The 55,326-nt window shown below is 70.5% G+C and carries 56 protein-coding genes (2 of these 56 cut by a window edge); 24 read left to right on the top strand and 32 right to left on the bottom strand.

Going from position 1 to position 55,326, the window contains the following annotated elements:
* The 3 genes from bioD to ACQPZZ_RS34070 form a co-directional block, all read right to left on the bottom strand.
* On the bottom strand, nt 1-109 hold the beginning of the coding sequence (gene bioD, locus ACQPZZ_RS34080; RefSeq protein WP_432925882.1) for a dethiobiotin synthase. It extends 614 nt beyond the left edge of the window; only the first 109 of its 723 coding nucleotides appear in the window; its start codon is at nt 107-109; its stop codon lies off the left edge, out of view.
* A gap of 153 nt (nt 110-262) precedes the next feature.
* Entirely contained in the window at nt 263-991 is a 729-nt protein-coding gene (locus tag ACQPZZ_RS34075) for a GntR family transcriptional regulator (RefSeq protein ID WP_432925881.1), read from the bottom strand.
* Nucleotides 992-1,001: 10 nt separating this feature from the next.
* Entirely contained in the window at nt 1,002-2,174 is a 1,173-nt protein-coding gene (locus ACQPZZ_RS34070) for an 8-amino-7-oxononanoate synthase (protein ID WP_432925879.1), read from the bottom strand.
* Between the two features lie 68 nt (nt 2,175-2,242).
* Here ACQPZZ_RS34070 and ACQPZZ_RS34065 point away from each other — a divergent pair, with 68 nt between their 5' ends.
* On the top strand, nt 2,243-3,706 hold the full coding sequence (locus ACQPZZ_RS34065; RefSeq protein ID WP_432925877.1) for a sensor histidine kinase: 1,464 nt from the start codon (nt 2,243-2,245) through the stop codon (nt 3,704-3,706).
* 263 nt (nt 3,707-3,969) lie between these two features.
* Here ACQPZZ_RS34065 and ACQPZZ_RS34060 read toward each other — a convergent pair whose 3' ends face one another.
* Nucleotides 3,970-4,224 (bottom strand): WhiB family transcriptional regulator, encoded by a 255-nt coding sequence (locus ACQPZZ_RS34060; protein ID WP_363647034.1) that lies wholly within the window; start codon nt 4,222-4,224, stop codon nt 3,970-3,972.
* Nucleotides 4,225-4,510: 286 nt separating this feature from the next.
* A complete protein-coding gene (locus ACQPZZ_RS34055) occupies nt 4,511-5,503 on the bottom strand; it encodes a diacylglycerol/lipid kinase family protein (protein ID WP_432925874.1) in 993 nt (330 codons plus the stop codon).
* A gap of 78 nt (nt 5,504-5,581) precedes the next feature.
* On the opposite strand from ACQPZZ_RS34055, the gene ACQPZZ_RS34050 reads away from it, so the two are divergent.
* Nucleotides 5,582-5,992, top strand: coding sequence for a hypothetical protein (locus ACQPZZ_RS34050; RefSeq protein WP_432925872.1), 411 nt, complete (start codon nt 5,582-5,584; stop codon nt 5,990-5,992).
* 162 nt (nt 5,993-6,154) lie between these two features.
* Here the strand turns inward: ACQPZZ_RS34050 and ACQPZZ_RS34045 are convergent, their stop codons facing one another.
* From ACQPZZ_RS34045 to sodN, 3 genes are all read right to left on the bottom strand, one after another.
* The gene (locus ACQPZZ_RS34045; protein WP_030511447.1) at nt 6,155-6,955 is read right to left on the bottom strand and encodes an RNA polymerase sigma factor SigF; all 801 of its coding nucleotides are present in this window, start codon (nt 6,953-6,955) and stop codon (nt 6,155-6,157) included.
* Entirely contained in the window at nt 6,955-7,380 is a 426-nt protein-coding gene (locus tag ACQPZZ_RS34040; RefSeq protein ID WP_079316287.1) for an ATP-binding protein, read from the bottom strand. Before ACQPZZ_RS34040 ends, ACQPZZ_RS34045 begins: the two co-directional genes overlap by 1 nt.
* Nucleotides 7,381-7,594: 214 nt before the next feature.
* Entirely contained in the window at nt 7,595-7,996 is a 402-nt protein-coding gene (gene sodN, locus ACQPZZ_RS34035; RefSeq protein WP_139580370.1) for a superoxide dismutase, Ni, read from the bottom strand.
* 84 nt (nt 7,997-8,080) lie between these two features.
* Between sodN and ACQPZZ_RS34030 the strand changes: the two genes are divergently transcribed.
* Entirely contained in the window at nt 8,081-8,395 is a 315-nt protein-coding gene (locus tag ACQPZZ_RS34030) for a S24 family peptidase (RefSeq protein ID WP_432925869.1), read from the top strand.
* 98 nt (nt 8,396-8,493) lie between these two features.
* On the opposite strand, the gene ACQPZZ_RS34025 is transcribed toward ACQPZZ_RS34030, so the two are convergent.
* Nucleotides 8,494-9,021 (bottom strand): CGNR zinc finger domain-containing protein, encoded by a 528-nt coding sequence (locus ACQPZZ_RS34025; protein WP_363647038.1) that lies wholly within the window; start codon nt 9,019-9,021, stop codon nt 8,494-8,496.
* Between the two features lie 298 nt (nt 9,022-9,319).
* On the opposite strand from ACQPZZ_RS34025, the gene ACQPZZ_RS34020 reads away from it, so the two are divergent.
* Nucleotides 9,320-10,483, top strand: coding sequence for an NAD(P)-dependent malic enzyme (locus ACQPZZ_RS34020; RefSeq protein WP_432925866.1), 1,164 nt, complete (start codon nt 9,320-9,322; stop codon nt 10,481-10,483).
* A gap of 178 nt (nt 10,484-10,661) precedes the next feature.
* Nucleotides 10,662-12,053: a hypothetical protein gene (locus ACQPZZ_RS34015; protein ID WP_432925863.1), complete on the top strand. Its 1,392-nt coding sequence runs from the start codon at nt 10,662-10,664 to the stop codon at nt 12,051-12,053.
* A gap of 104 nt (nt 12,054-12,157) precedes the next feature.
* On the opposite strand, the gene ACQPZZ_RS34010 is transcribed toward ACQPZZ_RS34015, so the two are convergent.
* The 4 genes from ACQPZZ_RS34010 to ACQPZZ_RS33995 form a co-directional block, all read right to left on the bottom strand.
* The gene (locus ACQPZZ_RS34010) at nt 12,158-13,267 is read right to left on the bottom strand and encodes a trypsin-like serine peptidase (protein WP_432925861.1); all 1,110 of its coding nucleotides are present in this window, start codon (nt 13,265-13,267) and stop codon (nt 12,158-12,160) included.
* A gap of 206 nt (nt 13,268-13,473) precedes the next feature.
* Entirely contained in the window at nt 13,474-13,758 is a 285-nt protein-coding gene (locus ACQPZZ_RS34005) for a hypothetical protein (protein WP_432925859.1), read from the bottom strand.
* A gap of 93 nt (nt 13,759-13,851) precedes the next feature.
* Complete coding sequence (locus tag ACQPZZ_RS34000; RefSeq protein ID WP_432925858.1) at nt 13,852-15,078, bottom strand: trypsin-like serine peptidase; 1,227 nt, start codon at nt 15,076-15,078, stop codon at nt 13,852-13,854.
* Between the two features lie 244 nt (nt 15,079-15,322).
* Nucleotides 15,323-16,450 (bottom strand): trypsin-like serine peptidase, encoded by a 1,128-nt coding sequence (locus ACQPZZ_RS33995; RefSeq protein ID WP_432925856.1) that lies wholly within the window; start codon nt 16,448-16,450, stop codon nt 15,323-15,325.
* Nucleotides 16,451-16,661: 211 nt separating this feature from the next.
* Between ACQPZZ_RS33995 and ACQPZZ_RS33990 the strand changes: the two genes are divergently transcribed.
* Together ACQPZZ_RS33990 and ACQPZZ_RS33985 are read left to right on the top strand one after the other, a co-directional pair.
* A complete protein-coding gene (locus ACQPZZ_RS33990; RefSeq protein ID WP_432925854.1) occupies nt 16,662-17,180 on the top strand; it encodes an SSI family serine proteinase inhibitor in 519 nt (172 codons plus the stop codon).
* A 180-nt stretch (nt 17,181-17,360) separates the two neighbouring features.
* Entirely contained in the window at nt 17,361-18,323 is a 963-nt protein-coding gene (locus ACQPZZ_RS33985; protein ID WP_363647046.1) for a zinc-binding dehydrogenase, read from the top strand.
* Between the two features lie 5 nt (nt 18,324-18,328).
* Here ACQPZZ_RS33985 and ACQPZZ_RS33980 read toward each other — a convergent pair whose 3' ends face one another.
* From ACQPZZ_RS33980 to ACQPZZ_RS33955, 6 genes are all read right to left on the bottom strand, one after another.
* On the bottom strand, nt 18,329-19,069 hold the full coding sequence (locus ACQPZZ_RS33980) for a PadR family transcriptional regulator (protein ID WP_432925852.1): 741 nt from the start codon (nt 19,067-19,069) through the stop codon (nt 18,329-18,331).
* Between the two features lie 85 nt (nt 19,070-19,154).
* Nucleotides 19,155-19,973: a DUF4097 family beta strand repeat-containing protein gene (locus ACQPZZ_RS33975; RefSeq protein WP_432925850.1), complete on the bottom strand. Its 819-nt coding sequence runs from the start codon at nt 19,971-19,973 to the stop codon at nt 19,155-19,157.
* A 131-nt stretch (nt 19,974-20,104) separates the two neighbouring features.
* On the bottom strand, nt 20,105-20,284 hold the full coding sequence (locus ACQPZZ_RS33970; protein ID WP_432925848.1) for a DUF6104 family protein: 180 nt from the start codon (nt 20,282-20,284) through the stop codon (nt 20,105-20,107).
* A gap of 84 nt (nt 20,285-20,368) precedes the next feature.
* Nucleotides 20,369-24,061, bottom strand: coding sequence for a multifunctional oxoglutarate decarboxylase/oxoglutarate dehydrogenase thiamine pyrophosphate-binding subunit/dihydrolipoyllysine-residue succinyltransferase subunit (locus tag ACQPZZ_RS33965; RefSeq protein WP_432925846.1), 3,693 nt, complete (start codon nt 24,059-24,061; stop codon nt 20,369-20,371).
* Nucleotides 24,062-24,258: 197 nt separating this feature from the next.
* Nucleotides 24,259-24,900, bottom strand: a complete 642-nt coding sequence (locus tag ACQPZZ_RS33960) for a B3/B4 domain-containing protein (protein WP_432925844.1) — start codon at nt 24,898-24,900, stop codon at nt 24,259-24,261.
* A gap of 10 nt (nt 24,901-24,910) precedes the next feature.
* Nucleotides 24,911-25,486: a TetR/AcrR family transcriptional regulator gene (locus tag ACQPZZ_RS33955; RefSeq protein ID WP_432925842.1), complete on the bottom strand. Its 576-nt coding sequence runs from the start codon at nt 25,484-25,486 to the stop codon at nt 24,911-24,913.
* Nucleotides 25,487-25,555: 69 nt separating this feature from the next.
* Here ACQPZZ_RS33955 and ACQPZZ_RS33950 point away from each other — a divergent pair, with 69 nt between their 5' ends.
* Nucleotides 25,556-26,314 (top strand): SDR family NAD(P)-dependent oxidoreductase, encoded by a 759-nt coding sequence (locus tag ACQPZZ_RS33950; protein WP_432925840.1) that lies wholly within the window; start codon nt 25,556-25,558, stop codon nt 26,312-26,314.
* A gap of 15 nt (nt 26,315-26,329) precedes the next feature.
* Here ACQPZZ_RS33950 and ACQPZZ_RS33945 read toward each other — a convergent pair whose 3' ends face one another.
* A complete protein-coding gene (locus ACQPZZ_RS33945; RefSeq protein WP_432925838.1) occupies nt 26,330-26,695 on the bottom strand; it encodes a YbaB/EbfC family nucleoid-associated protein in 366 nt (121 codons plus the stop codon).
* Nucleotides 26,696-26,738: 43 nt separating this feature from the next.
* A complete protein-coding gene (locus ACQPZZ_RS33940; protein ID WP_432925836.1) occupies nt 26,739-27,128 on the bottom strand; it encodes a YbaB/EbfC family nucleoid-associated protein in 390 nt (129 codons plus the stop codon).
* Between the two features lie 82 nt (nt 27,129-27,210).
* Between ACQPZZ_RS33940 and ACQPZZ_RS33935 the strand changes: the two genes are divergently transcribed.
* From ACQPZZ_RS33935 to ACQPZZ_RS33925, 3 genes are read left to right on the top strand one after another with little or no spacing between them, the layout of a single operon-like run.
* Nucleotides 27,211-27,537, top strand: coding sequence for a hypothetical protein (locus ACQPZZ_RS33935; protein WP_432925834.1), 327 nt, complete (start codon nt 27,211-27,213; stop codon nt 27,535-27,537).
* Nucleotides 27,538-27,556: 19 nt separating this feature from the next.
* A complete protein-coding gene (locus ACQPZZ_RS33930; RefSeq protein WP_432925832.1) occupies nt 27,557-28,510 on the top strand; it encodes a hypothetical protein in 954 nt (317 codons plus the stop codon).
* 27 nt (nt 28,511-28,537) lie between these two features.
* Complete coding sequence (locus ACQPZZ_RS33925; RefSeq protein ID WP_432925830.1) at nt 28,538-28,843, top strand: DUF2283 domain-containing protein; 306 nt, start codon at nt 28,538-28,540, stop codon at nt 28,841-28,843.
* A gap of 122 nt (nt 28,844-28,965) precedes the next feature.
* Here the strand turns inward: ACQPZZ_RS33925 and ACQPZZ_RS33920 are convergent, their stop codons facing one another.
* Complete coding sequence (locus ACQPZZ_RS33920) at nt 28,966-31,509, bottom strand: glycoside hydrolase family 9 protein (protein WP_432925828.1); 2,544 nt, start codon at nt 31,507-31,509, stop codon at nt 28,966-28,968.
* Between the two features lie 195 nt (nt 31,510-31,704).
* Here ACQPZZ_RS33920 and ACQPZZ_RS33915 point away from each other — a divergent pair, with 195 nt between their 5' ends.
* The 3 genes from ACQPZZ_RS33915 to ACQPZZ_RS33905 all read left to right on the top strand — a co-directional run bounded on the left by ACQPZZ_RS33915 (nt 31,705) and on the right by ACQPZZ_RS33905 (nt 34,785).
* Entirely contained in the window at nt 31,705-32,286 is a 582-nt protein-coding gene (locus tag ACQPZZ_RS33915; RefSeq protein ID WP_432925826.1) for an ArsR/SmtB family transcription factor, read from the top strand.
* Between the two features lie 34 nt (nt 32,287-32,320).
* On the top strand, nt 32,321-33,580 hold the full coding sequence (locus tag ACQPZZ_RS33910) for an MFS transporter (RefSeq protein ID WP_432925825.1): 1,260 nt from the start codon (nt 32,321-32,323) through the stop codon (nt 33,578-33,580).
* A gap of 140 nt (nt 33,581-33,720) precedes the next feature.
* A complete protein-coding gene (locus ACQPZZ_RS33905; protein WP_432925823.1) occupies nt 33,721-34,785 on the top strand; it encodes an MBL fold metallo-hydrolase in 1,065 nt (354 codons plus the stop codon).
* 140 nt (nt 34,786-34,925) lie between these two features.
* On the opposite strand, the gene ACQPZZ_RS33900 is transcribed toward ACQPZZ_RS33905, so the two are convergent.
* On the bottom strand, nt 34,926-36,458 hold the full coding sequence (locus tag ACQPZZ_RS33900) for an FAD-dependent oxidoreductase (protein WP_432925821.1): 1,533 nt from the start codon (nt 36,456-36,458) through the stop codon (nt 34,926-34,928).
* 503 nt (nt 36,459-36,961) lie between these two features.
* Between ACQPZZ_RS33900 and ACQPZZ_RS33895 the strand changes: the two genes are divergently transcribed.
* Nucleotides 36,962-37,441 (top strand): MarR family winged helix-turn-helix transcriptional regulator, encoded by a 480-nt coding sequence (locus ACQPZZ_RS33895; RefSeq protein ID WP_432925819.1) that lies wholly within the window; start codon nt 36,962-36,964, stop codon nt 37,439-37,441.
* 107 nt (nt 37,442-37,548) lie between these two features.
* A complete protein-coding gene (locus ACQPZZ_RS33890) occupies nt 37,549-38,451 on the top strand; it encodes an SDR family oxidoreductase (protein ID WP_432925817.1) in 903 nt (300 codons plus the stop codon).
* Nucleotides 38,452-38,463: 12 nt separating this feature from the next.
* Here the strand turns inward: ACQPZZ_RS33890 and ACQPZZ_RS33885 are convergent, their stop codons facing one another.
* Together ACQPZZ_RS33885 and ACQPZZ_RS33880 are read right to left on the bottom strand one after the other, a co-directional pair.
* Nucleotides 38,464-40,869 (bottom strand): glycoside hydrolase family 65 protein, encoded by a 2,406-nt coding sequence (locus ACQPZZ_RS33885; RefSeq protein ID WP_432925815.1) that lies wholly within the window; start codon nt 40,867-40,869, stop codon nt 38,464-38,466.
* Nucleotides 40,866-41,609 carry a beta-phosphoglucomutase family hydrolase gene (locus tag ACQPZZ_RS33880; protein WP_432925813.1) on the bottom strand — a complete coding sequence of 248 codons (744 nt, stop codon included), beginning with the start codon at nt 41,607-41,609 and terminating at the stop codon, nt 40,866-40,868. The genes ACQPZZ_RS33885 and ACQPZZ_RS33880 overlap by 4 nt, the downstream gene beginning before the upstream one ends.
* A gap of 159 nt (nt 41,610-41,768) precedes the next feature.
* Here ACQPZZ_RS33880 and ACQPZZ_RS33875 point away from each other — a divergent pair, with 159 nt between their 5' ends.
* From ACQPZZ_RS33875 to ACQPZZ_RS33850, 6 genes are all read left to right on the top strand, one after another.
* Nucleotides 41,769-42,956 carry an ROK family protein gene (locus ACQPZZ_RS33875; protein WP_363647067.1) on the top strand — a complete coding sequence of 396 codons (1,188 nt, stop codon included), beginning with the start codon at nt 41,769-41,771 and terminating at the stop codon, nt 42,954-42,956.
* 18 nt (nt 42,957-42,974) lie between these two features.
* On the top strand, nt 42,975-44,546 hold the full coding sequence (locus ACQPZZ_RS33870; protein ID WP_432925811.1) for a sugar ABC transporter ATP-binding protein: 1,572 nt from the start codon (nt 42,975-42,977) through the stop codon (nt 44,544-44,546).
* Entirely contained in the window at nt 44,539-45,558 is a 1,020-nt protein-coding gene (locus ACQPZZ_RS33865; RefSeq protein WP_432924314.1) for an ABC transporter permease, read from the top strand. Before ACQPZZ_RS33870 ends, ACQPZZ_RS33865 begins: the two co-directional genes overlap by 8 nt.
* 109 nt (nt 45,559-45,667) lie before the next feature.
* A complete protein-coding gene (locus ACQPZZ_RS33860; protein ID WP_432925809.1) occupies nt 45,668-46,729 on the top strand; it encodes an ABC transporter substrate-binding protein in 1,062 nt (353 codons plus the stop codon).
* A gap of 16 nt (nt 46,730-46,745) precedes the next feature.
* Nucleotides 46,746-47,921 (top strand): Gfo/Idh/MocA family protein, encoded by a 1,176-nt coding sequence (locus ACQPZZ_RS33855; protein ID WP_432925807.1) that lies wholly within the window; start codon nt 46,746-46,748, stop codon nt 47,919-47,921.
* Between the two features lie 31 nt (nt 47,922-47,952).
* Nucleotides 47,953-48,963: a sugar phosphate isomerase/epimerase family protein gene (locus ACQPZZ_RS33850; protein WP_432924308.1), complete on the top strand. Its 1,011-nt coding sequence runs from the start codon at nt 47,953-47,955 to the stop codon at nt 48,961-48,963.
* A 70-nt stretch (nt 48,964-49,033) separates the two neighbouring features.
* Here the strand turns inward: ACQPZZ_RS33850 and ACQPZZ_RS33845 are convergent, their stop codons facing one another.
* From ACQPZZ_RS33845 to ACQPZZ_RS33825, 5 genes are all read right to left on the bottom strand, one after another.
* Nucleotides 49,034-50,479, bottom strand: a complete 1,446-nt coding sequence (locus tag ACQPZZ_RS33845) for an AAA family ATPase (RefSeq protein WP_432925805.1) — start codon at nt 50,477-50,479, stop codon at nt 49,034-49,036.
* Between the two features lie 38 nt (nt 50,480-50,517).
* Nucleotides 50,518-51,030 carry an MSMEG_6728 family protein gene (locus ACQPZZ_RS33840; protein WP_432925802.1) on the bottom strand — a complete coding sequence of 171 codons (513 nt, stop codon included), beginning with the start codon at nt 51,028-51,030 and terminating at the stop codon, nt 50,518-50,520.
* A gap of 74 nt (nt 51,031-51,104) precedes the next feature.
* On the bottom strand, nt 51,105-52,193 hold the full coding sequence (locus ACQPZZ_RS33835) for a Zn-dependent alcohol dehydrogenase (RefSeq protein WP_432925800.1): 1,089 nt from the start codon (nt 52,191-52,193) through the stop codon (nt 51,105-51,107).
* A 37-nt stretch (nt 52,194-52,230) separates the two neighbouring features.
* On the bottom strand, nt 52,231-52,425 hold the full coding sequence (locus ACQPZZ_RS33830; protein ID WP_030506197.1) for a ferredoxin: 195 nt from the start codon (nt 52,423-52,425) through the stop codon (nt 52,231-52,233).
* A gap of 84 nt (nt 52,426-52,509) precedes the next feature.
* Entirely contained in the window at nt 52,510-52,992 is a 483-nt protein-coding gene (locus ACQPZZ_RS33825) for a pyridoxamine 5'-phosphate oxidase family protein (protein WP_432925797.1), read from the bottom strand.
* A gap of 81 nt (nt 52,993-53,073) precedes the next feature.
* On the opposite strand from ACQPZZ_RS33825, the gene ACQPZZ_RS33820 reads away from it, so the two are divergent.
* A complete protein-coding gene (locus ACQPZZ_RS33820; RefSeq protein WP_432925795.1) occupies nt 53,074-53,703 on the top strand; it encodes a class I SAM-dependent methyltransferase in 630 nt (209 codons plus the stop codon).
* Between the two features lie 22 nt (nt 53,704-53,725).
* On the opposite strand, the gene ACQPZZ_RS33815 is transcribed toward ACQPZZ_RS33820, so the two are convergent.
* Nucleotides 53,726-54,133, bottom strand: coding sequence for a RidA family protein (locus ACQPZZ_RS33815; RefSeq protein ID WP_432925793.1), 408 nt, complete (start codon nt 54,131-54,133; stop codon nt 53,726-53,728).
* A gap of 99 nt (nt 54,134-54,232) precedes the next feature.
* On the opposite strand from ACQPZZ_RS33815, the gene ACQPZZ_RS33810 reads away from it, so the two are divergent.
* On the top strand, nt 54,233-54,613 hold the full coding sequence (locus ACQPZZ_RS33810; protein WP_363643811.1) for a winged helix-turn-helix transcriptional regulator: 381 nt from the start codon (nt 54,233-54,235) through the stop codon (nt 54,611-54,613).
* A 22-nt stretch (nt 54,614-54,635) separates the two neighbouring features.
* On the opposite strand, the gene ACQPZZ_RS33805 is transcribed toward ACQPZZ_RS33810, so the two are convergent.
* Nucleotides 54,636-55,326: the 3' portion of a prenyltransferase gene (locus ACQPZZ_RS33805; protein WP_432925791.1), read on the bottom strand. It continues 371 nt past the right edge of the window; the window shows 691 of its 1,062 coding nt (coding positions 372-1,062); its start codon lies off the right edge, out of view; it ends in the stop codon at nt 54,636-54,638.

Below are 55,326 nucleotides of genomic sequence, written 5' to 3'. Positions count from 1 at the left end.
TCACCACCGCGACGGTCGCGCCACGCTCCCTGGCCAGAGCGGCGAGCGCGGCCGTCACCACCGTCTTTCCGACCCCGGTGTCCGTTCCGGTCACCACGAGAATGCTCACTGTGTTACCCGCTTCGCTTTCGGGCGCTCACGTCCGCCGGGTCGTGCCGGAGGCGCGCCATGGGCACTTCCCTCGCCGCGCTCTGGTCGCTTCGCTCCCGCGCGCTCCTCAGTCCAGATTGGCGGCGCGCCCCTCGGCTCGCTCGGATTTTCCTCAGGGACGGCGGAGGCGGGTGACGAATTTGTAGCGGTCGCCGCGGTAGAGGGACTGGGCGTACTCGACGGGGTTGCCGTCGGCGTCGAAGGCGTGCCGGGTCAGCAGCAGCATGGGCAGGCCGACGTCCACCCCGAGCACCTGCGCGTCGTACGGCGTGGCGAGCACGGTCTCGATGACCTCCTCCGCGTCGGTCAGCCGTACGTTGTAGGCGTTGTGCAGGGTCTCGTACAGCGAGGAGTGCACCTCCAGTTCGCGCCGCAGGCGGGGGAAGCGGCGGGCGGACAGGTGCGTGGTGTCGATGGACATCGGCTCGCCGTTGGCCAGGCGCAGGCGGTGGATCCGCAGGACCCGGCTGCCGGGATTGATGGCCAGCCGCCGGCCGAGGGCCTCGTCGGCCGTGATGTAGCTGATGTCGAGGATTTTGGTGTCCGGCTCCAGGCCGACCGTGCGCAGGTCGCCCGTGTACGAGGTGAGCTGGAGGACCTGGGCGACCTTGGGCTGGGCGACGAACGTGCCCTTGCCCTGGATGCGCAGCAGCCTCCCTTCGACCACGAGCTCCGACAACGCCTGCCGGACCGTCGTCCGGGAGGTCTCGAAGCGTACGGCCAGGGTGCGCTCGGGAGGGAGCGCACTGCCGGCGGGCATACTCTTGGTGAGCTCCAGAAGACTGCGCTTCACGTCGTAGTACTTGGGAACCCGGGGAGTATCCTCGCTGTGCTGCGTCACCTGTCCACCTTCAACTCGGCCGCATCGTCAACGCGGGCCACGACGCCAACTCGGCCACAGCGGTGAGCGCCCCCCGGACCACCGCGAGATCATCGGACCTCAAATCGGCCCTTGCGGTCAACCGCAGACAGGACCCGCCCTGAGGCACCGACGGTGGCCGGAAGCATCCCACGTGGACCCCGAGTTCCGCACACAGAGCTCCCGCCGACACGGCGAGCCGCGGCGAACCGAGCACGACCGGCACCACGGCGGCCGCCGGATCGGTCGTCTCCAGGCCGAGTTCGCGGGCCAGTGCGGCCAGCTCCCGGGCTCGCTTCCGGGCGCGTCCGGGCAGGTCAGCGGTGCTTTCCAGGATATCGACGGCGGCCAGGGCGGCGCCGGCGCACGCCGGTGCGAGGCCGGTGTCGAAGATGAACGGCCGCCCGGTGTCCACGAGCGCGTCGATCACTTCGGGCGCGCCCAGCACGGCGCCGCCCTGAGCGCCGAGCGACTTCGACAGCGTGATCGTTCTCACAATGTCCGGACATCCGGCGAGGCCCGCCGCGTGCACCGCGCCCCTGCCGTGGTCGCCCACCACGCCGAGCGCGTGGGCCTCGTCCACCACGAGGAGCGCGCCGTGCCGAACGACCGCCTCGTACAGGGCGCGCAGCGGCGCGAGATCGCCGTCGACGGAGAAGACGGCGTCGGTGACGACGAGAGCGTGCTCCTCGGCACGCTCGGCCAGGGCCCTGTCCACGGCCTCCACGTCCGCGTGCGGCGTGACCACCACCCGCGACCGCGACAGCCGGCAGGCGTCCACGATCGAGGCGTGGTTGCCGGCGTCGGAGACGATCAGGCCGCCCCGGCCGAGGGCGGCGACCGCGGCGAGGTTGGCGAGATACCCCGAGGAGAACACCAGGCCCCGGGCCGCCCCGGCGAACGCGGCGAGCCGATCCTCCAGATCGGCGTGGAGCCGGGTGGAGCCGGTGACCAGCCGCGAACCCGTCGACCCCGCCCCCCACTCCCGGGTGGCCCGTACGGCCGCCTCGACCAGCCGCTCGTCTCGGGAGAGCCCAAGGTAGTCGTTGGACGCCAGGTCGAGCAGGCCGTCATGGCCGGGCGTGCGCGGACGGAGGGCGCGCCGCAGGCCCGCCGCCTCCCGCTCGGCGGCGGCCGCGCGCAGTCTGTCCATCGGCCCTGTCATGAGGTGCATCTTGCCAGGTGGCGATGGTCGATTCGCTTTCGACCCGGACGGCGTCGCATCATGCACTCGTGCCGACTCTCAGCGACCTGGTGTCGCGCCACACCGCGCTCGATCCCTCCGACCTCGACTGGATCCACTCGCTGGTCTCCGACTGGCAGTTGCTCGCCGACCTGTCGTTCGCCGATCTCATCCTGTGGGTTCCCGGCCAGGGCGGCACGAGGTGGGTGGCGGTGGCCCAGATGCGGCCCACGACCGGCCCCACCGTCTACCACGACGACGTCGTGGGCGTGTCCATCGCCATGGGGGAGCGGCCGCTGATCGACGTGGCCTGGGCCGAGCACCGCATCTGCAGGGAGGGCGATCCTGACTGGTCCAGCGGCGTGCCGGTGCGCGAGGAGACGATCCCGGTGCGGCGAGGCAAGGGCGGCCCGATCATCGGGGTCATCCAGCGCTCGACCAACCTGTCGTCTGCGCGTACGCCGTCCCGCCTGGAGCTGACCTACCTGCAGAGCGCGTCCGACCTGGCGCAGATGGTCGCCGAGGGCAGGTTCCCCTTCGCGGAGGAGGAGCCGATCCTGGTCAGGTCGCCCCGGGTGGGCGACGGCCTGCTCCGCCTGGACAAGGCCGGCCGGGTCACCTACGCCTCGCCCAACGCACTGTCGGCCTACCGGAGACTGGGCCTGCACGCCGACCTCGTGGGGGCGGACCTCGGGAAGACGACCGCCGACCTGTGCTACTCCGACGAGCCGATCAACGAGGACCTGATGGTCGTCGCCAGCGGGCGGGCCCCTCGGGAGACCGAGGTGGAGAACGGCGGCACGGTCGTGCAGCTACGAGCCATCCCGTTGATCGTCGCGGGGGGCCGCATCGGCGCGCTGGTGCTGATCCGCGACGTGACGGAGCTGCGGCGGCGCGAGCGGGAGCTGCTCACCAAGGACGCGACTATCCGCGAGATCCACCACCGGGTCAAGAACAACCTGCAGACCGTGGCCGCCCTGCTACGGCTGCAGGCGCGCCGGCTGAACAACCCGGAGGGCCAGGAGGCGCTGAACGAGGCCGTACGGCGGGTCGGCTCGATCGCGATCGTCCACGAGATCCTCGCCCAGATGCCGGAGGAGATGGTCGAGTTCGACGACATCGCCGACCGGGTCATCGCGATGACGGCGGAGGTGGCGCTCGCGCAGGTGATGATCAAGCGGGTCGGCAGCTTCGGCGTGCTGCCCGCGGCGGTCGCGACCCCCATCGCCATGGTGCTGACCGAGTTGCTGCAGAACGCGGTCGAGCACGGGTTCGCCCACTGTTCCGGAAACGTGCAGGTCGTCGTCTCCCGGACCGCCGACCGGCTGGAGTTCACGGTCGCCGACGACGGCAGGGGCCTGCCCGAGGACTTCGACCTCGACGCCACCGGGAGCCTCGGGCTCCAGATCGTCCGTACGCTGGTGGTCGGCGAACTGTCCGGCCGCCTGGGCGTGGCCACGAGAGAGGGCGGGGGCACCGAGGTCAGCCTCAGCATCCCGGTCCAGCCGGGCTGATTCCCCGCCCGGTTCGGGTGGAGACGAGAGGCATCCCCGCCGGCCCTCGGGTGGGAGACGTCAATCCTTGGGCGGGATGCGTCAGAGGGGGTCCGCTGTGCGGGACCTGTGTGGGGGATGCCATAGTGGACGCGATGCCTTGGTGGAACAGACGGTCCTTCGGGCGGGAGGCTGCGCGGTCGTCCCGGCCGGGCCCGCGTGCCCCGCGATTCGGTGAATGCCAAGGCGGGCATTCACCGAAGGCGTTCGCGTGCGGCGGGGAGTCAGACGGCGGCGCGGGCGCGGGCGCGAGCGGTACGGCGCTTGAGAGCACGGCGCTCATCCTCGCTGAGCCCGCCCCAGACTCCGGCGTCCTGGCCGGATTCGAGGGCCCACTTGAGACAGGACTCGACGACCGTGCATTGCCGACATACCTGCTTGGCCTCTTCGATCTGCATGAGCGCCGGACCAGTGTTCCCGATCGGGAAGAACAGCTCGGGGTCCACGTCACGGCAGGCAGCGCGGTGGCGCCAGTCCATGCGTTCCACTCCTTCGTAAGGCGGAGCCTCCGTGGCTCCTCTGGCCGTCAACTTTGTGAACTCTTTCACTAGCTGCTGCGGACGATTGCCCGGATCCTGGGTGGGGGCCGGGCTCGTCCGCGCGATCGCCGGGGCTCCTTACGGAGGCGGTGGTCTCCGTAAAGGTCCTACGTTCCGACGTCGTAGTTCAGCTTTTCAGCCGTACCAACACCACACAAGAGGTTTGGGACAAGGTTTTGCCCGCCGTGGCTGTCGGATGCGTCACACTATGACTGGTTGTAACAGGCTAGACGAGCACTTGTAACGCGTCCGGGATAGCGCGGAAGATCACCCACTCGTGTTCTCCCAGGTAGTCGCCGTCGAGTTGGAAGGCGACCGGGCGTGAGGCACGCAGGGTGAACTCGGCCTCGTCATGGAGCTGAACGAAGTGTTTACCGCGCGGTAGTCCCCGGTGTTCGCCGATGATCTGCCGCACGAGCGTGAGCACGGTCGGCAGGTTCATCTTGCGAAGCCCGAGCATGTCGAGCCCCGTTTCGAATCCGGCCCACGGCGTCGGGTTGATCGGACGTGTGCCGGCGTACGTCCACGGCGACGTGTTGGACACGATCGCCATGAAGATCCCATCCTCTGTCGGCCGGCCGGGACGCGACAGCCGGATCGCCGGCCGTCGGCGGTCCGTCACGAAGAAGTGGCGAACCGTCGTGTTCACGTAGAGAGCGGGCAGCGCGCGGTGCCCCGCGCTCCGCAAGCCCTCGACGGCTCGGACGACCTCGGCGTCGTATCCCAACCCAGCACAAAATGTGAAATATCTGGACCTTTGCTGGTCAGGTGGCGCTCCTGCCCCCGGATCCGGGCCCGAAACCTCGTCATGCCAAATCGCCTGTCCCAAACCGATGGTCCGGTGGCGTCCTTCGCGTAGCGCCTCCAGGACGGCACCGGTCGCCTCGACCGGGTTGTTGGGCAGCCCGAGGGCGCGGGCGAAGACGTTCGCGCTGCCCCCGGGGATCACGATGAGCGCGGGCCGCTCGCTCGCGCCTTCGCCGGGCCGGGTCTCCAGCAGGCCGTTGACGGTCTCGTTGATCGTTCCGTCACCGCCGAGGACCGCCACCGTGTCGAAGCCCTTGGCGTGCGCGGCGGCCGCGAGCGCGGTTGCGTGGCCGCGGTAGGCGGTCTCCTCGACGGTCAGGTCGACGGCGGCGCCGAGCGCCCGGATCAGCACGTCCCGGGTGCGCCGGTGCGTCGAGGTCGCCTTGGGATTGACGAGGAGGAGTGCCCGCATGCCTGAAGGTTAACGAACGGTTTACCGCCCATGCCGGGCGACGCCTGGCGCGCGCCTGTGCGGGTAGGGTTGGGCGGTGTGATCAGCAGTTCCGCCGGCCGCCCCGCCACGCTCACCGTGGCCGCCGCCGTCCTGGCCGCGGAGGGCCTGCTCGCCCTCGTCATGGGGGGTTTCGTCGGCGTCGAAACCGTGATCGGACAACCCACCGACCTCGTCACCAGCATCGCGGTGGCCGGGTTCGGCGTGCTCGGCGGCGCCCTGCTGCTCTGGGTGGCCTGGGGCCTGTGGCAGGTGCTGCGCTGGAGCCGGGGCCCGGCCGTGGTGACACAGATATTCGCGCTTCCGGTGGCGATCAGCCTCATCCAGTCCGCGCAGTACGCCTTCGGGGTCCCGCTCGTCGCCGCGGCGGCGGTCGCCCTGGTCGCGTTGCTCGCGCCGGCCTCCACCCACGCCCTCATGGGGGAGGACGGCACTCCCGGCGAGTCCTGAGCCGCGCGGTCTCCGACTGGAGCGCCGCAGGGGGGAGTGCGGCGTCACAGTCGTCGCGCCCGTCATCGGGCCCAGTGGTCCTGTCTCCAGTCCGCGGCGGTCCGTGGCCGGCTGTCGCGTTCGCCCGGCCCCGGTCACTCCCCGGCGGCCACTCTCCGACGGTCAGTCCTCGGCGGTGAGGCCCTCGCGAAGCTGGGCCAGGGTCCGGGCGAGCAGCCGGGACACGTGCATCTGCGAGATCCCCAGCTCGGTCGCGATCTGCGACTGCGTCATGTTGCCGAAGAAACGCAGGAGCAGGATCCGCTTCTCACGCGGCGGCAGGCGCTCCAGGAGTGGCTTGAGCGACTCGCGGTACTCCACACCCTCCAGGGACTCGTCCACGATGCCGAGCGAGTCGGACACGGCGGGAGCGTCGTCGTCGCCCGAGTCCGGCGCGTCGAGCGACACGGTGGAGTAGGCGTTGGCCGACTCCAGGCCCTCCAGGACCTCTTCCTCGCTCATGCCCAGATGGACGGCGAGTTCGGCGACCGTGGGCGCCCGGCTCTCCCGCTGCGACAGTTCGCTTATCGCCTTGGTGAGCGAGAGCTTCAGCTCCTGCAGCCGGCGCGGCACGCGGACCGCCCAGCCCTTGTCGCGGAAGTGCCGCTTGATCTCGCCGACGATGGTCGGGGTGGCGTACGTGGAGAACTCCACGCCGCGCGCGAGGTCGAAACGGTCGATCGACTTGATCAGGCCGATCGTGGCGACCTGCGTGAGGTCGTCGAGCCACTCGCCCCGGTTGCGGAAGCGGCGGGCCAGGTACTCCACCAGTGGCAGGTGGAGCTCGACCAGCTCGTCGCGGATGCGCTGCCGCCTGGGGTCGTCAGGCGGAAGCTCCGACAGCTCGGCGAAGAGTGTGCGCGCGCGGACGCGGTCCGGCACCGCCGAGTCGCCGGAGGTCATCGCACTCGTCCTTTCCGTCATCACGACGGCCTCGCCGTGCTCCGGCGCTTACGCAGCACGATCGCCAGGTGGTCGGCGTGGTCGGAGATGGCGTCCACGTCGTCGGCCAGCGCGGTCAGCACCATCCAGGCGAAGTCCTCCCGGTTGGGCGAGCTGACGCCGAGCGTGTTGACCTCGACGCGAACCGTCATCTCCTGGCCCGTGAGTTCGAACTCCGCGAGGAGGTCGGTCCCGGGCACGGCGTGCCGCAGCAACATGGCGCACGCCTCGTCTACGGCGATGCGCAGGTCCTCGATCTGGTCGAGGGTGAAGTCGAGCCGTGCGGCGAGCCCGGCGGTGGCCGTGCGCAGCACGGACAGGTAGGCGCTCACGGCGGGCAGCCGGACACTCACAGCATCGCGAATCCCGGTCAGATCCACCGCAGGCGTCTCGGTTTCCTCGGTCACGTTCCTCCTCGCCCTTTCAGCCGGCTGAGTGCCGCTGACTGCAACTTACCGCCACTCGCGCGGTGCTGCCCCGGCTGAACGCGCTGATTGTGGCGATCCTTGGAGGTAACTGCACGTAAATTCCGTGCTACCGAATATGGAGTTTGTATGGGCCTTGGGATGATCTGGCCCCGCGCGGCCCGTGAAGGCCGTGCGGGGCGCGAGATCCCGAGACTCAGGCGGCCTTGGTCTCCCAGAAGATCTTGGCGATCTCGTCGATCTTCGCGAGGAGGTCGTCGGCCAGGGACGGGTCGACGGTGCCCTTGGCGCCGGCGGCGCCGGCGAGCTTCGTGGCGTCCCAGAAGAGCTGGTGGAGCTGCGGGTACTGCTCGAGGTGCGGGGGCTTGAAGTAGTCGGTCCACAGCACCCACAGGTGATGCTTGACCAGCTCGGCCCGCTGTTCCTTGATGATCAGCGCGCGGGTCCTGAAGACCGGGTCGTCGTTGTCGGCGTACTTCTTAATGATCGCCTTCACCGACTCGGCCTCGATGCGGGCCTGCGCCGGGTCGTAGACCCCGCACGGCAGGTCGCAGTGGGCGGACACCTCGTGCCGGGGTCGCAGCAGTCGTGCGAGCATCGGAATCCTTCCTTAGGAATGCTGGTGACAGCACTGTTCCAGGACCGACCTTACTCGTCTCGAAATCATCGTGCGGAGGGGGATGTGCTCACCGCCGTGTGTGTCTCCGGCGACTCGATGCTGCCCGCGTTGCGGCCCGGAGACTGGCTGCTGGTACGGCTCGGCGCCCCCGTCCGGCCGGGCGACGTGGTGGTCGCCAGACGGCCGCACGGGCTGATCGTCAAGCGGGCCTTCCGGCTCACGGGCGACGGCTGGTGGCTGGAGAGCGACAACCAGTCGGCTCCGGGGCGCCGCGACAGCTGGGACTTCGGCGCGGTGCCCGAGGAGGACGTAGTGGGCCGGGTCGTGCTGCGTTACTGGCCCCGGCCCGGGTTGCGGTTCCCCGCACCGGCCGTCTGACCCGGCCCCTCACCCGGTCGCCTCACCCGGTCACGGCTCGATCGGGCCGTCCGGGCGGGTCGATCGAGCCGTCTGGGCGGGACGTACCGGCGTCCGGGTCAGGCGCCCCGCTTGCGCGCCCGGTAGGCGGCCACGTTGGCCCGGCTGGCGCACCGCTCGGAGCAGTAGCGGCGCGACCGGTTGGAGGAGGTGTCGAGGTAGGCGTTGCGGCACGGCGCCGCCTGGCAGGTGCCGAGCCGGTCCACGCCGAGCCGGGTCACGACGCTGGCCAGGCCCATGACCGACCCGACCGAGAGGGCGTCGGCCACCCGGCCGCCCTCGGTCAGGTGCAGGTGCCAGGGCTGGCCGTCGTGTCCCGAGATCTGCGGATGCACGGGATGGCGGACCAGCAGCCCGTTCAGCCGCTCGACGACATCCGCGTCGTCGCCCTCCGCGGCGGACGCGAAGACCTCCGCGAGCTCGTCGCGCAGCTCGCACAGCGCGTCGATGTCACGGCGGGTGAGACGCGCTGCCGCCTCCGTACGGCCCGTCTCCTCCAGCAGGGCTCGCAGGGAGAAGGGGTTTTTGAGTTCGTCGCCCATGTTGACCAGCTGAACGGCCAGCTCGGCGTAAGACGTCAAGTCCACTGGGGCGCCCAAGTATGTAAGAGACCTCTGGCAAAGCCGAGTATTACACGCCCGATGGCCTGGTGGAACACCTGATCGCGCACCGATATGTGACCCGCTCGGGCACAGGCGCCCGACACTTTCTGTGGCACAATCAGTGAAACGGGTGACCCCCGTACCCCCTCAAGAGACGGACGACCGTCAACGACGACGGCCTCCGGCGGCTACCGAAGCCAGGGCTTTCGTTCTCTTGACGGCGTCTACCGAAGGAACTCGTCCTTTCGACACTGGGGTCGCTGTGACCGTTACATCTGCTTCCTTGGAATCGCTCGACCTGGATCCCGCGTTCGCGCTGCACCGCGGCGGCAAGCTGGAGGTCCGCTCCACCGTCCCGGTCCGCGACGCCGACGATCTGTCGCTCGCGTACACGCCCGGGGTCGCCCGCGTCTGCACCGCCATCGCCGACAACCCGGACCTGGTCAACGACTACACCTGGGTCTCCAACGTCGTGGCCGTGGTCTCCGACGGCACCGCGGTCCTGGGGCTCGGCGACATCGGCCCCGCCGCCGCCATGCCCGTGATGGAGGGCAAGGCCCTGCTGTTCAAGCAGTTCGCCGGCGTCGACGCGGTTCCCGTCTGCATCGACTGCACCGACGTGGACGCGATCGTCGAGACCGTCGTCAGGCTCGCGCCGTCGTTCGGCGGCATCAACCTCGAGGACATCAGCGCCCCCCGCTGCTTCGAGGTGGAGGAGCGCCTGCGGGAGCGCCTCGACATCCCCGTCTTCCACGACGACCAGCACGGCACCGCGATCGTGGTCCTCGCCGCGCTGCGCAACGCGGCCCGCCTGACCGGGCGCTCTCTCGGCGACCTGCGGGCGGTGGTGGCCGGCGCCGGCGCGTCCGGGGTCGCCGTGTCGCGGATCCTGCTGAACGCCGGGATCGGCGACATCGCGGTTTCCGACTCCAAGGGCGTCATCCACGCCGGCCGCGAAGACCTCAACCCGGTCAAGCGGGCGCTGGCCCGCGACACCAACAGGATCGGCCTGTCCGGATCGACCGAGCAGGCGCTCGCCGGCGCCGACGTGTTCGTCGGCCTGTCCGGGTCCACGGTCCCGGAGCAGGCCATCGCGGCGATGGCGCCGGACTCGATCGTGTTCGCGCTGTCCAACCCCACGCCCGAGGTGGACCCGGTGGTGGCGGGCCGGCACGCCCGCGTGGTCGCCACCGGCCGGTCCGACTACCCCAACCAGATCAACAACGTGCTGGCCTTCCCCGGGGTCTTCCGCGGAGCGCTCGACGTCCGCGCCACGACGATCACGGAGAACATGAAGGTGGCGGCGGCGGACGCGCTGGCGGCCGTGGTCGGGGACGACGTCGCCGAGAGTTACGTCATCCCCTCGCCGTTCGACGTCCGGGTCGCCCCCGCGGTGATCGCCGCCGTCGCGCGGCAGGCCCGGGAGGACGGCGTCGCCCGCAAGTAGCCTCCGTACGTAACCCGGAAGGGCCGCGAGCCGCGTGACCGCGCGGTGCGCGGCCCTTCCGGGTTCTCGCTGTCAAGGCCGTCGACATCTTTGGAATCCCTTTAGGTCATCACGGTTAGTGCTATAAAGAAAGCTCTCCGTTACCAACTCGGCTATTGCCTGTCCCGGTTGGAGAGCGATGCGACCTGACCCCAACCGCCTGCTCCAGCAGCACCTCACCGAAGCCGGACTGTCCCGCAAGGGCCTGGCCCGCCGGCTCAACGGTCTCGGCTCGGCCCGGGGGCTGCGGGGGATGCGGTACGACCACGGTTCCGTGCTGCGCTGGATCGGCGGCCGCCGCCCGCGCGAACCGGTTCCCGGGCTGCTGGCCGAGATCTTCTCGCTGCGGCTGGGGCGGCAGGTGTCCAGGGAGGACATCGGCATGCCGTGTGGAACGGTCCCCGCCGATCTGGGACAGGAGTTCCCCCATTCGTGGGAGGAGGGTGTGGCAAGCGTGACAGCACTGTGGAGGGCCGACGTCGAGCGGCGCAGGTTCCTGCTCGACTCCACCTTCGCCCTGGGAGCGGGCTCGGCGGGCATGTTCCGCTGGCTGGCGGCGCCCGACGGGGAGCGGCTCTCCGCGAACGGGCCGCGCCGGGTCGGGCCCTCGGACGTGGCCGCGATACGCGAGGTGACCCGGTCGTTCAGCGAGCTGGACAACCGGTTCGGCGGCGGCAGCATCCGCGGGCCGGTCGTTCGTTACCTGCACACCGCCGTGACGCCGCTGCTGCGGGAGGGCGCGTACGGCGAGGCCACCGGGCGCTCGCTGGCGGTCGCGGCGGCCGAGCTGACCCGGCTCGCGGGATGGATGGCCTACGACCTGGAGCAGCACGGGCTGGCCCAGCGCTACCTGATCCAGGCGCTCGGCCTCGCGCGCGGCGCGGGAGACCACGCCCTGTGCGGCGAGATCCTGGCCGGGATGAGCCATCAGGCCGTCTACATCGGGCATCCGCGGCACGGGCTGGAGCTGGCCAGGGCGGCCGTCGCGGCGGCGCGGCGCTCGGGGGTCGGCTCCCTGCTGGCCGAGGCCCGGGTGCTGGAGGCGCACGCCCTGGCCCTGCTCGGGGAGCGCACGGCATGCGGCGGCGCCCTGCACGAGGCGGAGATCGCCTTCGACCGGCGGACGCCGCAGAACGAGCCCGGCTGGATCGGCTACTTCGACGAGGCCTACCTGGCCGCGAAGTCGGCCCACTGCCTGCGCGACCTCGGCGACGGGACGCGGGCCGTACGGCAGGCCCGGCGCTCGCTGGTGATGGACGGGCGTTACGTGCGCGGCAGGATGTTCAACCTCTCACTGCTCGCCACGGCCCTCATCCAGGAGGGCGAACTGGAGGAGGCTTGCCAGGCGGCGTCGTCGGCCCTCGACCTCGCCGACACCATTCAGTCGGCGCGCACCCGGACGTACGCGGCGGACATGTGCCGCAGGTTCGCGCCGTACGCCGCGGAGCCACGGGTGGCGGAGCTGCTGGAGCGCGGCCGGGGCCGCGCGGCGAGCACGGCGGCCGCGAACAGGGAGACGGTCGCCGTCTGATCGGTGCCTCCGGGCCCCGGGCATCAGTGCGAGGGGCCTCGGCGACGCCGATCGGGCCGCCCTCTGCGCGCGGGGAGCCCATTCTTCGACGCCGTGGAGCGGCCTTACGCGGAGCCGGCCCGCCGGGCCGTGTTGTAGACCTGGAAGAGTTCGCCGTCGAAGTACGGCGACAGGCCGGTCGCCGGGCCGGAAAGGCCGATGGTCAGGCCGTTCAGATACCCCAGGCCGCGTACGCCTCGGTAGGCGGCCAGCCACGGCGACCCGGAGGCGGTGGCGAAGGCCGAGCGCACGGCGACCAGTTCGTTCGCGTTCCTGGACAGGTCCTGGGCCAGGAAGGGCCTGCGGTAGGCCCGGGTGAGCCCGGTTCGCGCGTCGGCGGGACGTTCGGCGGTCCGCAGGGGGTAACCGAAGATGGCGAGCGGCCGGTCGACCGGCAGGTTGTAGGCGAGGCCCTGGCCGCCGACCTTGTCGCCGAGACGTCCCGCGGGAAGCAGCCTGATCCCGGTGTAGCCGGTGGCCGTGCGCCACTTGAGGCCGCCGGAGAACGCCGCGTACTGCGCCGCGTCCCGCAGCGCGACGTGCTTGGGCAGCACGCCGGCGTGGACGCTGACGAACGCGTAGTCGCGATCCAGATCGGCGTATCTGGTGAAGTCGCTGTGGGCGAAGGCCCGCTCCCCGGCGTAGACCCCCCACGGCGTGCCGCCGCCGGCGAACCCCGGTATGAAGATCCAATACCGGTAGGGCGTCGCTGTGGTCCTGCCTGTGGGCCTCATGGCGTACACGCAGTGCCCGGCCGTCGCCACGAGATTGCGATGGTCGGACTGCACGGACGTGCCCGCGCACCAGTGGGGCCGGCCGTCCGCGCCGACGAAGAAGACCTTGCCCGTCGTCCTCGGCAGGTTGACGTTCCTCGACGGGCCACTGGCCCGCTTGACCCCGGCGGCGGCGGGCACCACGCCCCGTACGCCGCCGGGAGCGGAGCTCTCGGCTGTGACGGCGGTGGCGGCGATCCCGGCCGGAGCGGACACGGGAGTCGCGCCGGCGAGTGAGCGCCCGCCGTCCCTGAGCCAGTAGGCGAGGATGGAGGTCACCTTCGCGCCGGAGGCGAGGGGGGTCGTCACGGTGATCTCGTAACCGTGAGCGGGCACCGCGCTCCCGACGACGAGCGACGCGGCCGCCGCCGCACCCCACAGCGGGGGGAGGATGCGCTTCAACCGGATCTCCTTGCTGTGGAACGTCTCCCTCGCCCCGCGGCCCTCGGGAGTGCGGTGTGTACGGGCTGCGAAGGAACATACAGCGATGGGGATCAAGTCGGGAAAACAACGCGGCGATTGGCCGGTGACCTTCGCGACACCTGAGGGAAAAACGTCAGGAACGCCGAAGTGCCCCGCCGGTGTCGACGGGGCACTTCGGCCGGTGCTCACTCCTGCGTCGCGAGAGAGGGGGCCTCCTGGGCGAACGTGATGACGATGTCCCGGCCGTTGGCGTAGCTGACCACCGGCCGCCGGAGCGTTTCACCCGCCCTGCGGGCGACCGCCTGCCACAGATCGACCATCTCCGGGGTGTCGGCGGTGATCCTGAACCGCCCCTTCGTGACGAGGTGTTCGGTGACGAGCCGCGAGAAGTTGATCTCGCCGCGCGCCCTTTCCTCCGCGTTCAGGGGGGTACGCCGGGGGGCGGGCTGCGTACTGAACGGGTGGGTCATCGTTGATCTCCTCGCGGTCGCCGTCCGCCCAGCATGCCACGCGCAGGCTGCCCGCGGAGTGCTGCCGGACGGCCGGCGGCCGCTTGCGGAGCGTCAGGCGATGGAGCCGGACCAGTTGTTGGCGGCGGCCTTGTAGACGCCGTAGGTCTCGCCGTCGAAGTACGGGGAGACGCTGGTGTCGATCCGCTTGTTGCCGTCGGTGTCGGAGACGGCGCTGGTGACGCCGTTGAGGTAGCCGAGCCGCTTGGCGCTGCTGTACTTCAGCAGCCACGACGAGCCCGAGGAGCCCTCACCGGTGAAGGACGACTTGACGCCCACGAGCTCCTCGCCCTTGACCGAGGGGGCCTTGGCGGCGAAGGTCTTGCCGTACGACCACTTGAGGGTCTGGCCGGTGAAGGCGTGGTTGCCGTCCGGGTGCGACCCGCTCGGGTAGCCGAACACGTAGACCGAGCTGCCGACCTTCTGGTTGTAGGCCAGGCCCTGCCCGCCGACGTTGCTCCCGAGCCGGCCGGCGTCGGTGAACTTGACGACGTAGTACTTGCCGCCCCTGCTCTTGCGGATGAAGCGGTCGTACTGGTTGTAGGTCTTCCTGTCGACCTGCTTCCAGTTCCACTCGGCGACGTTGCGCAGGTCGCCACCGCGCCCCGCCTTGATGCCGTTGTAGACGGTCACGAACGCGTAGTCGCGGTCGCCGTCCTCGTAGACGTCGAAGTCGTAGTGGGTGTACGCCGTCTTGCCGACGTAGATGCCCCACGGGGCCTTGCCCTGGTAGTAGCCGGGGATGAAGACCCAGCGGTCCATGGTGGCCTTGTTGGACTTCGTGTCGTAGACGCAGTGCCCGGCCGTGGCGACCAGGTTGCCGTACTTCGACTGGACGGAGGTCGCGCTGCACCAGTGCGGCCTGCCGTCGGCCCCGCGGAAGAAGACCTTGCCGGTGGTGCGCGGCAGGTTCACGTTCTTCAGCGTGCCGCCGGACCCGCCGCTGCCGGTGGGGGAGACGGTGCCGGGCTTGCTGTCGGCGGACGGCCCGCCCGTCGACACGTGCTTCGCGCTCACCTGGCTCTCGTAGCCGTACGGGGTGGCCTTGATCAGGTTGGAGGCCTTCTCGTTGAGCCAGTAGGCGACGACGTTCTTCGCGGCGAGGCCGCTGCCCGCCAGGGTGTCGTGGGCCGTGTCACCGGCGGCCTGAGCCGGGACCGCCATCGTGGCCCCGACGAGGCCGGCGACGGCCACGCCCCCGATGGGGAGGATGAGGCGCTTGACTCGGGTGTTCATGAATCTCCAGATGCTGTCGTGGTAGGCCACATGCGTCCCACTCATCAGTAAAGGGCTAGTAAAGACATTACCTCTCACCTTTACCCGTGTTTTACGTGCTTCTACGTCCGTCACGCTCGCGACTCTTTACGCGATCATTAACAGCGCTTGTCAATGCCGGAAGCGCGGCGCGGCATCAGTGCAGGTCGATTCGACGGCCTTCTGTGTCAAATCGCCTACTGAGCGCAGTCGGACGAGAGATCGCGATGTGATGCGAATCACATTCGGGGCTTCGTGGCCCGCGTAGAGGTCAGCCCGTGCCCTGCTTGCTCGCCTGCGCGTACACCCGCTGGGTCAACTGGTTGAAGTACGGCGTGGAGACGGCGTCGAGGCGTCCGCCGCCGCTGAGGTTCCAGGTCAGGCTGGTGATTCCGGTGATGTAGCCGGTCCGCGTGGCGGCGTTGTAGCCGGTCACCCATGGGCCGCCGCTCGCGCCGGCCGTGAACGGGCAACCCGGCAGCCGCACCCCGTGTTCGAGTTGCCATGTCGGCGCGCTGACGAACTTCTTCTCGGTGGTGCCGCTGCAGGACTTCACCGTCTGGCCGGTGTACGGGCGGCTGCCGTCGGGGTTCGCCCCCGCGGGGTAGCCGAAGACGTAGGTCGGTCGTCCGATCGGCTTGCCGGAGGCGAAACGGAAGGCGCCCACCTTGTCCTCCAGGCGGCCCACGTCGACCGACCGGTACTTGAGCCTGCCGTTCTCCACGTACGGCTGCCAGGAGAAGCCCCGATGCACTGTCACGAAGGCGTAGTCGCGGTCGAAGTCGCCCTGGCCGGCGAAGTCCTCGTGCATGTAGAGCGTGTGGCCGACGAAGATGCCGGAGGGGGCGACGCCGTCGTGGTAGCCGGGAATGAAGACCCAGTTGGCCACCGGCTTGTCCTGGGAGAGTGTGTACGCGCAGTGCCCGGCGGTGGCGACGAGGTTGCGGTGGGCCGAGTGCACCGCGGAGGCGGAGCACCAGTATTCCTTGTCGCCGATCTTGAAGAACACTTTGCCCACCATCGGCGGGGAGGCCTCGGGCGGGGGCGCCGCGGCCCGGGGCGCCCTCGCGCGCGGTGTCGTGTCTCCCGGGCCCATCTCCACCGCGGAGGTCGTGCTCCTGGTGGTGGGGGACGGCTTCGTGCTCGGCACGTAGCTGCTGGCCTGCTTGAGCCGCTCCGGGCTCCAGTACGCCGCCACCCGCTGCTCGTCCGCTTGGCTCGGGGCGAGGGGGAAGGCGCTGACCCCGCCCTTGCTGACGCCGGTCACGGCGGAGACCGTCGTCGTGGCGACGCGGGACGGGACGGTCGCGGGAACGGCCGGTCCTTGACTCCACAGAACGGCGACCGCACTCGCGGCGGCGACGACGCCACCCGCGGCGAGTGTGAGCTTCCTGGTCACCGTGGACCTCTCAGTGTGGAGATATGGATACTAAGGGGTGATTTTTCCAGATCCATACGGTTGTGGCACACCTTCTTGTCCAGCTCGTTATGAAGCGAGCGGAACCGATGTGGTCTGTGGTACATCACATTCCGGTGTGGTTCCGGAGTGGGCGCTTGCCCCGGAGGTCGCCCGTGAGAACGCTGGTCACCAGCGGAAACGGGGGGATCGCATGAAACCGCTGCTTGTTCTACTGACCGGTACGGCACTGGCCGCCGGCTTCTCCGCCCCGGCCCGGGCCCAGGCCGGCGCCTCCGGCGACGGCGGAACGGCTGCCCGAGCCGAGCTGCTCGCATCCGTGACGCCCACGGGGGCGGACACGCTGCCGGCGCCGCCGCCGCCCGAGATCGCCCTGCGTGACGTGCGGCCGCCGTCCTCCCGGGTGCGGGCGGTGATCCTGACCGTCGCGGACGGCGAGCAGGCGGAGCCGCCGACGCGGTCGGTCTTCCTGAACTGCGCCCCGGTGGGCGGCTCGCACCCCTCGCCGGAAAAGGCCTGCACGTGGCTGAACAGCACGAATCTCGACCCGGGCGCTCTTCGGGTGAACGCGGCCGAGCCCTGCACGATGATCTACGCACCTGTCACGGTCACCGCCAGCGGCATCTGGGACGGGAAGTACTTCCAGTTCCGGCGCACCTTCGGCAACGACTGTGAGAAGCGGTCGGCCGCCGGAGCACTGTTCGACTTCTGACCCGGATAGTCGACCGCACGCGGCGTACAGGGAACGTAAAGGGCAAATAGGGAGACCGCGGCGAGGGGCCCGGGGGCATGTCCGCCAGGTCCCGCCGGTCTCGTCGAGTGTCGGATGCACCGGCGGCGAGCCGTGCGCGGGCGTCCGGACACGGCGCGACTGCCGGAGTAATGTTCTGGCATGTTCGCCGTCACCGCCACACAGACCGATCCGGACGACCCGCTCAAGGGCCTGACGCTCGGGGAGCACCCCGAGCCCGCCGTACCGGAGGAATGGACGACCGTCACGGTCCGGGCCGCCGCGCTGAATCACCACGACCTGTGGACCCTCAAGGGGGTGGGGATCAGCCAGGACCGGCTGCCGATCGTGCTCGGCTGCGACGCGGCGGGGATCGACGAGGACGGCAACGAGGTCATCGTCCACTCGGTGATCGGCACACCGGTCGACGGGGACGAGACCCTCGACCCGGCGCGTTCGCTGCTGTCGGAGAAGCACGACGGGACGTTCGCGGAGAAGGTGGCGGTGCCCCGCCGCAATCTGGTGCCCAAGCCCGCGGCGATCTCCTTCGAGGAGGCGGCCTGCCTGCCCACGGCCTGGCTGACGGCCTACCGCATGCTTTTCGACAAGGCCGGACTGGAACCGGGCTCGACCATCCTCGTCCAGGGCGCCGGCGGCGGCGTGGCGACCGCGTTGATCGCGCTCGGCCGGGCCGGCGGCTTCCGTGTCTGGGCCACCAGCCGCTCGCAGGACAAGCGCGAACGGGCCCTCGCGCTCGGCGCCGACCGGGTGTTCGAGACGGGCGCGCGGCTGCCCGAGCGGGTGGACGCGGTGATGGAGACGGTCGGCGAGGCGACCTGGAAGCACTCGCTCAGCTCCCTGCGCCCGGGCGGCCGGATCGTCACCTGCGGCGCGACGAGTGGCATGGTCGCCGCGACGCAGCTCGCGCAGGTCTACTTCCTGCAAAAGTCGATCATCGGATCCACGATGGGGACGCGGGGACAGCTCGCGCGGCTCGCGGTGTTCCTGGAGCAGACGGGTGTCCGGCCGACGATCGACCGGGTGCTGCCGATGGCCGAGGCGGAGGAGGGATTCGCCGCCATGCACCGCGGCGAGATCTTCGGCAAGGTGGTCTTCACGCTCTGACGGGTTCAGGAGCCCAGGGCCCGGCGGATGCGCTCGGCGGCCTCGTCGAGGGCGGCACGGCACTCGGCCAGAGCACGCTTGTCACGCACGCCCGCGCCGGACGAGCGGTGAACGTCGGCGACGAAGTCGGCCAGCATCCGGCTGAGCGCGACGTCGTGGCCGCCCGGCCGCTCGCCGCCGAATCCCCAGGACTCCTCCCAGATCCGGCGCCACTCGTGCTGCCAGCGGTCGCTCTCCTCCTTCCACTGGCGCTTGTGGCGGCGCCATTCCTCCTTCTGCCTGCGCCACTCCTCCTTGGCGTGGTCGCGCTGCCGCCGCCACTCCTCCTTCTGCTCATGCCGCGGGTCTCGGTCGTCGTGACCGATGTCCCTGGCCATCTGGGTGAGCTCCTCGCGCAGGGAACGTACGGTCTGCCGCACGTCCTCCTTGACCTCCCGCGCGATGTCCTGGACCGAGGCGGTGATCTCCTGCTCCAGATCGGCCAGCTCGTCCATCCGGTCGTTCAGCTCCGCCCGGCCCTTGTCGGTGAGCGTGAAGACCTTCTTGCCGTCCACTACCTCGTGGGTGACCAGGCCCTCGTCCTCCAGCCGGGCCAGCCGGGGATAGATCGTGCCGGGGGAGGGGGAGTAGACGCCGAGGAAGCGGTCCTGCAGGAGCCGGATGACCTCGTAGCCGTGCCGCGGGCTCTCTTCCAGCAGCTTCAGCAGGTACAACCGCAACCGGCCGTGCCCGAACACCGGACTCATGCTCTCTCCTCGATCTCGGCTCGCGACATGCCGCACGCCGTGTTCCTGATGCGTTCGCCGTTCCTGATGCGTTCGCCACACGCGCTCATGGCTTCTCCGCTCGCCTGCCGGCGGGCTGCCCGCACAGCAGGGTGACGGCGCCGGACACCGTGGTCGCCGAGAGGGACGCCATGCCGCCGCCCAGACGGCCGCTGAGGGAGCGGGCCCCGGGCCCCGAGGTGGCGTACAACTCGGGGAAGGCCGACTCGATCCGGCCCGAGGCCGAGTGGGCGGACACGTCGGTGTTCACGTCGTGCGGGAGCCGTACGACGATGGCGCCCGACATGCCGTGCAGTGTGACGTGACCGGTGGGCTCCATTTCCAGGTCCGCGGTGACGCGTCCCGAGACAGTGTTCGCGCGCAGCCGCCGGGGCCGGCCGGCGGCCACGGTGAGGTCGCCGGAGACGCTGGAGAAGGACAGATCGCCGGCCAGTCCCCGGCTCTCCACCGAGCCCGAGACCGTCTCGGCCTGCACCTCGCCGCTGACACCGTCGAGGACGATGTCCCCCGACACGGCCTTCACGCCGGTGATCCCCTCCATGCCCGTCACGACGGCGGAGGCGGAGACGACACCGGCCTGGACGGGACAGGTCTTCGGCACAGTCAGCGTCAGCGTCGTCCTGCGCGGGCCCGGGCGTAACCATCCCAGGATCCCGTCCCACGTGAGGTCCTTGTACGCGACCGTCAGGCGGCCGTCGTCGTCGTGGGTCACCACCAGCGGCGAGCCCTCCACCTCCGTCACTTCGAGGGTCGGCGGGCCGTCACTGGCCAGCACGGCCAGCCGACCGGCCACGACGCGCACGTTGAGCGCGGTGACCTCTCCGAACGTGAGCCGTCCGGGAGAGTCGATCGTCCATTGGGGCATCGCTCAGGCCCTTCCACGCGAAGTCCTGCGTCCGCGCGGGTCGGCATCCGCGCGGACGAACCATCCACAAACAAGATATATCTCGTTTGTGCAAAGTCAAGATGTATCGCGTTTCCCGCCGCCCCCGGCCGTCAGTCGTCGTCGTCTTCGTCGAGGCGGGCGAGCCAGGTGGCCAGCCGCTCGACGGGGACCTCGAACTCGGGGTTGAGGTCCACGAACTCACGCAGCCGTTCGGCGAGCCAGCCCACGCTGACCTCCTCCTCGCCGCGCCGCTCGACGAGCTCCTCGATCCCCCTGTCGGTGAAGTACATACCTCGCTCCAGTGAAAAGGCCTGATCATGAGGGGAGGTCCCCCACGGGCGTGGGGGACCTCCTCAGCCGTACGGAGTCCTCGGTCAGCCGAAGATGTCGTTCAGGATGGCGTGCAGCTCCTCGTCGTGCTTCGCGTGCGAGCCGACGGCCGGCGAGGAGTTCGGCGTACGCGAGACCCGGCGGAAGGTGCGGCCCCCGAGCAGGTCGGGCTTCTCCACCATCTTCAGGCTGAGGTACGGCCACGGGCCCATGTTGACGGGCTCGTCCTGCGCCCAGATCAGCTCCGCGTCCGCGCCGTAGCGGGCCAGCTCGGCCTTGAGCGGGTTCTCCGGGAACGGGTAGATGCGCTCCAGGCGGACCAGCGCCACGTCCGTCCTGCCGTCCTTCTCGCGCCGCGCCAGCAGGTCGTAGTAGATCCTGCCGGAGCAGACCACGATCTTCCGGACCGCCGCCGGGTCCACCGTCGAGTCGCCGATGACCGGGCGGAAGGCGCCGGAGGTGAACTCCGACGTGGCCGAGGCCGCCGCCTTGAGCCGCAGCAACGACTTGGGCGTGAAGATGACGAGGGGCTTGCGCCGCTGCGACAGCACCTGCCAGCGCAGCAGGTGGAAGTAGTTCGCCGGGGTGCTCGGCTGCGCCACCGTCATGTTGTCCTGCGCGCACAGCTGCAGATAGCGCTCGATGCGGCCGGAGGAGTGGTCCGGCCCCTGGCCCTCGTAGCCGTGCGGCAGCAGCAGCACGACCGAGGAGCGCTGGCCCCACTTCTGCTCGCCGGACGAGATGAACTCGTCGATGATCGACTGGGCGCCGTTGGCGAAGTCGCCGAACTGCGCCTCCCAGGCGACCAGGGCGTCCGGGCGGACCACGCTGTAGCCGTACTCGAAGCCCATCGCGGCGAACTCGCTGAGCAGCGAGTCGTACACGTAGAACTTCGTCGTGTCGTGGTTGAACGTCTTGAGCGGGGTGTGCTCCTCGCCGGTGACCCGGTCGACCAGCACGGCGTGGCGCTGGCCGAAGGTGCCGCGGCGGGAGTCCTGGCCGACCAGACGGACCGGGTGGTCGTCGATGAGCAGCGAGCCGAACGCGAGCAGCTCACCGGTCGCCCAGTCGATCGCGTCCTCGGTGATCATCGCGCCGCGGCGCTGGATCACCGGGGCGAGACGCGGGTGGATGGTGAAGCCCTCGGGCAGGTTGAGCTGCGTGTCGATGACCCGCTTGACGACCTCCTCCGAGATCGCCGTCTTGGTGTCCTCGTGCGACCACGGAATCAGCTCGTCGGGCTCGGGAACCCGGACCGCGCCGGGTGCCGGCGGCTGCTTGGCGGCCTCGCGGGTCTCGGTGAAGGCCCGCTCCAGCTGCTCCTGGTAGTCGCGCAGGGCCTGCTCGGCCTCCTCGACCGTGATGTCGCCGCGGCCGATGAGGGCCTCGGTGTACAGCTTGCGGGTCGAGCGCTTGGCGTCGATCAGGTCGTACATCAGCGGCTGGGTGAAGGCCGGGTTGTCGCCCTCGTTGTGACCGCGCCGCCGGTAGCAGATCATGTCGATCACGACGTCCTTGCGGAACGTCTGGCGGTACTCGTAGGCGAGCCGCCCGACGCGTACGACCGCCTCGGGGTCGTCGCCGTTGACGTGGAAGATCGGCGCCTGGATCATCCGGGCGACGTCGGTGGCGTACACGCTCGACCGCGAGGAGGCGGGGGAGGTCGTGAAGCCCACCTGGTTGTTCACCACGATGTGCACGGTGCCGCCGGTGCGGTAGCCGCGCAGCTGGGACAGGTGCAGGGTCTCGGCGACCACGCCCTGGCCGGCGAACGCCGCGTCGCCGTGGACGAGCACGGGCAGGACGGTGAAGCCCTCCTCGCCGCGCTCCAGCAGGTCCTGCTTGGCCCGGACCACGCCCTCCAGGACGGGGTCGACGGCCTCCAGGTGCGACGGGTTCGCCACCACCGACGTGCTGATCTTGCTGCCGTCGGCGGCGACGAAGTCGCCGCTCGCGCCGAGGTGGTACTTCACGTCGCCCGAGCCGTGCGCGCTGCGCGGGTCGATGTTGCCCTCGAACTCGCCGAACACCTGGGCGTACGACTTGCCCACGATGTTGGCCAGCACGTTGAGGCGGCCGCGGTGGGCCATGCCGATGACGACCTCGTCGAGAGGCTCGGCCGCCGCGGAGCTGATGACCGAGTCGAGCAGCGGGATCAGCGACTCGCCGCCCTCGAGCGAGAACCGCTTCTGGCCGACGTACTTGGTCTGCAGGAAGGTCTCGAACGCCTCGGCGGTGTTGAGCCTGCGCAGGATGTTCAGCTGCTCTTCGCGGTCGGGCTTGGCGTGCGGCCGCTCCACCCGCGCCTGGATCCAGGCCCGCTCCTCGGGGTTCTGGATGTGCATGTACTCGATGCCGATCGTGCGGCAGTACGAGTCGCGCAGCACGCCGAGGATGTCGCGCAGCTTCATCAGCGGCTTGCCGCCGAAGCCGCCGGTCGGGAACTCGCGCTCCAGGTCCCACAGCGTCAGGCCGTGCGACTGGATGTCGAGGTCGGGGTGCTTGCGCTGGCGGTACTCCAGCGGGTCGGTGTCGGCCATGAGGTGGCCGCGCACCCGGTACGCGTGGATGAGCTCGAGCACGCGGGCGGACTTGGCCACGTCGTCGTCGTGGGTGGCCGAGATGTCCTGGATCCACCGGACCGGCTCGTACGGGATGCGCAGCGACTCGAAGATCTCGTCGTAGAAGCCGTCGGCGCCGAGCAGGAGCTGGTGGATGCGGCGCAGGAAGTCGCCGGACTGGGCGCCCTGGATGATCCGGTGGTCGTAGGTGGAGGTGAGCGTCATCACCTTGCTGATGGCCAGGCGGGACAGCGTCTCCGCCGAGGCGCCCTGGTATTCCGCCGGGTACTCCATCGCGCCGACGCCGATGATCGTGCCCTGGCCGGGCATGAGGCGCGGCACCGAGTGGACCGTGCCGATCGTGCCGGGGTTGGTCAGGGAGATCGTGGTGCCCTGGAAGTCCTCCACGCCCAGCTTGCCCGCGCGGGCCTTGCGCACGATCTCCTCGTACGCGGTCCAGAACTGGCGGAAGTCCATGGTCTCGGCCCGCTTGATCGACGGCACCAGCAGCTGGCGGCTGCCGTCGCTCTTCTGCACGTCGATCGCGAGGCCGAGCCCGACGTGCTCCGGCTTGACGAGGACGGGCTTGCCGTCCACCTCGGCGTACGAGTGGTTCATCTCAGGCATGGACTTGAGGGCCCGGACGATCGCGTAGCCGATGACGTGGGTGAAGGAGATCTTGCCGCCGCGGCCGCGGGACAGGTGGTTGTTGATGACGATGCGGTTGTCGATCAACAGCTTCGCCGGGACCGCGCGGACGCTGGTGGCCGTGGGGACGACCAGCGAGGCCTCCATGTTGGCGGCCGTGCGCGCGGCGGCGCCGCGCAGCTTCTCCTCGACCGCGCCGGCCGGGGCCGGCTGCTTGGCGGGCGCGGGGGCCTTGGCCTCGGGCTTGACCTGTGGCTTGGGCTTCGGTGGAGCCGTCTGCGGGGCCGGGCTCACCGGCGCCGGAGCCTCGGGCGCGGCCGTTGCGGCCGTCGCGGTCGCGCCGTTCGCGGCGCCTGCGGACTTGGACGGAGCGGTCTTGGCCGTCCCGTTGTAGTCAGAGAAGAAGTGCCACCAGGCCTGGTCAACAGACTCGGGATCTTCGAGATACTTCTGGTACAACTCGTCGACAAGCCACTCATTTTGTCCAAAGCTTGCCAGCGGGTTTGTCCGCGACGACTCAGACGACACGGCGGAAATCGCCCTCTTCCGCAGATCGGCGTTGATGTTTGGTGAACCTGTCCAAGGCTACTCGCCTCGCACACCCCGGTGTGCCCCGGCGGGTCACAGGCCCCGGCCCATCCTCCCAGGATCGATAAAACAGGTCACGCGCGGATAGCCCGTCTGGGTGGTGAGGTGGCCCTTACCCTCTGGTTAGATCGACTGGGTTAGCCGATAAGCCGCGACTCGATCCGGATATTGGGGCTTATATCGGACAGCATACCCGCAAGGTCGTCGCCCGCGGCACGCAGTGCGTCCGGGGAGAGCGGTTCGAGGCGCTCCAGCAGGAAGAGCGCGTCCACCGTGTCCTCGGTGATCCTCGTCCTGACGCACTGCCGCCAGTTCCATCGGCGGCAGGTGACGCCGGCGTCGTCGCGCCACACCACCTCGCCGATCTCCGGGTCGCCCAGGGCCTCCTCCGAGGGCTCGTCGCCCGCGGCCCGCACCAGCCGGCCGGCGCCCTGGTAACGGCGCAGGTCCTCGCCGCCGATGGGCAGGCCGTGCCGTACGGACACGGCGTTGTAGGCGTCCACGACCAGGTTGATCTCGGGGAGCGGCATCCGGCGGACCAGGGCGTCGACCGACGGCCGGGTGCGCTGGGGCTTGGCGCCGAAGGCGCGGTAGGCGGTCCGCCAGGCCTCGATCCTTTCGTCGTCCAGCGGCACGGCGTGAGCCGCCGCGTCGGCCAGCCAGGCCCGCGAACGGTCGTCGGACGGGCCGTTGCGCAGGCCGTACGCGCAGATCACCAGGACGGAGAAGTCCGGACGCAGCGCCGTGACGGCGTCGTCCACGTAGATGTCGTCGATCACGCCCCACAGACTACGGCCACGCCCGCACGGCGAGCGTCGCCACCGCCTCGAGGTCCTCGCGGCTCGCGCCGTCCCTGGCCTGGGTGGACATGCCCTGGATGGCGGCGGCGAAGAACGTCGCCAGCGCGGGGGCGTCGGTCTCCGGCGGGAGAAGGCCGGCCTCGGCGTCCCGTTCGATCCGGCGGCGGATCGCGGCCTTGCCCGCCTCGCGGTGCCCCCGCAGTTCCTCGATCACACCGGGGTCGCTCGTGTTCACCCCCGCCGAGATGATCATGCAGCCGGGTGGGTGCGCGGGGTCGGTGTAGACCTTCGCCGCCTCGCGGAGCAGGCGCTCGACGGCCGCCCGGGCGGTCGGCTCCCCGGCCAGGGCGCGGGAGGCGAACGCGCCGTGGGTCTCCTGGTAGCGGCGCACCGCCTCGCCGAACAGCCGGCGCTTGTCGCCGAAGGCGGCGTAGAGGCTGGGCGGGTTGACGCCCATGACCGACGTGAGGCCGGCGATCGAGGTCGCCTCGTAGCCGTGGCGCCAGAACTCCTCCAGCGCACGCTCCAGCGCGACGTCCCGATCGAACGCCCTGGCTCTTCCCATGCGCCGATTTTATAGCGATCGCTACATGTCGTGTTATTTTATAGCGACCACTACAGAAAAGGAGCGGGCATGGGCGCGTTGTGTGGCAAGACGGCGCTGGTCACGGGCGCGAGCAGGGGGATCGGGCGTGGGATCGCCGAACGGCTGGCGGCCGAAGGGGCGCTGGTGGCGGTCAACTACGCCAGGGACGAGACGGCGGCCAAGGACACGGTGGCGGCGATCGAGGCCCGGGGCGGCCGGGCCTTCGCGGTCCGGGCCGAGCTGGGCGCGCCCGGTGACGTGGACGACCTGTTCGCCGGGCTGGACCGGGAACTGGGGCCGCGGGCGCCGATCGACATCCTGGTCAACAACGCGGGGATCACCGTGCGGGGGACGATCGAGGAGGTCACGCCGGAGGAGTACGACAAGGCGTTCGCCGTGAACACTCGGGCCGCCTTCTTCGTGACACAGCGGGTGCTGCCGCGCATCCCCGACGGCGGGCGCATCGTGACCGTCACCTCGGGAGTGACCCGGATCGCGTTTCCCGAGGCGGTCGCCTACGCGATGACGAAGGGCGCGCTGGAGACCTTCACACTGGCGCTGGCCAAGCACCTCGGACCACGGGGGATCACGGTCAACAACGTGGCGCCGGGGATCGTCGACACCGACACGAACGCGGGCTGGCTGCGCGGCGACGAGGCGGCCTGGGCGGCGTCGGCCGGCCGTGCCGCGCTGGGCCGGGTGGGCACACCGGGGGATGTGGCCGGGGTGGTCGCGTTCCTCGCCTCCGGCGACGCCGGCTGGGTCACCGGCACCACCGTCGACGCCACCGGAGGCAGCGACCTGTGACCGGCCCGGGGGCCGTCAGTCCCAGGGGGCGTCGAGCAGCCGCTCGAACTGGGCGGCGGCCTCGTCGGGGTCGAACCCGGGAAGACCGTCGCGGATCAACTCACGCGTCCGGCGTACGGCGTCGAGCCGCGCCCGTGAGACGGCGGCGCGGACCTCCTCCGCCAGCGTCCGGCTGTCCAGGCGCATCGCGCGCGGCCCGAACGCCACGTTCAGCACCAGACCGTCCGCCGACACGGTGACCGTCACCTGGCCGGAGGCGGCCTCACCCGTGCCGGTGATCTCGTCGAGCCCGGCCCGGGCCCGCTCCATCCAGGCGTCGATGCGCTCCGCCTGCTCCTCGGCCCTGGCCAGGTCCTCCTCGCGGATGTCGGCCGGGTTCATGCGCGAGCCGTACAAGGCGCCTCCAGTCGGGATCGCGAAAGGTTCACAGCAGGTCGCGGGCGATCCGCTCCACGCGGTCGCGGACGAACCGCTCGTCCAGCGGCGCGGGGACCTGCGCGGTCTCGGCGAGGGCGGCGTCCATGATCGCCCGGGTCCCGGCCTCCGCGTCCTGCTGGGCCGCGCGCAGCACGGCGGTCACCTGCCGGCCGAGGGCCTCGCGGTCGAGCCGCATCACGCGCGGGTCGAGGTGCAACTCCACGATCTCGCCCCGCCCGTCGGCCACCGCCCTGACCGTCCGGCCGGGGTTTTCGGCCCGTCCCGTCACGTCGTGGACCAGGGCCCGCGCGTCCCGGAGCCGCCGCATCATCGCCCGGCCCTCCAGCAGGACGCGCTCCAGCATCTCGGCGTCGCCGTCGGGGGAGGGGGTCGTCATGGAAAAGGAGGTTATCGGAAGGTAGATCAGTGTTTACTGTGATCCGTCCGGAACGGGGAACAGAGGAGTTGAGGTCTGCGGCATGGAGTCGGGGCTGGAAATCATCCATGACCGGATGAGGCAGGACGCCTCCCGTATGCACGTCCACGGCGAGGACTACGCCGCGGCCCTGCACCGGCTCAGGGAACGAGGTCTCGGCGGCGCCGCGTGGCGCGACGACGGCCTGCTCGGCATGCTCGTCGGCCCGTACGCCCAGTGCACGCTCCTGGGGGTGGAGGCGCTGACCGGCCTGTCCGCGGTGATGGGGGACACCGGCGACGGGCTGGGCAGGGTGAGCGGCCGCGTCGGCGAGGCCGAGGGCGCGAGCCTGTCGCGGTCGCGCGACCTCTACGGCGAGCAGTGGGCGTGACGGGGGCCCGACGGTGGGTGTGACGGTTCCCCCGCAGGTGGACATGATGCTGAGCCTGCTCGGCATGCCCTGGCCGAACGTCGACGAGGACGAGATCCGCAGGGACGCCGACGCCTGGCGGACCGTGCTCGCGGGCACCGAACGGTCCGGAGCGGCGGCGAACGCGACGATCGCGGGGACGGGCGAGGCCTACCGCGGCAGGTCGGCGACCGCGCTGGCCGGCTACTGGAGCGAGACGGGCGGCGAGGGCGGGCACCTGAGCCGGGCGGCCGCCGCCGCGCGATGGGCCCCGCCCGTGCTCGACGGCGCGGCCTGGCTGACGACCGGGGTGAAGGTCGCGGTCGCCTCGACCGCCGTATACACGACCGTCCGGGTCGCCCGGGCGTACCTGGCGGGCGGTCCGCTCGGCGCGGCCCTGGCCGCGGCGGAGATGTTCCGCTCCCGCGCCGCGATCGGGAGGATCCAGCGTGAGGGCGCGGAGGGCGCCGGACGGGTGCTGGTCCCCGCGCTCGACCGCCGTGTCACCGAGCAGTTCCGCCGGGTCCTCGACAATCTGCGCCGGCCGGGAGGCGGTGGCCCCGGGCCCGCGTTCGCCGGTGCGGGCCCCCGGATCCCGGCCAGGGGGACGGTGGGTCCCCGCGCGGCGGCCGGCCGGTCCCCGCACGACGGCCTGGCGCTCATGGGGCGCAGCAACAAGAACGCCAGGAGCGGCGGCAACGGACGACGCGGCGGAGGTGGGCGCCGCGGCGGCGGTGGCGGTGGCGGCCGTGGTGAGGGCGAGGTGGGCTCCCACGCCGACCTGCGTCAGAGCCAGCGTGGCATCAGCGACGACATGGTCGAGAATGCCAGGAGAACGGGCAAGAAGAGCCGGGGCAACACGCCGGGGACCACGGTCTACGAAACGCAGAACGTGAAGATCGTGGAGAACAGCAGGACCGGTAAGTTGATCACGGTCATCCGCAAGAAGAAATAGCCGCCGGGCGAGTGCGAGAGGTCTGACGTGCGCATCGAACACGACAGGGAGAACGACGCCGCCTACGTCTACCTGGTCGACCGGATCGACGACGGGGAGGCGGAGACGCAGATCCAGGTCGAGGCCCCCGAACTACGCGGGGAGATCGTGCTGGACCTGGACAGGAACGGGACCCTCCTGGGCATCGAGGTCCTCGGCGCGTCGTACGTCCTGCGGCCGGAGGTCCTGGCCCAGGCCGGCGACGACACCGGCGAGGGCGGGGACGACGGAGACGGCGGTGGCCAGGACGGCGGGGGCTTCACCCTGCCGCCCTACGAGCCGCACCTGCGTTAGAGAGCGTCTGACAACGCTGACCGTCGCGAGCGTGATCAGGTGGACGCCCCGACGCGGACGACATGGAACCGGCCGCCGCCTCTGCTGAGGCGGCGGCCGGGGTCTTCAGAGGCGACGGCCGCTCAGGCGGAGCAGGCGGCGCCGTTCAGCGTGATCAGGTCGGGCGTGGGGTTGGCCCCCGGCGCGCCCTGGCCGTTGAAGCCGAAGGTGATCGACTGGCCCGGCTTGATGGTCTTGTTGTACGTCTCGTTCGCGGCGGTCACGGTGGCCGCCTTCTGCGAGAACTTGGCGTTCCAGCCGATGTCGACCTTCTGGCCGCCCAGGAACGACCACTTGAGCGACCAGCCGTCGATCGCCTTCGTGCCCGTGTTCTTGACGGTGAGCTGGGTGGTGAAGCCCGCCGGCCAGCTGCCGTGCGTGGTGTAGGTGACCTGGCAGGAGCCCGGAGCCTTGACCGCGCCGTCGCCCTGGTCGGCGACGAAGGCCGACACCCACGAGAGCGCGGAGTTCCAGTTGATGGCCTCCTCGTTGGTGGCGTACGAGTTGATGTCGTCGATGTAGCAGAACTGCGGCTTGCAGCCCTTCAGCTTCGCCTGGGCCACCGGGTCCTCGATGCCGGAGTTCGCGCCGCCCGCGAGCGTGCCGTGCGGCGGATTCGGCAGCGAGGTGTCCAGCGAGTGGGCGTACCACCGGCTGTGCTCGTTCTTCGACGCGACCTCGCCGTAGCCCGTCACGTAGGACTGGTTGAGGGCGTTGCGGCCCAGCAGGTAGTCGACGGCCTCGAGGGCGGCGTCGCGGTACTTCACCGTGCCGGTGATGTCGTAGGCCGCGCCGAGGACGACCGTGTTGTTGAGGATCGCGCTGTTGGAGCCCCAGAAGTAGTTGCCCGGATCGAACGGCAGGCCGTACGGGTGGGCCTCGACGACGCCGAGGTAGCGCTCCGCGCCGTCGACGACCGACTGGCGCACGGCGTCGCGGCCCGGCAGGTCGTTGGGGACGGTCGCCAGGTCGAGGCGGCCGAGCGCGGCCACGTGACCCCAGTCGAACGCGCCGCTCTTGCTCCACAGGTCGGCCGTGTGCTGCGGCGAGGCGAGGACGAAGTCCTTGTACTCCTTCTCACCGGTGGTGATGTAGAGCTCGGCCGCCGCCCAGTAGAACTCGTCGCTGACGTTGGCGTCGTCGTAGGTGCCGCCGCCGACGCCGTCGGAGGGGGAGGCGAGCAGGTCGGGGTGCGCCTTGGCCGCCGCCCACGCCTTCTTCGCCGCCGCGAGGTTCTTCGCGGCGAACGCCGCGTCGTACGGCGCGAAGACCCGGGCCGCCTGGGCGGCCGTCGCGGCGAGGTTGAGCGTGGCGGCCGTGGAGACCGGGTGCAGCTGGCGCTTCTGCGGGTCGAGGTGCGGCAGCAGCGGCAGGCCGGTCCAGTTCTCGTCGTGGATCTTGTGGTGGACCATGCCGTCGGGCCGCTGCATCTTCAGCAGGAACTCCTGCTCCCAGCGGGCCTCGTCGAGCACGTCGGGGACGTCGTCGCCGCTCTCGGGGATGTTCAGGCTCCCGATCGGCTTGGCGGTGGCGGCGTTCTTGGTGCGCTCGAACTCGCTCATGATCTGGGCGACCGAGATGCCGCCGTTGACCACGTACTTGCCGTGGTCGCCCGCGTCGTACCAGCCGCCGGACACGTCGAGGGTGTAGTCGCACACGCCCGGCTGGCAGGGCACGTTCTTGTCGCCCTGGTTGGGGGCGACGTCCACGTGGCCGGCGGGCCGGCCGTACCCGGGACGCAGCGCGTCGTCGATCGCGATGCCGCTGCGCTGGGTGTAGTAGAACTTCAGCGCGTCGAGCTTGAGGTCGGAGTACGCGTCGGGCTTGATGTCGAACGGCCGGCTGGTCTCGCCGTCGGCGGTCAGCGTGTAGCCGGTGCCGGCCTTCACGTAGGAGCCGAAGTCGATCGAGTGGACGTTCTGGCCGGAGCTGTCGTCGATGCCGCGCGGCGTGGTGGTGCCGTGCGCGACCACGGTCCCGGCGGAGTTCTTGAGCTGCCACGGCAGCGCCTCGGTGGCGTCGGTGACCACGGTGGCGTTCTTCGGGCCCTTGGGCAGGTAGGCGACCTGGTTGACGCGCACTCGGGGGCCGGTGTCCGGCGTGTAGACCTCCGGCGGCGCCCCGCCCTTGAGCGAGACGTTGTCCACGCAGAACCGCCACGCGGTCGCGCTGCCGCCGAGCTGGAAGACGACCTGCGCGTTGGACAGGTCGACCGGCGAGGTGAACGTGTAGGTGTAGGTGTTGCCCGAGACGCTGAGCTCGGGGGCGGCCGCCGCGTACTGCGTGTAGGGGTCGGTCGGCAGCTGGACGTACGCCCTGGCGACCTTTCCGGGGTTGGCGGTGGCGAAGAAGCTGAACGCGTAGGTCTCGTCCTTGACCAGCGGGATGTCGTTGAGCCCGATGATCGCGTCCCAGGGGTTGGCGGTTCCCGCGGGGATGTCGGAGCACAGCCGGCCGTCGGCCAGCTCGAAGTTCAGGTTCCCGGTGTGCCACCACGGGTCCGTGGTGGTGTCGAAGGTGCCGTTGGGGATCTGTTCCGGGCCCTCCTCCGCCGTCGCGGGAGGTGCGCCGGTCAGGCAGGCCGTGGCCAGTGCGGCCACGGCGAGGATGCCGATTCGTCTGAGCACAGTCGTCCTCGGGGGGTGGTGGGAGCGCTCCCAAAGTGGTGAGCGAATGGCATGTTTCCTTCGGGTTTCGGCGGGCGTCAACGATCAGACCGGTGGGACGCGCCTGACCGGCCATTGCGAGCCGGTGAAGCTGAAACTTTCATTTCCACAAAGAGACTTTTGCAAAGCTATCTTTGCGATGTTAGCGTCCCACGTATGGATCACGAGGTTTTCCACGTCCACGACTCCCGCACCTTGAAGGCGGTCGCCCACCCGCTGCGGGTGCGGCTGCTGGGGGAGTTGCGCACGAACGGCCCGGCGACCGCGACCGAGCTGGCCGGGCGCCTCGGCGAGAGCTCCGGCTCCACCAGCTATCACCTGCGCCAGCTCGCCAGGTACGGCTTCGTGGAGGCCGATCCCGACCGGCGTGACCGGCGCGAGCGCCGGTGGCGGGCGATCCACCGCTTCACCTCCTGGAGCGACGTGGAGATGGCCGCGACCGCCGAGGGCCGGGAGGCCGCGGCGTTCCTGCGGCGGCGCCAGCTCGAGAAGCTCACCGCCGACGTCGAGAACTTCGAGCGCGAGCGCGACCTGTGGAGCGAGGCGTGGGTCGAGGCCGCAGGGATGTCCGACGTGGTGGTACGGCTGTCGCCGGCGACGGTGGCGTCCCTCTACGGGCGGGTGTCGGCCATGCTCCTGGAGGCCGCCGAGCGGGATCGGGACGACCCGGACGCGCGCCCGGTCGCGGTCCTGCTGGCGGCCCATCCGCGCCGGGACCCGGCGGCCGGTGATGCGTAAGCCAGGGCGGTCGCCCACCGAGGGGAAGCCGGGCATGCGTGAGCACGGGCGCTACGCCGCACTCGAGTTCCTCACCTGGCTGCCGACCGGCCTGACGCTGGCGCCGATGGTGCTGCTCATGTCCGGCAGGGGACTGGACATCGCCGAGATCGGCCTGGTCGGCGCGGTCTACTCGGTCACGATCGTCGTGCTCGAACTGCCGACGGGCGGGCTCGCCGACATCGTCGGCAGGCGCCCGGTGCTCGCCGCGTCGGCCGTCGTCGGCATGGCAGGGCTGGCCGTGATGGCCCTGGCGCACTCGGTGTGGCCGTTCCTGGTCGCGTCCGTGCTCAGGGGCGTCGCGCGGGCGCTGTCCAGCGGGCCCGCCCAGGCGTGGTACGTCGACACCCTGCACGCCCGTTACGGCCCGGCCGCCGACCTGAAGCCCGGGCTCGCGGCCGGCAACGTCGCGGGCGCTGCCGCCCTGGCGCTCGGCACGCTCGCCGGCGGCCTGCTTCCGCTCGCCGTAGGCCGGGACCCGCTGGCCGCGCCGGTCTGGGCGGGGGCGGGGGCCGCGCTCGTCCTCCTCGTGGCCGTGCTCGTGCTCATGCGCGAGCCGAGCCGTGCGGGGAGGGGGCCCGGCCGGGCGGCGGTACGGCTGGCCGAGGTGGTGCGCGACGTGCCGGTCACGATCGTCGCCGGGATCCGTCTCGGTCTGGCCGACCGCGCGCTCGGACGACTGCTGCTGCTGGCCGCCGGGGCCGGCGTGATGCTGAACAGCATCGAGATGCTGACCCCCGGACGTCTCGCCGCCCTGACCGGGGGATCCGAGACGGGCGGCGCGGCCTACGCCTTCGTGACCTTCGCCGGCTTCGCCGCCAACGCGCTCGGCAGCTCCCTCGCGCCGCCGGTCGCCCGGCTCGTGCGCGGCTCGGTCCGTGGGGCGGCCTCGGCCACGGTCGTCACGGGGGCGGCGGTCGTCGCACTGGCCGCCTCGACGGTCCTGCGGGGCACGGCCGGGATCGTCGCGACCGCGGCGGCCTACGTGCTGCTGTTCACCGCGCTCGCGGTCGCCTCCCTGCTCAGGTCCGAACTGCTGCACCAGCGGGTCGCCGCCGATCGCCGTGCCACCGTGATGTCCGTGGACTCCCTGCAGCTCCAGTTCGGCGGCATGCTCTCCTCGCTCTGCCTGGTGCCGCTGTCGGGGACCGCCGGCGTCGGTCCCGTCTGGGCGCTCACCGCCGTGGTCGTCCTCGCCTCCGCGCTCCTGTACGTACGCCTGCCCGCCGGTCCCGTCTCCCGGCACCCCCGGTAGCCCGGTCACCGCCGACGCCGAGAACCTCCGAATCGGAGAGCCGGTCGTATGCCTCGGCCCGGCGTGGGACCCCCGGTAGAACGATATTCGGTAAGGCGGCACAATCGAGCGAGCAAGGCTGCGAGAGGGACGGGGAACCGATGAGCAAGGTGAGGGTGACCGCGGCGAACGAGGCGCAGCGCGCGGCGTGGCTGGGCGGGGGACTGCCGGAGGTCGAGCGGGTGCGGCCGGGACTGTGGTCGATCCCCGTCCCGATCCCGATCAACCCGCTGCGCTACGTGCTGGTCTACGCCCTGGAGGTCCCCGACGGGGTAGTGATCATCGATGCCGGGTGGAACACCGAGGAGGCGTACGGCGCGCTCGCCGCGGGGCTCGCCACGGCCGGATACGAGATCACCGACGTGAAGGCCGTGCTGGTCACGCACATCCATCCGGACCACTACGGCCTGGCCGGGCGCGTCCGGGAGGCCTCCGGCGCCTGGATCGGGCTGCACCCGGCCGACGCCCGCATCGTGCACGACCGCTACGACGAGTCGGCGATCGAGTCGCTCGTGCAGCGGGAGCGCTCCCTGCTGATCAGATGCGGGGTGCCGGACATGACGGCGCAGGAGCTCGCCGGGTCGTCGGTGACGCTGCGCCACTTCGTCACGATGGCGAAGCCCGACCGGCTCATCGAGGACGGCGACCGGCTCGACCTGCCCGGCTGGGACCTGCGGGCGATGTGGACCCCCGGCCACTCGCCCGGTCACCTGTGCTTCGTCGAGCCGCGGCGCCGGCTGCTGTTCTCCGGCGACCACGTGCTCGCCCGGATCACGTCGATGGTCGCGGTGCACCCGCAGTCGGCGGCGAACCCGCTGGCCGACTACCTCGACGCGCTGCGTGCGGTGGGCAAGCTCGACGTGGAGGAGGTGCTGCCCGCCCACGAATACCGCTTCCTGGAGCTGACGGAGCGGGTGGACTACGTGATCGGGCACCACGAGGAGCGGCTGGCCGAGATATGCCGCGTCGTGGCCGAGGCGGACGGCTCCGCCTGCTGGGACATCGCCACGCGGCTCACCTGGTCGCGCGGCTGGGAGGAGATCCCGGCGCACATGCGGCGGGCGGCCAACAACGAGACGCTCGCCCATCTGGTGTGGCTGGAGCAGCGTGGCATGGTCACCCGCGTGCCCGGCGAGCCCGACCTCTGGCATGCGCCGTCCGCCTGACGCCGCCGCGCGGACGTGCCGTCCGGCGCGCCGGGCGTCCGGCGACTGCCCTGCTAGGCGGCGCTGTTCGGCGGCGGCGCGGGTGTGCGGTGGTCAGGAAGCGTGCGCCGGGGGACCACGCCTGGACTCTGGTCAGGTGTTCACCGCGACGCTCCGTCCGTGACGGGGATCATGTCCTGCCGCGGGCTCGCCGCCGCGGTGATGTTCAGGTGGGTTTCGAGGTAGGCGTCGACGACGTCCGGATCGGCGGTCACGGCGGCGACATAACCGTCGGGGCGTACCAGGACCCACTGTCCGGAGACGAGTCCGTAGCCGTCGCGCACGTGCCCGCCGGTGTCGGCGATGTCGCCGCGCTCGCCGATGGTGTGGACATGCACGCCGCGCCGGGCGGCGGGGGCGTCGCCCGCCGGCACGTCGTAGCCGATCAGGGTCCAGTGGGTGCCCCTGAACAGGGAGAACAGCCGGGTGGGCACGCCGCCGGCGCCGGTGACGGGCGCGTCGGGGGCGCGGTGACCGGCGAGCACGCCCGTGGTGCGCTGCGGGTCCGCGAGGGCGAGCGGCGAGTCGGGATAGCCGAGGTCGAGCTGGGAGACATCCCGGTTACGGCTGGTGTCGCCGCTCTTGGCCGCCTCCAGCAGCCGCTTCGACAGGCCGAGCACCGCCTCCGCGACCGGGCGGCGCTCCCTCTCGTAGGACGTCAGCAGCCGCTCCGGGGCGCCGTTGAGCACGGCGGCGAGCTTCCAGCCGAGGTTGTAGGCGTCCTGCACGCTGGTGTTCAGTCCCTGCCCACCGGTCGGCGGGTGGACATGCGCCGCGTCCCCGGTCAGTAACACGCGTCCGACCTGGTAGGTCCCGGCCAGGCGGGCGTTCATCTCGTACGCCGAGGCCCAGGACACCGAGTGGATCAGCACGTCGTCGCGGCCGGTGCGCTCGCGCACCAACGCGGTCAGACCCCGCGCGGACAGGTCGACGTCCACGTCGAAGGGGACCGGCGCCTGGAGCTGGAACATCTCGGTGCCGTAGAGCGGGCACAACATGATCTGGTTCGATCCCTGCCCCCAGCGGTGCCATGCGTCGAATGAGACCCCCTCGGCGATCACGTCGGCCACCACGGCGCGCACCCCGAGGGTGACGCCGTCGAAGGGCACTCCCAGGGACTTGCGCACGAAGCTCGACCCGCCGTCGGCGCCCACCAGGTATCGCGCGCGCACGGTGCGCGCACCGTCAGGGGTGAGGATGCGGGCGCTCACCCTGTCCTCGTCCTGGGCGAACCCGACGAGTTCGTGGTCGTAGTGCGGGGCGTGGCCGAGCTCGGCCAGTCGCTCGCGCAGTCTGCGCTCGGTGAGGAACTGCGGGACCAGCAGCGCCATCCGGTAGGGCTCATCCGGTGTCGGGCCGGCCATGCGCATCGTGGTGTCGACCGGGCCGTCGCCGGTGTAGACGCGCTGGGGCGGATACTCGCCACCGGAGGCGATGATCTTGTCGATCACCCCGAGGTCCTCGAACACCTCCTGGGTGCGCGGCTGGATGCCCTTGCCGCGCGATCCGACGAACGGGTGAGGGGCCTTGTCGATCAAAAGGAAGCTCACGCCCCGGCGGGCCAGCTCAATTGCGAGGGTCTCCCCGGCCGCCCCGGATCCGCAGATGATCACTTCGACGTCGATCCCGGTCATGGTCATGCTCCTCTTCCGCGTGGGTCCGGACGGTTCGGCTGTCCGGAATTTACGTGTAAAACGCACGCATCGTAGGAAGGCATGAGAGCGTCCGTCAATCGGGTACCTGTGAAATCGCTGAGAACACGGGGCCTGGAGCCGAGCCCTATAGGCGTGAGGACAAAAATTGTGTGCTTGATACACTGATACTGTGATGATGTGTCGGATGTCGTCCGGGATCGCGCGGCCCGCGAGGCCGGCGCGTGCCGCACCGAGGGCCATGCGTCCGTACGGCGACCCCGTCGCCACCATGGCCCGCGCGTCCGTGCGGCGGGCCCGTCGCCCCCGTGACGAGATCCGCCTCCCGGTCGTCGGCGGTGCCGCAGGCAGACGTCCTAAAATGCCCTTCGCATCCGCTCCTCCCGGAGAGACCCGATTCTCCGGAGAGACCGGATGCGCCGAAAATTCAGGAAAGGCCGGAGATTCAGGAGAGGCCGGACACTCGAGAGGACGGTGCAGCCGCCTTGACCGCACGGCGACGCCAGACCACGTTGCGCCGTCTCCACGGGGCCATCGTCGATCTGGTCGTGCTGATGAACCTGCCCAGCCGCGACGATGTCCTGTTGGCCGAGGCCGGCGTCTCCCTCGACCGCGCCCTGTTCCACGTGCTCGTGGGCGTCGAGCGGTTCGGGCCGATCGGGGTGGGCGAACTGGCCGAGCGAGCCGGGCGCGACTACACCACCATCAGCCGCCAGGTCGCGAAGCTCGCGGCCCTCGGGCTCGTCGAACGGCGCCCCAGCCCTGCCGACGCCCGGGTGAAAGAGGCCATCATCACCGCCGAGGGTCGCCGCGTCACCGACGCTCTCGACGCCGCCCGCCAGCGCCTGACCGGTCCCGTTCTCGCGCAGTGGAGCGACCGTGACCTCATGGAGCTCGAACGCCTCATGCGCCGCTACGTCGACGACATGTTCGCCGCGGCGGCCAAGGCCACCAGCGGCGACTAGCCGGTAGGCCCCGGGCCGTACCGCGGGCGGCTTTCCCGGTCTGAGCGGTTGGGATATCGTTCGGGAAGTACTAGAACGATGTTCTTGTCCTATGGAAGGGTGGCGCCATGTCCGAGGGGTCCGAGCTCAGGTTCGACGGGAGGGTCGCGATCATCACCGGGGCCGGGCACGGGCTCGGCCGGTCGCACGCGCTGCTGCTCGGCCGGCGCGGGGCGAAGGTCGTCGTCAACGACCTCGGCGGCGCCCTCGACGGCACCGGCTCGTCCTCGGGCCCGGCGGCGGAGGTCGCCGAGCTGATCGTGAAGAACGGCGGAGAGGCCGTGGCCAGCACCGACAACGTCGCCACGCCGGAGGGCGCGGAGGCGATCGTGCGGACGGCGCTCGACGCGTTCGGCCGTGTGGACGTCGTCGTCAACAACGCCGGCATCCTGCGCGACAGGACATTCGGGAAGATGACGGTCGAGGAGTTCGACGCCGTGATCGCCGTGCACGTGCGCGGGTCGTTCCTGGTCAGCCGGGCGGCGTTCCCGCACATGAAGGAGCAGGCGTACGGGCGGATCGTGAACACCTCCTCGCCCGCCGGGCTGTTCGGCAACTTCGGCCAGGCCAACTACTCCACGGCGAAGATGGGCCTGGTGGGCCTCACCAAGACGCTCGGTATCGAGGGCGCGCGGGCCAACGTCAGGGCCAACGCCATCGCCCCCATCGCGTGGACGCGGATGACCGAGACGCTGCTGCCCGCGGAGTTCGAGGACAAGTTCACCCCCGAGCGGGTCAGCCCCCTCGTGGCGTACCTGGCCCACGAGAGCTGCGAGACCAGCGGCGAGGTGTTCTCGGTCGGCGCCGGCCGGATCGCCCGGGTGTTCGTGGCCGAGGGGCCGGGCTGGAAGACCGACGACCTCACCGTCGAGGCGATCCGCGACAACTGGGAGGCCGTCATGGCCGAGCAGCCCTATCTCTCCACCAAGCTGGGCGAGCAGGCCACCGCCTCCCTGCAGGCGATGCTCTGATCCCCGGGCCCTTCACAGCTCCTCGGCCGGTTGCTCGGCCGGAGCGATGAAATCGGTGGGCAGGTTCCCAGGCCGCCGGGACACGGGCGCGCGGCCGGGCGGCTGCCTCACCCGCAGGTTCGGGAAGGGTGGCGGCGGGTTGCGCCGGGCCTGCGGCTGCGCGCCGAGCGGGAACTCCTCGCCGTGGTGCGACAGCGTGAGGGGCGGGCCGTGCAGGAGCCGGTACGTCGTGCCGTCCGGGGTGACGTCGATCCGCAGCAGCCGGCCCCGGTAGCGCACCCGGAAGGTGAGCCGGGTGATGCCCGAGGGCAGCCGGGGTGCGAAGCAGATCCGGCCTTCGCGTGCCCGCATGCCGCCGAACCCGCTCACGAGCGCGATCCACGCCCCGGCCAGCGAGGCCATGTGGACGCCGTCGCGGGTGTTGTGCTCCAGGTCGCGCAGGTCCATCAGCGCGGCCTCGCCGAGGTAGGCGTAGGCGAGGTCGAGCTGCCCCACCTCGGCGGCGAGCACGGCCTGGGTGCAGGCCGACAGCGAGGAGTCCCGCACGGTCAGCGCCTCGTAGTAGGCGAAGTCGCGCGCCTTCTGCTCGGGGGTGAACGCCTCGCCGCACAGGTGCATGGCCAGCACCAGGTCGGCCTGCTTGACGACCTGCTTGCGGTAGAGGTCGAAGTAAGGAAAGTGGAGCAGCAGCGGATACTGCTCGGGCGTGGTGCCCGCGAAGTCCCACACCGCGTGCCCGGTGAACCCCTCGCTCTGCTCGTGGACCCCCAGTCGTTCGTCGTACGGCAGGTACATGGCCGCGGCGGCGTCGCGCCAGATCGCCGTCTCCTCCAGCGTGACCCCGAGTTCCTCGGCGCGGTCGAGGTGGCGTACGGCCACGGCGGCGGCGGCCCGCAGGTTCCGCTGCGCCATCAGGTTGGTGTAGACGTTGTTGTCCGCGACGGCGCTGTACTCGTCCGGGCCGGTCACGCCGTCGATGCGGTAGCGGCCCTCGGCGTCGTGGTGACCGAGCGCGCACCAGAGCCGGGCGGTCGCGACGAGCAGCGGCAGGCCGATGTCCCGCTCGAAACCGGTGTCCTCGGTCGCGTCGACGTACCGCGTGACCGCGGCGGCGATGTCGGCGTTGACGTGGAAGGCCGCCGTGCCCGCGGGCCAGTAGCCCGAGCACTCCTCGCCGTTGATCGTCCGCCAGGGGAAGGCCGCCCCGGCCAGCCCGAGCTGCTCGGCCCGCGCCTCGGCGAGGGGGAGGATCGACTCCCGCCAGGTCAGGGCGTCGGCGGCGGCCCGGGGATAGGTGTAGGTGGCCACCGGCAGCACGAAGCTCTCGGTGTCCCAGAACGCGTGGCCGTCGTAGCCCGAGCCGGTCAGACCCTTGCCCGGGATGGGCCGCCGCTCCAGCCGGGCGCCCGCCTGCAGCAGGTGGAACAGCCCGAAACGCACGGCCTGCTGCACCTCGGCGTCGCCCTCGACCTCGACGTCCGCGCCCGCCCAGAAGTCGTCGAGGAAGGCGCGCTGCTCGTCGCACAGGCCGTCCCAGCCGGTGAGCCGGGCCGCCGCGAGCGCCGCCACGACCTGGTCGTGCATGGCGGGCCGCGAGCGCTTGGCCGACCAGCCGTAGGCGAAGAACTTGTCCAGTCGCAGCCGTTGTCCGGGTTTCAGCCGGGTGGCGACCGTCACCCGGCTGACGTTGCCGCCGCCGTCGCACTCGGCCCTGGTGCCGTCCGGCCCGTCGATCTCGTGGCGCATGCCCGCCGCGACCCGCAGCCGGCTGGCCCTGGTGGAGTGGACCATGACACAGACGCCGTTGCGCGCGGCGATGTTCTCCTCCAGGACGAGCGGCGCCTCCAGCGCGGCGGCGGCGCGGGGGTCGGCGGTCGGCGGCGGCACGGTCTCGTTGGCCACCAGCTCCGACTGGACGACCACGTTGAGCGGCTGATCGACCGGCTCCACCTCGTAGCGGATCGCGGCCACGGCGCGGTGGGTGAACGACACGAGCCGGGTCGAGGTGACGCGCACCTCCGCCCCCGTCGGCGAGCTCCAGCGGACCCTCCGGGTGAGCGTCCCCGCCCGCAGGTCGAGGACCCGCTCGTGTGAGTGCAGCGTGCCGTATCGGACGTCGAACGGCTCGTCGTCCACGAGCAGCCGGATCAGCTTGCCGTTGGTGACGTTGACGACCGTCTGCCCGGACTCGGGATAGCCGTAGCCCGCCTCGGCGTACGGCAGCGGGCGAAGCTCGTAGAAGGAGTTGAGGTAGGTGCCCGGCAGCCCGTACGGCTCACCCTCGTCGAGGTTGCCGCGCAACCCGATGTGCCCGTTGGACAGCGCGAACACCGACTCGGTCTGGGCGAGCACGTCGGTGTGCAGGTGACACTCGCACACCGACCACGGATCGACGATGAAGGCGGGATGTTTGATCATTTGTCGTCCAGCAGTTCGGAGAGGTCCGTCACCACGACGTCGGCGCCGTTGTCCCGCAGGGCGTCGGCCTGATGGCCGCGGTCCACGCCCACCACGACGGCGAACCCGCCCGCGCGCCCGGCCGCGACCCCCGCCAGCGCGTCCTCGAACACCGCGGCCTCGGCCGGCGCGAGCCCGAGGGCCTCGGCGGCGGCGAGGAACATGTCGGGGGCGGGCTTGCCGGGCAGGTCGCGCTCCCTGGCCACCACGCCGTCGACCCGCGCGTCGAACATGTCGTCCAGCCCCGCCGCGGCGAGCACGCGCGCGGTGTTGGCACTGCTGGAGACGACCGCGCGGCGCAGGCCGGCGTCGCGGGCGGCGCGCAGGTAGCGCACCGAGCCCTCGAAGACCTCGACGCCCTGCCGGTCGAGGATCGCCTGGACCAGTTCGTTCTTCCGGTTGCTCAGGCCGCTGACGGTGGGCATGCCCGGCGGGTCGTCCGGTTCGCCCTCCGGCAGGTCGATACCCCTGGACAGGAGGAACCCCCGCGTGCCGTCCAGGCGCTTCCTGCCGTCGACGTAGCGCTCGTAGTCGCCGCCCGCGTCGAAGGGCGTGAACGGCTCGCCGGTGGCGACCGCCCGCTCGCGCAGGTATTCGTCGAACATCTCCTTCCACGCCGCGGCGTGGACCCGGGCCGTGCGCGTGAGCACCCCGTCCATGTCGAACAGGCAGCCGCGCACCCCGTCGGGCAGTCCCAGCATGAGCCCCTCCAACCGTCCTCCCCGCCTCTCTCCTACCCGTACCCGGATCCTGACTTTTGTTGATTTCAGCGAAAGATTGCATCACATCGATAAAAGGTCTTCCCTGATCAAGAGAAAAGGGGTACGTTTCCAGCCAATCACTGGGACGCGGAGGCGTAGGTGAAGAGGACGACCATCAGGCCGGAGAGTGTGCACCAGGCCGCGCTTCTGCGTCTGCTGAGGGACGGCGGGCGGTCGCGCGCCGAACTCGGCGACGTGGTGGACCTGTCACGGTCGAAGCTCAACGTCGAGCTGGACCGGCTCATCGAGGTGGGACTCGCCGAGCCCGACGGACTGGCCGCCTCGCGCGGCGGCAGGCGCTCGGGACGCGTACGCCTGGCCGGTGACATCCGGTTCGCGGGGATCGACATCGGTGCCACCTCGATCGACGTCGCGGTCACCGACGGTGAGCTGAAGGTGCTCGGCCACCTCAGCGAGTCCTGCGACATCAAGGAGGGCCCCGCCGTCGTGCTGGACCGCGCCATCGAACTGCTCGGCAAGCTGAGCAGGGACGGGCTGTTCACCGACCTGAGCGGCGCCGGCATCGGTGTCCCCGGACCGGTGAGCTTCGCCGAAGGCGTCCCGGTGGTGCCGCCGATCATGCCGGGCTGGGACCGCTACCCGGTCAGGGAGACGGTCGGGCAGGCACTGTGCTGCCCCACGGTGGTCGACAACGACGTCAACATCATGGCCCTCGGGGAACTGCACGCCGGTCTCGCACGGCAGGTCGACGACTTCCTGCTCGTCAAGATCGGCACTGGTATCGGCTGTGGCATCGTGGTGGACGGCAAGATCTACCGCGGCGTCTCCGGCAGCGCCGGCGACATCGGCCACATCCGGGTGGACGACCTCGGGCCGGTCTGCTCCTGCGGCAACTCCGGCTGCCTCGAGGCCTACTTCGGCGGCGCCGCGCTGGCGCGGGAGGCCGTCACGGTGGCCCGCTCGGGCGACTCGCCGTACCTCGCCGAAAGGCTCGCGGTCACGGGCACGCTGACGGCCGAGGACGTCGCCGCCGCGGCGGCGCAGGGCGACGCGGGCGCCGTCGGGCTGATCCGCGACGGCGGGCGCCGCGTGGGGCAGGTCCTGGCGAGCCTCGTGAGTTTCTTCAACCCCGGCCTCGTGATCATCGCGGGCGGCGTGGCCAAGCTCGGCCATGTGCTGCTCGCGGAGATCAGAAGCGTCGTCTACCGCAGGTCGCTGCCGCTCGCCACCGGAAACCTGCCGATCGTGCTGTCCGAACTCGGCGACACAGCGGGTGTCATCGGCGCCACCCGACTGATCAGCGATCACGTCTACTCCGCCAACTGACCACCGTTGGGAGACCCCATGGGAGACGAACACCCCCTGCTCCAGATGAGGGGGATCGTCAAGCAGTTCCCCGGCGTACGCGCGCTGGATGGCGTGGACCTTGAGGTCAAGGCCGGGGAGGTGCATTGCCTGCTCGGCCAGAACGGTGCCGGGAAGTCCACGTTGATCAAGATTTTGTCTGGTGCGCATGCGCCGGATGAGGGTGAGGTGTTGCTCGACGGCGCGCCGGTGCGGCTGGCTCCGCCGACCGCGGCGATGGGTCACGGGATCGCCACGATCTATCAGGAGTTGGACCTGGTGGATGGGCTGAGCGTGACGGAGAACATCTTCTTGGGCCATGAGATGGCGAGTTTCGGGTTTTCCCGGCGGGCTGAGGCTGATCGGGCGACGGGTGAGTTGCTCAAGCGGCTGGGGCATGGGGAGATCCGGCCGCGTACGGAGGTGGGCCGGTTGTCGCCGGCGCACAAGCAGATCGTGAGTATGGCCCGGGCGTTGTCGCATTCGGCGCGGTTGATCATCATGGATGAGCCGTCGGCGGCGCTGGCGCATGACGAGGTGGAGAACCTGTTCCGGGTGATCCGGGATCTGACCTCGCAGGGTGTGGCGGTGATTTACATCTCGCACCGGCTGGAGGAGATCCGGGAGATCGGTGACCGGGTGACGGTGTTGAAGGACGGGCGCACGGTCGCGGTGGGCCTTGCGGCCAAGGACACCCCGACGTCGCAGATCGTGGCGTTGATGACCGGGCGGAATGTGGAGTATGTGTTTCCGCCGCGGCCGGGCCGGGGTGCTCATGAGGGGCGCCGGGAGGTGCTGCGGGTGGAGAACCTGTCGGTGCCGGGCCGGGTGCGGGACGTCTCCTTCAGTATCCGGGCGGGGGAGATCCTGGGGTTGGCCGGGTTGGTCGGGTCGGGGCGTAGCGAGATCATCGAGGCGATCTACGGGGCGCGGCGCTGCGGTGGGAAGGTCGTGCTGGACGGGCAGACGGTGCGGCCGGGCAGTACGACGCGGGCGGTGCGGATGGGCATGGGCTTGGCGCCGGAGGAGCGTAAGGCGCAGGCGTTGCTGCTGGATCATCCGGTCGCGCAGAACATCACGCTGGCGAGCCTGAGCCGCTATACCCGGCCGCGGTGGCTGGGGTGGCTGGATCGCAAGACCGAGTTCGCCGAGGCCAAGCGGTTGTCGGAGGCGTTGGACATTCGTCCGCCGGATCCGCGCCGGGCGATTCGGACGTTGTCGGGTGGTAACCAGCAAAAGGCGGTGCTGGGGCGGTGGCTGGCCGAGGACCGCAAGTTGTTGTTGCTGGATGAGCCGACCCGCGGTGTGGATGTCGGGGCGCGGGCGGAGTTGTATGCGCTGGTGCGCAAGCTGGCCGATGACGGTATCGGGGTGCTGCTGGTGTCCAGTGAGGTGCCCGAGGTGCTGGGGCTGGCCGATCGTGTGCTGGTCATTCGTGAGGGCCGGGTCGTTCATGAGGCGCCGGCCGAGGACCTGGACGAGCATCGGGTGCTCGATTTGGTGATGGTCTCGCAGGAGGCCTCCGGGTCTGATGTTGCAAATCCCCCCTCCGAAGGAGCGTTGCATGACTGAGGTCGATCAGGCCGCGCCGGCCGGTCCGGCCGGATCGGGTGTGAAGGTGCCCGGTGCCGGTGGCCGGTTGGGGCGGCTGGGTGAGGTCCGGCATCTGGGTCTGGTCGCGGCGCTGGTGCTGCTGGCGATCGTGGGCTTGGTGACCCGGCCGGAGAATTTCGCCACGTCGTCGAATCTGGTCAGTATTTTGGCGCTGGCCTCGACCATCGGGGTGATCACGGTTGGTCAGACCTTCGTGATCATCGGTGGTGGTATCGATTTGTCGGTCGGGGCGTTGATGGCGCTGGCGTCGGTGTGGGCGACCACGCTGGCGACGCAGGCGTACGGGCCGGTCGTGATGATCGTGTGTGCGGTGCTGGTGGGCACCGGCGCGGGGTTGCTGAACGGCTTTTTGATCTCTTATGGGCGGATGGTTCCGTTCATCGCGACGCTGGCGATGATGGTGGCCGCCCGGGGTCTGGCGCAGCGGATGTCGAATCAGCGGACGCAGTTGGTGCAGCCGGACAATTCGCTGATCGTGGATCTGTCGACGACGCGGGTGCTGGGGCTGCCGCTGCTGGTGTACATCTTCGCGCTGGTGGTGCTGATCGGCTGGATCGTGCTGAACCGGACGACGTTCGGGCGGCGTACGTATGCGGTCGGGGGTAATCCGGAGGCGGCGCGTCTGGCCGGTATCGATGTGCGTAAGCACACGTTGATGTTGTACGCGTTGTCGGGTCTGTGCTGTGGGATCGCCGCGGTGTTGATCATGGCGCGGACCACGACGGGGTCCTCCACGCATGGTGATCTGTATGAGCTGGACGCGATCGCGGCGGTCATCATCGGCGGGACGTTGCTCAGCGGCGGCCGGGGCACGATCATGGGGTCGATCCTCGGTCTGCTGATCTTCACGGTCATCACCAACCTGTTCATCCTCAACGGCCTGAACACCGCCGACCAGTTGGTGGCCAAGGGCCTGATCATCGTCGTCGCCGTGCTCCTGCAGCGCCGCGGCCTCAAAACACATACCTGACCCCCGGCACTTCTCACGACTCTTCAGGTCCGCCGCCGCATGGCCGCGGTCCCAGTTCCTTACGCCCTTTTCATTGCTTTTCAACCCCCCCACTGCAAGGGAGAACGACATGACGCAGAACCCCGGCCGCCGGGGCTTCCTTCTCGGCGGAGCCGTCATCGGGGCGGGCGCCCTCATCACCGCCTGCACCAGCAACGAGCCGGCCGCGCAGGCCAGCGCGTCGGCGGCCGCCCCGGCGGCCGCGGCCACGGGCGGCAACGACGCCCCGGGTGAGAAGGTCGTCATCGGCTTCTCGGCCCCGGCGGCCGACCACGGCTGGATCGCCGCGATCAGCAAGAACGCCGCGGACGCGGCCAAGCAGTACTCCGATGTGGAGCTGAAGGCGGTCGAGCCGACCAACGACATCAACCAGCAGATCTCCGCGGTGGAGTCGCTGATCCAGGCCAAGGTCAACGTGCTGGTGATCCTGCCCAACGACGGCCAGCAGCTGAACCAGGTCGCCCGGCAGGCCATGGACGCGGGCATCCCGGTGGTCAACGTCGACCGTGTCTTCCCCGACAAGCTGTCGTACCGGACCTGGATCGGCGGCGACAACTACGGCATGGGCGTGGCCGCGGGCCACTTCATCGGCAAGACGCTGAAGGACAAGGGCGTGGCCGACCCGGTCATCCTGGAGATCCAGGGCATCGCCACGCTGCCGCTGACCCAGGACCGCAGCAAGGGCTTCGAGGACGCGCTGAAGACCTACGGGTTCAAGGTGACGGCGAAGCAGGACGCCAAGTTCACGGTGGAGTCGGGCACGCAGGTGGCCAGCAACCTGCTCCAGGCGCACAAGAAGATCGACGCGATCTGGAACCACGACGACGACCAGGGCATCGGCGTGATGGCCGCGATCAAGGAGGCCGGTCGCGACGAGTTCTTCATGGTCGGCGGTGCCGGTTCGGCCAACGCGATGCGTGACATCCAGGCCGACAACGGCGTGCTGAAGGCCACGGTCACCTACCCCGCGACCATGGCGGCCTCGGCGATCAGGATCGCCCGGCTCATCGCCCAGGGCAAGGGCATGAGCGACCTGCTGGAGCAGCAGGTGCCGCAGTCCATCACGCTGACCTCGGAGACCGTCAGCAAGGACAATGTGGACAAGTACCTGCCGTCCGGCTTCGAATCCTGATAGGGGGAGATATTCAGTGACAGACAGTAGGCCGACGCTGGGCGTCGGCATGGTGGGGTACGCGTTCATGGGGCGCGTTCACTCGCAGGCGTGGCGGAGCGTCGCCTCGTTCTTCGACCTGCCGGTACGGCCCGTCATGGCGGCCCTGGCCGGCCGGTCGCCCGAGCGCACGGCCGAGGCCGCGCAGACGCTCGGCTGGGCGGCGGTGGAGACCGACTGGAAGCGGCTCCTCGAGCGTGACGACGTGCAGGTGATCGACATCTGCACGCCGGGCGACAGCCACGCCGAGATCGCCATCGCGGCGCTGGAGGCGGGCAAGCACGTCATCTGCGAGAAGCCGCTGGCCAACACCGTGGCCGAGGCCGAGGCCATGGCCGCCGCCGCCCGCGCGGCGGCGGCGCGCGGGGTGCGCAGCATGGTCGCCTTCAACTACCGCCGCGTGCCCGCCATCGCGCTGGCCCGGCGGTTCGTCGAAGAGGGCAGGCTCGGGGAGATCCGGCACGTGCGGGCGCAGTACCTGCAGGACTGGATCGTCGACCCGGAGTTCCCGCTGGTCTGGCGGCTGCAGAAGGACAAGGCCGGGTCCGGGGCCCTCGGTGACATCGGCGCCCACATCATCGACACCGCGCAGTTCATCGTCGGCCGGTCGCTGACCGGGGTGAGCGCGATCACCGAGACGTTCGTCAAGGAGCGCCCGCTCGCCGAGGGGTCGAGCGGCCTCGCCGGTGAGGGCGGCACCGGTGAGATGGGCGAGGTGACGGTGGACGACGCCGCGCTGTTCATCGGCCGATTCGAGGGCGGGGCGCTGGGGTCCTTCGAGGCCACCCGCTTCGCCAGCGGCCGCAAGAACGCGCTGCGCATCGAGGTCAACGGCTCGCTGGGCAGCCTGACCTTCGACTTCGAGGCGATGAACGAGCTGTGGTTCCACGACCACACGCTCGACGCCGCCGAGAGCGGGTTCCGGCGGATCCTCGTAACCGAGCCGGAGCACCCGTACGCCGGGGCGTGGTGGCCCCCGGGTCACGGCCTCGGGTACGAGCACACCTTCACCCACGAGGTGAAGGACTTCATCGAGGCGGTGGCCGCCGGCACCGACCCCGCACCGTCCTTCGAGGACGGGCTGCGGGTGCAGCGGGTGCTGGAGGCCGTCGAGCAGAGCGCGGCCGCCGGGTCGGGCTGGACCGCGATCTGATGGTGCGCAGGACTGTGAGAGCGAGGGTGAGATGACGCGACCGATCACACTGTTCACCGGGCAGTGGGCGGACCTGCCGTTCGAGGAGGTCTGCCGGCTGGCCTCGGAATGGGGCTACGACGGCCTGGAGCTCGCCTGCTGGGGCGACCACTTCGAGGTCGACAAGGCGCTCGCGGACGACTCCTACATCGAACGCAAGAAGGAGACCCTGGCCAAGTACAACCTGGGGGTATGGACGATCTCCAACCACCTGGTCGGCCAGGCCGTGTGCGACCACCCCATCGACGAACGCCACAAGGGCATCCTGCCCGCCCGCATCTGGGGCGACGGCGAACCCGAAGGCGTCCGCCGGCGCGCCGCCGAGGAAATCAAGAACACCGCCCGCGCGGCCGCCAAACTCGGCGTCAAGACCGTCGTCGGCTTCACCGGCTCGTCCATCTGGCACACCCTGGCGATGTTCCCGCCCGTGCCGCCGTCGATGATCGAAGCCGGCTACCAGGACTTCGCCGACCGCTTCAACCCCATCCTCGACGTCTTCGACGAGGTCGGCGTGCGCTTCGCCCACGAGGTGCACCCCAGCGAGATCGCCTACGACTACCACACCACCGTGCGGACCCTCGAGGCCATCGGCAACCGCCCCGCCTTCGGCCTCAACTGGGACCCCTCCCACATGGTGTGGCAGGGCCTTGACCCGGCGAACTTCATCCTCGACTTCGCCGACAAGATCTACCACGTCGACTGCAAGGACGCCCGGGTCGCCACCCCCGACGGCCGCCGCGGCCGCCTGGCCTCCCACCTGGCCTGGGCCGACCCCCGCCGCGGCTGGGACTTCGTGTCCACCGGCCGGGGCGACGTCCCCTGGGAGGAGTGCTTCCGCGCACTCAACCACATCGGCTACGACGGCCCGATCTCCATCGAGTGGGAGGACGCGGGCATGGACCGGCTGCACGGCGCACCCGAATCCCTCGCCTACATCCGCTCGCTCAACGCCATCACCCCGCCGGAGGCCGCCTTCGACGCCGCCTTCTCCTCCGAGAGCTGACCTCTCTCCCCAGCTCACGTGAGGCCGGGCCGGGCGCTCCGTCAGGGGTGCCCGGCCCTTCGGCATGTCCTCATCCCCAGGCCGCCACCACGTCGTGGGCGTCCCAGGCCAGGCCGACGCCCTCCACGTCGGGGCGGACGCCGGACAACGACACCACCACGACGCCGCTCGTCCCCGCGTCGAAACCCGGCACCTGTACGGCGTCGCGGCGCAGCGCGGCGAGGTCGTGGCCGTCGAACGGCGTGCCGAGCCACTTGATCGAGCCCGCGAACAGCACCCGCCGTGCCACCGGTGCCCGGTCCGCGCCGACCAGGTCCACCTCGGGGGAGAACCGGCGGTTCCACCACCCGCCGACGGCCTCCGTATCAGGCCAGGGCAGATCTCCCGCCGCGGCGGCCATGCCCAGCGCCTGTCTGACGACCGGTTCGACGGCCCGCCCCCGCAGGCTCGCCCAGCGTCGCCGTACGAGCCCGAAGGCGAGATCGGGCCGTCCCCGGTGCGCGTGTTCCGCCGCTGCGCGCAGGACGCCCAGGTACATCCGCAGGTTGTGATCGCGGATGCGGTACAGCGCCGGTTTTCCGGGCTGGACGGACAACGGCTCGTCCATCGCCAGGACGCGCTTCTCGCCGGTGAGCCTGCGCAGGAGAGGGGAGAGCGAACCGGACTGCAGCGGTCCCTCGCGCCCGCCCGCCGTCGCGGCGATGGCGGCGTGCGTCCTGTCGCCGCTGCCGACCGCTTCCAGCACCCGGCGGGCCTGGTCGGGCGAGGGGAATTCCGCGAGCAGCACGGATTCGGGCACGCCGAACAGGGCGGACGCCGGATCCTCGCACTCCTGCCGGATGAACTCCAGCGGTGGAGTGCCGTGCGGCCAGGCGCGCAGGATCCCGGGCAGCCCTCCGCTGGCGAGGTACGCGTCGATCGCGTCACCTCCGGTCAGGCCCAGTGCCCCGGCGGTCTCCGCGGGATCAAGCGGGTCGAGCGCCATGGTGTCGGCGCGCCCGTAGAACGGCCGGTCGTAGGCGGTCAGCCGCTCCATCATGCGGAGGTCGCTGCCCAACAGGAGCAGGAGAACGGGCTTGGCCGACAGGAGCCGGTCCCAGGCCGTCTGCAGCGCGCCGTCGAAAAGGTCGTCCTGTTCCGCCAGCCAGGGCATCTCGTCGATGACGACTATCGAGGGGGTCGGCGGGATCGTCGCGTGCAGCACGCGAAAGCCCTCCGGCCAACTCCCGCTGGTGACGCGGACGACCTGCTCGGGATCGGCGGGCAGGCACGACTCCTTGAGCTCGGAGCAGAACGCCTCGACCGCCTCGACCGGCGACATCCCCTTGGTCGCGGTGAAGAAGAGGTACGGCACCTCGGCCTTGTCGCAGAACTCCTGCACGAGCCGGGACTTGCCGACCTGGCGGCGTCCCCTGATGGCCATGGCGGAGCCGGCACCCGTCCGGCGGACCCGGTCGAGGCGTTTGGCCAGGGCGGCCAGCTCCCGCCGCCGGCCGATGAAAGGAACCGCGCTCACCATGCCCCTTATGTAGATGACATCTACGTAGATGCAATCTACACAGTTCGACGGCCCTGGATGGTGCGGCGCGGTGGGAGCAGGGCGTTGACGCGATCGGAGTCGGGCCAGACATAGGGGAGGTCGTCGGGGTCTCCGGGGAACTTCGGGCCGTAGAACTCGGGATCCTTGCGCAGCAGGGCCGAGCGGTGGCTGAGGTGGAGGGCGGTGTCCCCGAGCCACGGCGGCAGTTCGCCGGCCTCCGCGAGGCCCTCCTGGGCGCGGGGTGCCCCGATGCCCCGGCACTCCAGCAGCTCCTTGGTCATCGTCCCCGCGCAGGTGTCGGCCCGGCCCAGGCCGCACCAGGCCGCGACGATCTCCAGGCCGTAGCGGACCAGCGCCTCCTCGTAGCCGGCCCACATGTGCGCCACCGGGTGGTGCCGCCAGCCGTACCCGGGAACGGTGAGCGTGCGCAGGACCTGCAGGGCCTCGACCCGCTGCTTGCCGAGGCGGAGCGGGTCGAGGACGCCGGCGGTGGCCGTGAAGTCCGGATACGGCAGGAACGTCTGCATGTCGCCGCTCGGGTTACCCCGGCCCGCCGGAGATATCCCCCGCGCCAGGGAGATCTCCGGCGGTGAGGGACGTCTCAGTCGAACAGGACGATCTGCCGGAGCACCTCGCCTCCGCGCAGGGCGGCGACGGCCTCGTTCAGGTCACCGAGTTTGATGCGCGAACTGATCATGCTGTCGAGGTCGAGCTTGCCCGCCTTGTAGAGCTTGGCGAACAGGGAGAAGTCCCTGCGGACGTCGCCGCCGCCGTACAGGGAGCTGAGGATGTTCTTGCCGTCGAACAGCAGGCTGAAGGCGGTCAGCGGCACCTGGTCGTCCATGGCCCCCGCGCCGACGATGATGACGTCGCCGCCGCGCCGGGTCGCCTGCCAGGCCGTCATGATGGCCGCCGACTTGCCGACCGCCTCGAAGCCGTGGTCGAAGCCCTGACCGCCGGTCAGCGTGCCGATCGCGTCCGGAAGCTGGTCGGGGGTGCAGGCGTGGGTGGCCCCCAACTTCTTCGCGAGCTCGTGCTTGGACTCCAGCGGATCGATCGCGAGGATCGTGGTCGCGCCGGAGATCCGGGCCCCCTGGATCACCGACAGGCCGACGCCGCCGCAGCCCACCACGACCACCGTCGCGCCGGGCCGCACCTTCGCCGTGTTGAGCACCGCGCCCACACCCGTGGTGACGCCGCAGCCGATGAGCGCCGCGATCTCGTACGGCACGTCGGGGTCGACCTTGATGGCGCCCTGCCAGGGCACGATGATCTCCTCGGCCCAGGTGCCGCACCCGGCCATGCCGAACGCGGGAGTGTCGTCGCCGCCGAACCGGAAACGGGGCTCGGCGAAGCTCTTCATCATGTACGTCATGCAGAGGTTCGGCTGCCCCACCGTGCAGCTCGGGCAGTCGCCACAGGCGGGCGTCCAGTTGATGATGACGTGGTCGCCCGGCCGCAGCGCGGTCACCCCCTCGCCCACCTCGGCGACCTCGCCCGCGCCCTCGTGACCGGGAATGATCGGCAGCGGCTGCGGCAGCACGCCGGTGAGCACCGAGAGGTCGGAGTGGCAGACGCCGGTGGCCCTGATCCGCACCCGGACGTCGCCCGGACCCACCGGCGTCAGCGTGATGTCGTCTCTGATGTCGAGCTTGTCGTCGCCGACCGCGTGCAGAAGCGCGCCGCGCATGGGACCTCCTGGTCTTTCGGGGGTTGGGTGCCGCGCGTCACTCGTCCTCGAGCGACAACGCGGCCTTGGGACAGGACCGGACCGCGTGGCGGACCCGATCGAGCAGTTCGGCGGGCGGCTCGGGCATCAGAACGTGGAGGTTGTCCTCGTCGTCGACCTCGAAGACCTCGGGTGCCAGGCCCATGCAGACGGCGTTGGCCTCGCACACGTCGTAATCGACCTTGATCTTCATGGCGCGTCCTCCTCCTGTGCGTCACTTCGCGCTGGAGTTCACACGTTAGGGCCTGTCTCTTGGACCTTTCGCCTTTCGCGGCCGCTACGGCGAGATCCGCGGGACGGACCCGTCGCCGAGCTTGCGGTGGTCCCAGGAGACCACGCGAACCGGCTCGACCACGTAGGCCACCCGCTTGCGCGCGGTGTGCTCGACGTATCCCCGGGCCTCGGGACCGTCGACGGGCATGCCGGTCATCCGCCGGGTGACGTCCAGGCCGACCTCCAGGACGGCCCCCGGGTCGTCGATCAGCCGCGCCTCGCCGTAGACGAGCACGCCGCGCAGCTGCGTGTACTCGTCCCCGGTCTCGATCAGGCAGCTCACCCGCGGGTCGCGGTCGATGTTGCGGGCCTTCTGCGACTTGGCGTACGTCCAGAACGTGACGCGGCCGTCGTCGAGTCCGTGGAACATGGTGACCAGGTGGGGCGTGCCGTCGGGGTTGATCGTGCCGAGCTGGAGCTTGCGGGCGTCCCGCAGGAGCCCGGCGATCTCGTCCTCGCTCATCGCGATGCGGCCGCGCTGGTTCACGAAGCAAAGTAGAACACGTTGCATCAGGGCCGACAAGGGGCTCGCCGAACCTCGTTCGGCCTATTGGATAAGGTGCCCGTCATGGTGACCCCGATGCCCGACGACCTGCGCCGCGCCGCCGAGGACGCGCGCGGGTTCATGCCGCCCGCCGAGGGCGAGGCGCTGTACGAGATCGCCTGCGCGTACGGCTCCCGCGGGCCGATCTGCGAGGTCGGCACCTACTGCGGCAAGTCGGCGATCTACCTGGGCGCGGGGGCGCGGCGGGCGGGCACGGTGGTCTTCACGGTGGACCACCACCGGGGGTCGGAGGAGATCCAGCCGGGCTGGCCGCACCACGACCCCGAGCTGGTGGACCCGAAGACCGGGCGGATGGACTCGCTGCCGTTCTTCCGCGACACGATCGCGGCCGCCGGCCTGGAGGACGAGGTGATCGCGATCGTGGGCGCCTCGGCGACGGTCGCCCGCCACTGGTCGACTCCGCTGGCCGTGCTGTTCGTCGACGGCGGCCACTCGGAGGAGCCGGTGACCGCCGACTACGAGGGATGGGCGCCGCACGTCATGAAGGGCGGCGCGCTGGTCTTCCACGACATCTACCCCGACCCGGCCGACGGCGGGCAGGCGCCGTACCGGGTCTATCTGCGCGCGCTGGAGTCGGGCGCCTTCCGCGAGGTGCGGGTCGTCGGGTCGCTGCGCGTGCTGGAACGCCTCTGACGGCGCACCCCGCCGGGCGTGCTCACTCGATGACGGCGGTGGCCTCGACCTCGACCAGATGCTCGGGCACGTCCAGCGCCGCGACGCCCAGCAGCGTGCCGGGCGGCACCGGGGTGACCCCCAGCTTCGCGGAGGCCCGGGCGACCCCCTCCAGGAACAGCGGCATCTTGGCGGGAGTCCAGTCGACCACGTAGACGGTCAGTTTCGCCACGTTCGCGAAGGAAGCACCGGCCCCGGCCAGAGCGGTGGCGACGTTCAGGTAACACTGCTCGACCTGGGCGGCGAGGTCGCCTTCGCCGACCGTGACCCCGTCGGCGTCCCAGGCGACCTGTCCGGCGACGAAGACCAGTTTCGACCCGGTCGCGACCGATACCTGCCGGTAGGCGTCGATCTCCGGCAGTCCCGCGGGGTTCAGCAGAGTGAGGGCCATGCTGCCCACCTCCTCATTAGTCTCTTGTGGTTACCGAGGAACTGTAGGAGAGTGACCGCTGACAAGGAAGAACGCACTTTTCGGTGACAGGGGAACCTCATGGTGACCAAGCAGTTCAGCGGCTCGCCGGAGGAAGCGGACCTGACGCGGGCGGACTCTCTGGCGCGGGAGATCTTCTCCGACATCGCGAACAAGTGGGCGTTGCTGATCATCGAGTCCATCGGTGATCGCACCCGGCGCTTCAGCGAGTTGCGCGACGAGATCGAGGGTGTCAGCCACAAGATGCTCACCCAGAATCTGCGCATGCTGGAGCGCAACGGCCTGGTCGAGCGGACCGTGCATCCCACCGTGCCGCCGCGGGTCGACTACACCCTCACGGAGCCGGGCCGGGCCCTGCGGGCTGTCGTCGACGGGATGTGCGACTGGACCCACCGATACCTCGGTGACATCGAGGCCTCCCGCGGCCGCTTCGACGGCTGAAGGCCGCGCACGGGCCGGCCGGTCAGGCGCGGGCGCGCTCGCAGCCGCACTCGCCGGTGATGCGGGCCTCCCGGCCGCCGGCGTCGCGGAAGATCCCCGAGCCGGGGGTCGCGCGGGCGAGGGCGTCCGCGGCGAGCACCACCGCGGCGGCCGTGTAGCCCGAGCGCTCGTTGGGGAAGTGCCGCTCGTTCACGAACTGCCAGCCGGTCCAGTAGGACCCGTCCTCGTGGCGCAGGTGCTGCATGTCGGCGAAGACCGCCAGCGCACGCTCCCGCAGCCCGGCGGCGTCGAGCGCGAGCACCAGTTCGCACGACTCCGCGCCGGTCACCCAGGGCTGGTCGGAGACGCAGCGCGCGCCGAGGCCGGACACGACGAAGGTGTCCCATTCCTGGTCGAACCGCCGGGCCGCCGCCGCGCCGCGTACGGCGCCGCCGAGCACGGGGTAGTACCAGTCCATCGAGAACCGGCTCTTGTCGGCGAACGCCTCCGGGTGGCCGGCGATCACGTGGCCGAGCTGGTCGGCGGCGAGTTCCCAGTCGGGCTGCGGGTCGCCGAGCCGCTCGGCGAGCAGTGCCCCGCACCGCAGGCCCTGGTGGATGGACGAGCAGCCGGTGAGCAGGGCGTAGTCCGCCGGGCGTCCCTCGGCGTCGCGCTGCCACAGGATCTCGCCGCGCGCGGTCTGCAGGCCGATGACGAAGTCGAGGGCCCGCGCC

The sequence above is a fragment of the Microbispora sp. CA-135349 genome, assembly GCF_050947365.1.
GTDB lineage: Bacteria > Actinomycetota > Actinomycetes > Streptosporangiales > Streptosporangiaceae > Microbispora.
Note: the sequence above shows the minus strand (reverse complement) of the source record. Positions and strands in the feature narration are given on the sequence as shown.

Coding starts and splice junctions, on each gene's coding strand:
- ACQPZZ_RS34070 (WP_432925879.1), bottom strand. CDS start 2,174: ATGACAGGGCCGATGGACAGACTGCGCGCGGCCGCCGCCGAGCGGGAG.
- ACQPZZ_RS34060 (WP_363647034.1), bottom strand. CDS start 4,224: ATGGACTGGCGCCACCGCGCTGCCTGCCGTGACGTGGACCCCGAGCTG.
- ACQPZZ_RS34055 (WP_432925874.1), bottom strand. CDS start 5,503: ATGCGGGCACTCCTCCTCGTCAATCCCAAGGCGACCTCGACGCACCGG.
- ACQPZZ_RS34045 (WP_030511447.1), bottom strand. CDS start 6,955: ATGACGGAAAGGACGAGTGCGATGACCTCCGGCGACTCGGCGGTGCCG.
- sodN (WP_139580370.1), bottom strand. CDS start 7,996: ATGCTCGCACGACTGCTGCGACCCCGGCACGAGGTGTCCGCCCACTGC.
- ACQPZZ_RS34015 (WP_432925863.1), top strand. CDS start 10,662: ATGCGACCTGACCCCAACCGCCTGCTCCAGCAGCACCTCACCGAAGCC.
- ACQPZZ_RS34005 (WP_432925859.1), bottom strand. CDS start 13,758: ATGACCCACCCGTTCAGTACGCAGCCCGCCCCCCGGCGTACCCCCCTG.
- ACQPZZ_RS34000 (WP_432925858.1), bottom strand. CDS start 15,078: ATGAGTGGGACGCATGTGGCCTACCACGACAGCATCTGGAGATTCATG.
- ACQPZZ_RS33990 (WP_432925854.1), top strand. CDS start 16,662: ATGAAACCGCTGCTTGTTCTACTGACCGGTACGGCACTGGCCGCCGGC.
- ACQPZZ_RS33985 (WP_363647046.1), top strand. CDS start 17,361: ATGTTCGCCGTCACCGCCACACAGACCGATCCGGACGACCCGCTCAAG.
- ACQPZZ_RS33980 (WP_432925852.1), bottom strand. CDS start 19,069: ATGAGTCCGGTGTTCGGGCACGGCCGGTTGCGGTTGTACCTGCTGAAG.
- ACQPZZ_RS33975 (WP_432925850.1), bottom strand. CDS start 19,973: ATGCCCCAATGGACGATCGACTCTCCCGGACGGCTCACGTTCGGAGAG.
- ACQPZZ_RS33970 (WP_432925848.1), bottom strand. CDS start 20,284: ATGTACTTCACCGACAGGGGGATCGAGGAGCTCGTCGAGCGGCGCGGC.
- ACQPZZ_RS33955 (WP_432925842.1), bottom strand. CDS start 25,486: ATGGGAAGAGCCAGGGCGTTCGATCGGGACGTCGCGCTGGAGCGTGCG.
- ACQPZZ_RS33950 (WP_432925840.1), top strand. CDS start 25,556: ATGGGCGCGTTGTGTGGCAAGACGGCGCTGGTCACGGGCGCGAGCAGG.
- ACQPZZ_RS33945 (WP_432925838.1), bottom strand. CDS start 26,695: ATGAACCCGGCCGACATCCGCGAGGAGGACCTGGCCAGGGCCGAGGAG.
- ACQPZZ_RS33940 (WP_432925836.1), bottom strand. CDS start 27,128: ATGACGACCCCCTCCCCCGACGGCGACGCCGAGATGCTGGAGCGCGTC.
- ACQPZZ_RS33935 (WP_432925834.1), top strand. CDS start 27,211: ATGGAGTCGGGGCTGGAAATCATCCATGACCGGATGAGGCAGGACGCC.
- ACQPZZ_RS33915 (WP_432925826.1), top strand. CDS start 31,705: ATGGATCACGAGGTTTTCCACGTCCACGACTCCCGCACCTTGAAGGCG.
- ACQPZZ_RS33910 (WP_432925825.1), top strand. CDS start 32,321: ATGCGTGAGCACGGGCGCTACGCCGCACTCGAGTTCCTCACCTGGCTG.
- ACQPZZ_RS33905 (WP_432925823.1), top strand. CDS start 33,721: ATGAGCAAGGTGAGGGTGACCGCGGCGAACGAGGCGCAGCGCGCGGCG.
- ACQPZZ_RS33900 (WP_432925821.1), bottom strand. CDS start 36,458: ATGACCGGGATCGACGTCGAAGTGATCATCTGCGGATCCGGGGCGGCC.
- ACQPZZ_RS33890 (WP_432925817.1), top strand. CDS start 37,549: ATGTCCGAGGGGTCCGAGCTCAGGTTCGACGGGAGGGTCGCGATCATC.
- ACQPZZ_RS33885 (WP_432925815.1), bottom strand. CDS start 40,869: ATGATCAAACATCCCGCCTTCATCGTCGATCCGTGGTCGGTGTGCGAG.
- ACQPZZ_RS33880 (WP_432925813.1), bottom strand. CDS start 41,609: ATGCTGGGACTGCCCGACGGGGTGCGCGGCTGCCTGTTCGACATGGAC.
- ACQPZZ_RS33870 (WP_432925811.1), top strand. CDS start 42,975: ATGGGAGACGAACACCCCCTGCTCCAGATGAGGGGGATCGTCAAGCAG.
- ACQPZZ_RS33865 (WP_432924314.1), top strand. CDS start 44,539: ATGACTGAGGTCGATCAGGCCGCGCCGGCCGGTCCGGCCGGATCGGGT.
- ACQPZZ_RS33860 (WP_432925809.1), top strand. CDS start 45,668: ATGACGCAGAACCCCGGCCGCCGGGGCTTCCTTCTCGGCGGAGCCGTC.
- ACQPZZ_RS33850 (WP_432924308.1), top strand. CDS start 47,953: ATGACGCGACCGATCACACTGTTCACCGGGCAGTGGGCGGACCTGCCG.
- ACQPZZ_RS33840 (WP_432925802.1), bottom strand. CDS start 51,030: ATGCAGACGTTCCTGCCGTATCCGGACTTCACGGCCACCGCCGGCGTC.
- ACQPZZ_RS33835 (WP_432925800.1), bottom strand. CDS start 52,193: ATGCGCGGCGCGCTTCTGCACGCGGTCGGCGACGACAAGCTCGACATC.
- ACQPZZ_RS33830 (WP_030506197.1), bottom strand. CDS start 52,425: ATGAAGATCAAGGTCGATTACGACGTGTGCGAGGCCAACGCCGTCTGC.
- ACQPZZ_RS33820 (WP_432925795.1), top strand. CDS start 53,074: ATGGTGACCCCGATGCCCGACGACCTGCGCCGCGCCGCCGAGGACGCG.
- ACQPZZ_RS33815 (WP_432925793.1), bottom strand. CDS start 54,133: ATGGCCCTCACTCTGCTGAACCCCGCGGGACTGCCGGAGATCGACGCC.
- ACQPZZ_RS33810 (WP_363643811.1), top strand. CDS start 54,233: ATGGTGACCAAGCAGTTCAGCGGCTCGCCGGAGGAAGCGGACCTGACG.